Genomic DNA, 54,738 nt, shown 5'->3' with positions numbered 1-54,738 from the left:
AGCCGTTATATCTGTGGCGCGCTATCCATATCGAAACCGGGAAACCACCGCCAGATGTCGCACCCTTCGCCACGCTATCATGACAATGATACGACACTTGCGTCCACAGAAAGGCGAGACTGGATCGCCGTCCTGCCGCTCGGCGCCCACGAGCAGCACGGACCGCACCTGCCGTTCGAGACCGACACGCTGATCGCCGAGGGCCTCGTCGCCCGCCTGATCCCTGCCCTGCCCGCCCACCTGCCGGTAACGTTCCTGCCCACGGAGCCGGTCGGTTATTCGATAGAGCATATGGATGTCGCCGGTACGAAGACGCTTGGCTTCGACGAAGCCGTTTACCGCTGGCTCGGCGTTGCCGGCGATCTGCACGCCAAAGGCATCCGTAAGCTGGTGCTGCTCAACGCCCATGGCGGCAATTCGCCGCTCATGACCATTGTCGCGACCGAGGCGCGGGTGCGGTTCGGCATGCTGGTCGTCACCACGAGCTGGACCCGCTTCGGCCAGCCCGCCGGCTGGATCACCCCGGAAGACAAGGCCGTCGACATCCACGGCGGAGACATCGAGACTTCAGTCATGCTGGCGCTCCATCCGCACCGGGTCGATATGGCGAGGGCCGAAAACTTCCCGTCCCGCCAATCGGATTTTTCCGGCGATTTCAAACATCTGCGCGCCTACGGCCCGCACGCCTTCGGCTGGAAGATGTCCGACCTCAACCCCAAGGGCGTAGCCGGCAACGCGGCCGTGGCAACGGCGGGACGGGGGGAACTGCTGGTCGCGCATGCTGTGAAGGGGATTATCGAGCTGCTGGAGGATGTGGCGCGGTTTGATGTGGGAACATTAAAGGATAGTTGAATCGACGGCATGACGAGCGTATAGTTGGACTATCTAATTGGTCCAACGGAGCACATCGTGGAAATTTCAGTGAGTGAAGCCAAAGCAAGTCTGACTGAACTCCTTCATCGCGCGGAGGCTGGAGAAGATGTTGTTCTCACGCGAAGAGGTCATAAGATTGCAAGGCTTGTACCCATTGAGCCGGAACTGACGCGTGATCAACGCAGAGCGCTGATCGAAGAGATCAGAGCAATGGCGCCTGCACCCGATGGCAACGACGTACCCGCGGAGCGAAGCCAGGATTTTCTCTATGGTGACGATGGCCTGCCGGCATGATTGTGGTCGACACGTCAGCGTTGATCGCCATCGTCAAGAATGAAATTGGTGCCTTTGACTGCCAAGAGGTGCTCACGAGGGAATCGAAGGTCCTCCTCAACGCCGCCACTCTCACCGAAGCACTGATCGTGGCTCGTGGAAAGAAATGCCTGGCTGGTCTTACCAACCTGATTGACCGGCTTCCCATTACCATCATCGAACTGGATGTTGTAAGAGCAGAACGGGCTGCGGCCGCTTACGCTCTGTTCGGCAAAGGCTTTCACAAGGCTTCGCTCAATTTCGGCGATTGCTTCGCTTATGCGACGGCCAAGGAATTCAATTGTCCGCTTCTCTATGTCGGACAGGACTTCGCCAGAACGGACGTGGTTTCCGCAATCGCGACGCCGTCAGCGTGAGCAACAAGATCACCCGGCATCGGTCGCAATTCCGATGTGATCTTATAACATACAAACCCTTTGAACTCGTCCCGGCTTGCCCTTATATGAGACGAACAAAGCTTCCGCGCCGATCGGGCGCTCTCAAGTCCTCGAGGTTTTCATGACCGAAACAGCCACCGTCAAGCCCGTTCCCGTCACCGTGCTCACCGGTTATCTCGGCGCCGGCAAGACGACGCTCCTCAACCGCATCCTCTCCGAAAGCCACGGCAAGAAATACGCGGTCATCGTCAACGAGTTCGGCGAGATCGGCATCGACAACGACCTGATCGTCGAGTCGGACGAAGAGATCTACGAAATGAACAACGGCTGCGTCTGCTGCACCGTGCGGGGCGACCTGATCCGCGTCGTCGAGGGCCTGATGCGGCGCCCGGGCCGCTTCGACGGCATCATCGTCGAAACCACCGGCCTTGCCGATCCGGTGCCGGTCGCCCAGACCTTCTTCATGGATGACGACGTGCGCGCCAAGACCGAGCTCGATGCGGTCGTCGCACTCGTCGATGCAAAACACCTGCCGCTGCGCCTGAAGGACAGTCGCGAAGCCGAAGACCAGATCGCCTTTGCCGATGTCGTCGTCATCAACAAGACCGATCTCGTTTCCTCGGAAGAACTGGCGATCATCGAAGACGTCGTGCGCGCCATCAACCCGACCGCGCGCGTCTACAAGACCACCCGTTCCGGCGTCGATCTCGCCCGCGTGCTCGACCAGGGCGCCTTCAATCTGGAGCGCGCGCTCGAAAACGATCCGCATTTCCTCGACCACAGCCATGACGACCATGTCTGTGGCCCGGACTGCGACCATGACCATAGGCATGACCACCATCATCATGATCACGACCATCATGCACATGACCATGATCACGATCATCACGGCCATGATCACCACCACCATCACCACGGCGAAATGTCGCCGATCCATGACGTGACGGTGAAGTCGATCTCGCTGCGCGGCGGCGAGATGAACCCGGAACGGTTCTTCCCCTGGATCCAGAAGATCACCCAGACGGACGGCCCGAGCATCCTGCGCCTCAAGGGCATCATCGCCTTCAAGGGCGACGAGGAACGTTATGTCGTGCAGGGCGTCCACATGATCGTCGAGGGCGATCACCAGCGGCCGTGGAAAGACGGCGAAAAGCGCGAATCGCGCCTCGTCTTCATCGGCCGTGATCTCGATGTCGACAAGATCGAGAAGAGCTTCAGGGCATGTGAGGTAGCGGCATGACGCCGAAAAGTGTGAAGCGGTTTTCGGACCACGTCATGCCCTGGAGAAATGCTGCCTGATGCCGACAGTCGCACCGCTTGATCTCGAAGGCCATGTCGTCGCCGCGCATTTCCTCGGCGACGTCCCATTCTTCGCCACCGCCGCCGGCACCATCCACCGCCTGGATGGCGGCGAGAAAGTCACCGAGGCCCATCAGGGTCTTCTGACCTGCATCCGCGATCCCTTCAGCGCCACGCTGCTGACCGGTGGCGAGGACGGCAAGGTGATGCGCATCGGCAGCAATGGCGAGGCAACCCTGATCGCCGAAGCGCCGCGCAAGTGGATCAGCGTCGTCGCCGGCGGCCCGCAGAATGCGGTCGCCTATGCGCATGGCAAATCGAGCTTCGTGAAGCAGAGCGACGGCACGCTGAAGGAATTTCCCGAGGAGCGCAGCGTCGAAGGCCTCGCCTTCGCCGGCAAGGGTCTCAGGATCGCGGCTGCCCGTTACAACGGCGTCTCGCTGCACTGGGTCGGTACCAATGCGCCGCCGGTCGATCTCGAATGGAAGGGCGCCCACAACGCCGTCACCTTCTCGCCGGATGGTCGCTTCCTGGTGACGACCATGCAGGAAAACGCACTCCACGGCTGGAAGCTCGACGGCAAGCCGGGCGAAAACCGCCATATGCGGATGACCGGTTATCCCGCCAAGGTGAAGTCGCTCTCCTGGTCGCCGAAGGGCAAATGGCTTGCCTCGTCGGGCGCGCCGGCGGCAATCGTCTGGCCATTTTCGGCAAAGGACGGCCCGATGGGCAAGGCGCCGCAGGAACTTGGCACCCGCGCCAATATCATGGTCACGTCGGTGGCATTCCATCCGGCCGAGGAAGTGCTCGCCATCGGTTTCATCGACGGCATGATCCTGGGCGTGAGGCTTGCCGACGCAAAGGAAGCGCTTCTACGCCGGCCCGGCAAGGGCGGCATTACCGGATTGAGCTGGAGCGCCAGCGGCAAGCTCGTCGCCTTCTCCTCCGATGCCGGTGATTGCGGCGTCATCGATATCGCAGCCTGAAAGCTTGCAGCACGAATAACCGCGGCGGAAAAATCTCCGCCGCGGCCTGGTCCATGCGGGGATGAGCAGGCAGCGTGTATGAAGTGGTATGGGTGTCAGGCTTTGCTGCCTGCCCGATCGCTCCGGTGTTTTCCGAAAGGCGGGTAACGGATGGTCTGGATCCGAAACCTTGAACCTTGCGGCGGTCGGCGCCCTGACGGCGCCTTCCTCACCTTTACGACCATCACCGGACACCGGATGCTCTCCGTGGAATGCGACCCGGTTCGCGACCCGGCTCCCTGCCCTGTGACGCGCCCAGTATGGCCGCACCGGCACAGGCGGGGATGACGCAGGGATATTTCGACGCGAATTTGCTTCAAACGAAAAGGGAATTTCTGCTCGCCGCTGCGAAATCGTCCCCTCGTTCACGCCGCCTGGCGGTCTTCCTCGAACGTATCGATGCCGTCGCGGCCGTTGCGCTTGCGGGCATAGAGCGCCTGGTCGGCCCGCTGCAGCAGGCTTTCGAGATCGCCGGGACCGCATATCTCGGCCGCCACGCCGATGCTGAGTGTCGGTTGCACGACAAGGCCCTCCATTTCGGCGAGGGAAGCGGCAAAGGCGGCGCGTATATTCTGGGCGGTCTCGACGGCTTTTTCGACCGGGCATCCTTTGAGCACGATCACGAACTCGTCGCCGCCCTGCCGCGCGAAGAGGTCGTGGCTGCGCAGGTGCGGGGATGCCGAGGAGGCGAACCGCCGCAAGACCTCGTCGCCAACCCCATGACCATGCGTATCGTTGAGCTGCTTGAAACGGTCGACATCGATGAGCATCAGGGCGACGGGCCCCGGCTCGAGACCAGCATAGGAGCGCATCAGCCCGCCGCGGTTGAGCACGCCGGTCAGGGCGTCGCGATCCGCCAGGTAGCTGAGCTTGTTTCCCGCCCGTTCGGCCGCCATCAGATTGATGACGATGCTTCGCAATGCCAGGAAGGGCGCCGCCCAGAGCCCAAGCCAGGCATCGGCGCCGTTGCCAGGGGCAAACAGGCCGCCTTCGCCGATCCAGCCCGTCACCGCCAGAACGGCGCGCGCTGCAAAGATGGCGGCAGTCGGCAGGTAGATCGCAGCGACCAGCCATGCCGACCGCAGCCTCTCCTGCCGTGCAAGGCGAATACCCTCCAGCATCACCAAGAGGTCGCCGAGAGCGCAGACGAGCGAGAAGATGGCGATGCGCGGCGCGGTACTGGCATCGTCACGCCACAAGAGGATCAGCGGCGCCGAAAGAACGGCAAGGATCAGCCAACTCAGGCCCCAACGGGCCGGACGGCCGCCGAAAAGCCGGACGGAGACGATCAGCAGCAGATAACCGACCAGGATCAGGTTGTTGCCGATCAGGATCGAGACGACGTCCGGCAACACGTTTCGCAGACCGACGCTGAACAAGCCGGCTCCGATGACGATGCCGCTGGCGCTCCACCAGAACAGCCAGCGTTCGAACCGGCCGCTGGAATAGGCGATCATCTGGACGATGCCCAGGACCGAGCAGGTTATAGCCGAGACGATATAAATCGTCCGCAGATCCAGCATGAAACACCCCCAATGGCGACGCGGGGCATAATAGCGTTGGGCGGTTACGATTCGGTTTGTCCGGTCGTTCAAGTTTATACGAACTGGCTTCAAACGATGCGGACGGCGCCGATGATTTCGGCGAGCAGGTTGTGCAGGTCGTCGCGATAACCGCTGCGGGCTGAGGGGCCGCTTTCGTCTGACGTCATCACCACGGTGAGGCCGAGCGACGGCACGATATAGAGCATCTGCCCGCCATAACCCCAGCCGAACCTGACCTCCTCGCCGCCGATATTGCGCAGGAACCAGCCGTATCCGTAACCGTCGCCGGAAAAGCGCGAATTGGTGCGCGGCGTCCAGGACTGGTCGATCCAGTCCTTCGAGACGACCTGGCGGCCGTCCTTCGTCTTGCCGCCGCGGCGGTAGAGTTCTCCGAAGGCCAGTAGCGAGCGGGCGGCCATTGCCATCTGGTTGCCACCGAAATAGATGCCTTGCCGGTCTCGTTCCCAGGACCCGATCCGGAAACCGTCGACCGGCTCCAGCCATTCGCGCGCCAGCGCCAGCGTCGATTTCTTGGCGACTTTGGTGAGGATCGCCGAGAGCAGATGCGTCGAGGCGGTGGAATAGAGCATCGAACCGCCGGGATCGTCGTCGAACGGCTGTGCGAGCGCGAACTGCACCCAGTTGCGGCTCGCAACCCAGCGGCCGTAGTTCGGCCCCGACAGCCGCCCGAGCCCGGCCTGCATCGAAAGCAGGTTACCGATGGTGATCGCGTGGATGCGCGGATCCGGATCTGCCGGCAGGTCAGCCTTCAGGATCGGCGCGATCTTCTGGTCCGGACCTTCGAGCAGCCGGCGGTCGATGGCGATGCCTGTCAAAGCCGAGATGATCGACTTCGAGGCCGACTTGATATTGGTGGAGGCGTCCAGCGAATGACCGTTGAACGCCTGCTCGGCAAGCATCTCGCCACCACGGGCGACCAGAACGACCTTCAAGGGCTCCAGTTCCGCCGCACCGCCGAGCGCGGTATCGAGCGTCAAGGGCGGCTGCGGCACAGGTGCCTGGGGCGCGCCCTGGGCAAGGCTGCGGGCCGCAGTCAGAGCGAATGGCAGGGACAGGAGGGTTGCGCGGCGTGTGATCATGCAGCGAAGCTAGGACGGCCAGGCGGCCAAGACTATGGCGGAAAGGGTGGATTCACGCAGAGATGATGGAGTGTGAAGCTCCTTCCTCCGCGCATGGACAACCGAATACGCGGCTTGCCCCTCACCCCGCCTCCGCTTCGCTCGGCGCACCCTCTCCCCGCAAGCGGGGCGAGGGAAACCGCGACGTCGCGGCACATATCCTTCTCCCCGTCCTGACGGGGAGAAGGTGCCGGCAGGCGGATGAGGGGCAAAGCGACAGCCGCGACACCCCATTCCCGAAAAGCCATTCTCATCCGCGGTGGAGCGAAAACAGAAAGCAGTGTATTGGACCATCCCGACCGTCTTGATCGTTGCGTGCCCGATTCTCCCTCACTGGACCGGACCCGCAGCGCCGGGACAGCCGTTTATACGATCGGATACGACATGGCCAAGGCACCCAAGACCGAACATTCCGAACTCGCCGGCGAATTCACCGACGACGGCATTACCGTGCTGGTCGATATCTACCGCCCTGCCGGCACCCAGGGCGACTGGACGCTCGAAGTCATCACCGAAGAGGATGACGTCACCACCTGGGAAGAGCCGTTTCCGACCGACCGTGAGGCCTTCGACGAGTTCCTGGCGACTGTCGAGCGCGACGGCATCCGCTCCTTCTTCGGCGAACCCGAACCCAATCCCGCGGTACATTGATGAAGAATGTCGAAGACCTCACCACATCCGCCAAGACCATGCACGACCGTTATGCCTCGGGCCGCATGGACCGCGAAATCGTCCGCCAGTGGGTGTTGGGGCTGAGCATGTATCCGGAACCCTATGGCCGGCACATCCAGGAGGCGGCCGCATGGTTCAAGCCTTCCCGTGACGACCTGGATCCCGTGGAACTGAAGATCGCCGACCTTGCCAAGCTGCACGCGATCTATCGGCCGTAAGACATCTCAAAGTCCCGCTTCGGCAAACACCTTGACGATCCAGTCGAGGAAGACGCGCACCCGCGGCGAGAGCTGGCGGTTCTGCGGATAGAGCGCCGAAAGCGGTGTCGGTGACGGCGGGAAATCGGCAAGCACCTCGACGAGCACGCCCTCGTCGATATCCCGCTGCAGGCGATAGCGTGGCGCCTGCATCAGCCCGAAACCGCGGCGGGCGAGATCGACCATCGTATCGGAATTGTTGACAGTCAGCCGGCTTGGAAGGGTGACGTAGCGCACCTCGTCGCCGACCATGAATTCGAGCGGCATGATCTGGCTGGTGCGCGACGACAGGAAGCCTATGGCCAAATGTCCCTCCAGCGCATCCGGTGACTTCGGAAGCCCGTGTTTCTCGACATAGGCGCGGCTGGCGCAGGTGATTTCGGTGATGGTTCCGAGCCTGCGCATGATCAGCCCGCTGTCGTCGATCTCGCCTGCCCGGATGACGCAGTCCACGCCTTCGCGAACGAGATCCACCAGCCGGTCGCCCTGGCCGATCTGCAGATCCAGCAGCGGATAGCGGTCAAGAAACTCGTGAAGGCGCGGCAAGAGGAAGGTGCGGGTCAGGAACCCGTGCGCATCGACCCGCAGCAGGCCGCGCGGCTGCGCGTCCCGAAAGATGTTCTCCGCCTCGTCCACCTCCGCGAGGATCGCGAGGCAACGCTCGTAGAAGGCCCGGCCGTCGAGCGTCGGGGTGACGTAGCGCGTCGTCCGCTCCAGAAGTCGCGTGCCGATCCCCTCCTCGAGCTGTTTGACCGCTTCGGTGACTGTCGAACGGGCAAGGCCTAGATCCGCGGCCGCAGCGGAAAAACTGCGCCGTTCGACGATCCGGACAAAGAGCTGCATGCGGTCGAGGCGATCCATGGCCTTGTTCACCACAGGCGAATTCTGATGTCAATTCGCCGCCAATTGTTCTTAAGCCGTGTCAGCAATATCTCCTGCCCACCAACCAAGGAGAGATTTCATGACCACCAACGGACAACGCGTCGCGATCGTCACAGGCGCTTCAAAAGGTATCGGCAGAGCCATTGCGCTCCGCCTCGCTGAAGACGGCATCGCCGTCGTCGTCAACTATGCGACCAGCCGGCAGGCCGCCGACGAGGTCGTTGCACAGATCGAAGCGGGCGGCGGCAAGGCGGTCGCGGTGCAGGCGGATGTCGGCAGCCCGACCGCTGCCGCAACCCTGTTCGACGCCGCCGAACAAAGCTTCGGCGGTGCCGACATCCTCGTCAACAATGCCGGTGTGATGCGGCTTGCTCCGCTCGCCGAGATGGACGACGAGACTTTCGAATTTCAGCTTGCCACAAACCTGACCGGCACGTTCCGCGGCATCCGAGAGGCAGGCAAGCGGCTGCGCGACGGCGGCCGCATCATCAACTTCTCGTCGAGCGTCGTCGGCGCCTACGGTCCGGCCTATGGCGGTTATGCAGCCACCAAGGCGGCCGTCGAAGCGATGACCCACGTTGCCTCCAAGGAACTCGGCCGGCGCGGGATCACCGTCAACGCAGTCGCGCCGGGCCCTGTCGAAACCGAGATGTTCATGACCGGCAAGTCCGACGAACTGGTCCGGAACATCGTCAAGACAATCCCGCTCAGCCGCCTCGGTCAGCCGCAGGAGATCGCCACCGTCGTCTCCTTCCTCGCAGGCCCGGACGGTGGCTGGGTCAACGGCCAGGTTCTGCGCGCCAATGGCGGCATGATCTGAAACACCAAAACCAAAGGATAGAACGATGCCATTCGTGAACATCAAGACGCCCGAAGCCGCGCTCAGCAAGGCCCAGAAGCAAGAGATCGTCCACCGCACCACCGAGATGCTGGTCGAATACCTGAGCGAGGCCGCACGGCCTCACACCATGGTGCTGATCGAAGAGGTCAAGGACGGCGGATACGGCCGTGCCGACGAGATCTACATCACCCCGGATGCCTATCGGGCCAAGGACAGCGACTGAGAAACGCAATTCACCGCGAAACTAAAAAACAAAGGCCGGCGCCACCTGTCTGGCGCCGGCCCCGTCCCCCACCGGTCTTTTTGTTTTTTTAGAAGCGGTAGGTGACGCCTGCCCCGATCAGCCAGGGATTGATTTTCGCCTTGCCGCTCAGCGGCCCGAGCACGTCGTGGTCGGCTTTCCATTTTGTTTCGAGGAAGATCTTCTTGACGTCGAAGTTCACGCCCCAGTGCTGGTCGATCATGTAGTCGAAGCCGACCTGCAGGGCTGCGCCGACATTGTTCTCGGCATCCAGATTGTGGAAGCCCGGCTTTTCGGACTGGTTGTAGAAGAGCGAATAATTGACGCCGGCACCGACATAGGGCTTAAAGGCGCCGAAATCGGTGAAGTGGTATTGCAGTGTCAGCGTCGGCGGCAGCAGCCAGGCGCGGCCGACCGGCACGCCGACGGCACCGTCTTCCTTGATATTCGCGTAGGTCGTGCCAAGGACCAGTTCGGCGGCGATATTGTCGGTGAAGAAGTAGCTGATATCGAGTTCGGGGATGACCGAATCGGAAAAGGACAGGTCGGAGCCCGCAACGCCGTTGATCGAACCGCGGTTCTCAGTGATGACGCCCAAGCCGCGCACGCGGATCTGCCAGGGGCTCTGGCCGGTAGCGGCCTCCTGCGCCACCGGGGCGATGGGAACAGGCGTCAGATCCGCCGCCGCTGCCCCGAATGCGAAAAAAGCCGCACCCGCGCCCGCGATCCATCTCAGATGCCGTGCCCCGCTCGTGTTCATGTAAGCTCTCCTTGATTGTATATCGATCTTGCGAGGAGAGGCTTAGGAGCGGGCAGCGAGAGTCGGATTGATCAGGATCAACCGCGGCCGGCGGATGCACGGCGGCGGCCTGAAAGGGAGAATTTGTCGCATGAAAAACCCCGCCTCCCCTTGGGGCGCTCCAACGGGAGTGCTCCACCGGGGAGACGGGGTCTGGGCAGATCGTCGGGGCGCAAGGCCTTGAGTGCTGAATGCCTTGGTCGAAAACTCGGCCTTTGTCAGGCCAGCTTGCGCCCGTTGGCGACGATCATGCCAGCGGCACCTTCCAGCCAGCCGGCCTTGAGTTCGAGCGCCAGGAAACGCGAACGCTCGAAGGGGCCGGGCATGACGAGATGCCGGGTCTTGTCGGCGAAGAAGCCGAACCGTTCATAATAGGCAGCATCGCCAACCAGCAGGATCGCGCCGTGGCCGCGCTTGTGAGCCTCGGTGATCGCCGCGCGCATCAGCGCAGCGCCGATGCCCTTGCCTTCGTGAGCGCAATCGACCGCAAGCGGGCCGAGCAGCAGCGCATCGATCGCCTGGCCTTCGGACGAAATGCCGGCTTCGATGTTCCAAAGCCGCACGGTGCCGATCACGTGGCCGGCGCCGTCACGGGCGACGATCGCGAGACCTTCGGCCGGCACGCGGTTGCGGCGGATCTTTTCCGACGATTTTTTGCGGCGATCCGGGCCCATGGCGCGGTCGAGCAGGGTTTCGCGGGCGACCACGTCGGCCGGAGTTTCGGCATCGATGGCGAAAGTGGAGTTGGGCGCAAAGAATGCGCGCACAGAATCAAGAACAGCGGCCATCGTGGCCTCCCGTACCCAATACCGTTATCAGCGGCGATGAAGAGGAATTGTGAATTTGCCGCCCCGGTTGGTTACGGGGCCGGCGGTATTGGATGACGCCAGTCAGGCAGGCAAAGCCGCCTTAGATGACGTACGCCTTCAGGGGGTCGAAGCCGTTGAAGGCGACGGCCGAGTAGGTCGTCGTATAGGCGCCGGTGCCTTCGATCAGAACCTCGTCGCCAATGGTGAGCGTCACCGGCAGCGGATACATGTTCTTCTCGTACATCACGTCGGCGCTGTCGCAGGTCGGGCCGGCGAGAACGCAGGGTTCCATCTCGTCGCCGTCCCGCTCGGTGCGGATCGGGTAGCGGATGGCCTCGTCCATGGTTTCGGCGAGACCGCCGAACTTGCCGATGTCGAGGAAGACCCATCGGTGATTGTCATTGTCCGACTTCTTCGACACGAGGACGACTTCAGCCTTGATGACGCCCGCATTGCCGACCATGCCGCGACCCGGCTCGATGATCGTCTTCGGCAGGTTGTTGCCGAAATACTTGCGCAGCGAAGCGAAGATCGCCTTGCCGTACGCTTCGGCAGACGGCACGTCGCGCAGGTACTTGGTCGGAAAACCACCGCCCATGTTGACCATCTGCAGAACGATGCCCTGCTTTGCGAGCGAACCGAAGACGCGCTTGGCATCGGCAAGAGCCGCATCCCAGGCATCGACCTTGGTCATCTGCGAGCCGACATGGAAGGACACGCCGTAGGATTCGAGACCCATCTGGTGCGCGTAGACGAGCACGTCGACGGCCATCTGCGGCACGCAGCCGAACTTGCGGGAAAGCGGCCATTCGGCGCCTTCGCCATCGGTCAGCACGCGGCAGAACACCTTCGCACCGGGGGCGGCACGGGAGATCTTCTCGACTTCCTCATGGCTGTCGACGGCATAAAGGCCGACGCCGAGCGCGAAGGCGCGTGCGATGTCGCGCTCCTTCTTGATCGTGTTGCCAAAGGAAATGCGGTCGGCGGAAGCGCCGGCATCGAGTGCCATCTGGATTTCGGCGACCGAGGCGCAGTCGAAGTTGGAGCCCATCGAAGCGAGCAGCTTCAGGATTGCCGGTTCCGGGTTGGCCTTGACCGCGTAATAGATCGCGCTGTCCGGCAGTGCATGACGGAAGGCGGTGAAATTGTCGCGCACGACGTCGAGATCGACAACAAGAAACGGTCCTTCGGGACGCTGGGTCTTGATGAAGTCAAGGATGCGAGCAGTGGTCATCGATCAGTCCCTTCAAAATCTCAAAGCTCCGGCTGTGAACCGGAGGACAAAGGACGGATGAGAATGCGTTCAGCCCGGTTGGTGGAGACACCGGTACCGTGAACACGCTCAAACGCGCGATAAGTGGATCAACGCTCTGCCACGAACAATGATCCGGCTTTGTCTGCCATGGATTGGAGGGAGGTCCCTACCGCACTTCCGGCAATGATGGTGTGCCTCTTCAGTAACCCCCGCTGATGGAAAGCAGGGAGAGAACAAAAAGGCCCGCACCGTCGTTGCTTCAGATGTCCTCGCATTTCCCGGATGGCCGGAATAGCGACTGGAGGGGTTAGTTCCAGGTACCTTACCGATGACCTCACCAAATAGAGGGTCGGCGGACACCCACGGGCACGTGCGACTTTGGGCTGACCGGGAGATAAGAATATTCGCGGTCATAATCAAGAGTTTTTTTGCCCCTCACCAAAATTTCGCATTGCACAATTCCGTGCTAAATCCCAACTAGGATCGACCAGACTAAAAGGGGCGACATTTGGACACTCTCACCCGCATGCGGGCCTTCATCGATGTGGTTGAAGCAGAAGGCTTTTCAGCCGCAGCCCGGCGGACCGGGCGGTCGAAGGCGCTGCTGTCGAAATATGTGCGCGAACTGGAAGACGATCTGGGCGCCCTGCTGCTCAATCGCACCACCCGCCAGTTCTCGATGACCGAGGCCGGGCACACCTATTACCGGACCGCCGCCGACATTCTCAAGGAAATCGACAATCTCGCCGACCTCGTGCGCGAGAACAACGCCGATCTCAAGGGACGCCTGCGCGTTTCCGTGCCGCGGACCTTCGTCGATGCGGAGGTTGGCCAGTCGCTGATCGATTTCGCCAAGAGCCACACCGAAGTGTCGCTGGAAATCGTCGCCGAGGACCGTTTCGTCGATCTGATCGAGGAAAATTTCGATCTCGCGATCCGAATCACCAAGCTGGAAGACTCCGGGCTGATCGCCCGCAAGCTGTCCGATTTCCGCGTCTACACCGTTGCGACCGCCGATTTCGTCGCGAAATACGGCCCGCTCGAACACCCGCAGGATCTGAACCGCGTCCCCTTCATCATCGACACCAATTCCCGCTGGCACAACAATGTCCGCTTCACCGACAAGGACGGCTCGACCATATCGGTCGCCGTCAGCGGCCCGGTCGAGATCAACAGCCCGCAGGCGACGCTACGCGCTGCCCGTGCGGGCCTCGGCGTCGCGATCATCCCCGATTTCATCGCCAATGCCTCGATCCAGTCGGGCGAACTGGTGACGCTGTTCGACGATTATATCGCCAAGGACCGCGGCATCTATGCGGTCTATCCGCATCGCCGCTACCTGCCGGCCAAGGTCAGGAGCTTCGTCGACTTCCTCTCCACCTGGTTCCGCCGCCAACATTGACCGATCCGGCTGCCCGGCGCCTCGCCGGTCCCTACGGCGAATGAGGTAACGCCTCCTCGGCTGGACGACCTATTGGCCGGCTTGCTTGAGCTTGGCTTCGATCCGCATAGTGCGGCTCAGCGTGCGAAAGTCCCGGCATCGCGGAGGATCGAGGTCCATGCAGAAAAGCCTGGCGATGTTCGTGTCGGCGCCGGTGATCGAGGCCGAAAACGGCAAGCTGGTGCTCGACAAGAAGTTCGTTTCCGGCATGGCCCTGCATGTGCAGCACTGGTCCGGGCCGGTCACCTGCTTCATCCGGCGCGGCGCGACCGACATACCTTTCGGCGGTCGCTACGATATCGGCGACCTCGATTTCCGGGTGCGTATCCTTGAGCCGGAGGAACGGGTCTCGGCAGACCATCTGGCCGACTTCGACCTCGCGCTGTTATCGGGAGATTCCTATCTGGACCTGCTGCCGCCGGCGGTAATCCGGCAAGCGAAGAGCGCGGTGGTCTATTCGATCGAATACACCCATCAGACCCGGCTGCAGATCATCTCGCTCGACGACACCCGCAGCCTGCCGCGGAAAATCTACGGCATGGCTTGGACGGTGATGCAGGAATACAAGCGCAAGCGCGCCTTCCGCGCCGCCCGCGGCATCCAGGCGAACGGTTATCCCGCCCACGCGGCCTATCACGACATGGGCGGCAGCCAGCTCCTCTACCTCGACAACCGCATGAAACCGGCAATGTTCGCGACGCCGCAGGAGATGAGCGCGCGAAAACGGCATCTCCAGAACGGCGAGCCGTTGCGGCTCATTCATTCGGGACGGCTCGAACCGATGAAGGGCGTGCAGGACCTCGTTCCGATCGCCAGGCTGCTTGACGAGAGGGGCGTCGATTTCACCCTGACGATCTACGGCGAGGGAAGCCTTTCCGCCGCGATCAACGCCGACATCCACAAGCATTGGCTTCAGGACTGTGTCTTCCTCAAGGATCCGGTCGATTTCGAGCAGGAACTCGTACCGCTGACGCGAACGGGCGCGGATATCTTCCTCAGCTGCCACAGACAGTCCGATCCCTCCTGCACCTATATCGAGACGATGGGCTGCGGCGTTCCGATCGCCGGTTACGACAACGAAATGTGGTCGGCGCTGATGATCGAATCGAAAGCCGGCTGGATCGCCCCGCTCGGCGACATCAGGGCGATGGCCGATCGATTGGCCGCCCTCGACAAGGACCGCGCATCCATTCTGGAGCGCGCCGAAAACGCGCTTCAGTTCGCCCAAGGCTGGGATTTCGAGAGCCAGTTCCGCAAACGCATGGAGCATCTGGAAAATCTGACCAGGCACTAGGCCGTAAACTCATAAACTCGGAGCCACAGGCGGATCGAGGCAAGTTGGACCATCGCGAGAAAGTTCTCGGCTATCTTGTCGTATCGGGTGGCAACCCTGCGGAAGTGCTTCAGCTTAGAGAAGAAGCGTTCTATGACGTTTCGCTCACGGTACAGCCATGTGCTGAAATATGGTTTGGTCGAGCAGATCGTCGGCAGCTTGTCCGTCATGGCTTTGCCCAGCGGTCAGGCTCAGCCGGATCGGAAGGCCTTGCCCGTCGACGGCCGCATGAGTTTTGGTCGTGAGTCCGCCTCGGGAGCAACCGAGTCAACGATCTCGATCCTGAAAGCATAAAAGCACCCAAGCAGAAAACGACCTCGCATTGGAGGCAGCCCAATGCTATTGTTAGTGCAATAGAAAACGGGGCAAGACAATCATGGATTTGGTGATTCCCGGCGCAACGAATCTCAGCCTGTTCGTCAGCGCCACACTGGTGCTGCTTCTCGTGCCGGGACCGGCAGTTCTTTACATCTTCGCGCGCTCGGTCGAGCAGGGTCGCTCTGCCGGGCTCGTTTCGATCCTTGGCATCCATACGGCCACGCTTGTTCATGTCGCCGCCGCCGCCGTGGGGTTGTCGGCGCTCCTGGCGTCATCCGCGCTAGCCTTCAGCGTAGTGAAGTATGCCGGCGCGGCCTATCTTATCTGGCTTGGCCTCAAGAAGCTTTTCGGCCCCTCGGACATTCCCAACGTCGAAGGTGGTTTACCGACGCGAAGCCGCATGCGCCTCTTTCGTGAGGGCTTTATCGTTAACCTCCTCAATCCGAAGACAGCGCTGTTCTTTCTGGCTTTCTTGCCTCAGTTCGTTGAGGTCAACCGTGGCCATGTGGCAATGCAGATCGCTTTTCTCGGGATTGTTTACACAGCGATTGGCATTCTGACGGACAGCTCCTACGCACTTGCCGCCGCCACGGCTGGCAAATGGCTGAAGCGCAGTCCCGTGTATCTGAAGGCTGAACGCTGGGTCAGTGGTTTCGTGTATATCGGCCTTGGCTTGACGGCCGCTTTTGCTGGCAATCATAAGAAATAGACCACCCGTCTTCCCTTGGAAGTCATCCTAAACAGCCAGCCAGTCGGTAACGATCTGGAATCGACGGCACGTCATCAGATAGCCGTTCGCGTTTATGGATTCACGGCCTAAAGCATGTCGCGCAAAAGTGTGCAGCGGTTTTGCGATAACGACATGCGTAAAACAAAGACTTGAAGGGTGTCGAGCGAACCCGAAGGATCGCGGCACGCTTCAGGTCCCCGACTCATAAAGCGCATCCGGATTTTGGCTGAAGCGAGTTTGACGAAAGCAAGGAGAGTGCGTGACCCTAGACTTGGGCCCCGTTCGAGTCGAAATTCCGTCTCATTTGCGCTGCACTGCAAGGGGCGGACGAACCGGGAGCCATAGGGCGAATGCGATATCGAGTCTTGACCATTGCCACGTTGGCGGCTGCCTGCATTCCGCTCCCCGCACTCGCCCATCCGCATATCTTTGCCGAGGCGCGGCTCGAAGTGGTGGCCGGGACCGATGGCAACGTCGCGGAGCTGCACAATGTCTGGCGGTTCGATGAGGTCTTCTCATCCAGCGTGCTGCTCGATTTCGACAAGAATACCGACCTGAAGCTCGACGCCAAGGAACTCGCGGCGCTCGGCGAGGTGATGCGCAAGTCGCTGGCCGACTATCACTATTTCACGACGATCACGGCCAACGGCGCCAATGTCGGGGTGCAGAAGCCGGACGTGATCCACGTCTCGCTCGACGGCAACCAGCTTCTGGTCCTGTTTGCGGTGAAGCCCGAAAAACCGGTGCCGCTCAAGGGCCGGTTGGCCTTCGGCATCTACGATCCTTCCATGTACACCTCGATCGACTTCCCGACCGACGGCGACCTGATCGTCAAGGGCGACGGCTTTGCCCATTGCCAGCACAAGGTGGTGCGCCCCGACCCCGACGAAGTGATCTCCCAGAATACCACGTCGCTGACCGATGCCTTCTTCAACGATCCGACCGGCACCGACATGTCGAAACTTTTCGCCACCCGACTGGAACTGACATGCTGAAGACCCGCGGCGCCCTTTCCCCTTCCGTCGTCATTCCTGCCCTTCTCGCTGTTGCGGCGGTCGGCATCCTGACGGTGGGGTCGGCGCATGCGCAATCGCCGCTCGGCGTCGGTTCGGCCGAGCCCTCGTTTTCGGTCGGCGGACCGCTCGGTCCGTTTTTCGCCTGGATCAATTTTTACCAGCAGTCCTTCTACCGGGCGCTGACCGGTTCGCTGAAGGCGATGCGCGGGGATCCCTGGGCGCTGTCCGGCCTGATCGGGCTGTCGTTCGCCTATGGCGTCTTCCACGCCGCAGGTCCTGGCCACGGCAAGGCGGTGATCTCCTCCTACATGATCGCCAACGAGATCGAACTCCGGCGCGGCGTCGTCATCTCCTTCATCTCGGCGCTGCTACAGGGCCTGGTGGCGGTGCTGCTGGTCGGCGCGGCCTATCTCCTGCTGCGCGGCTCGGGCATCACCATGACGGCGGCGACCCAGGCAATGGAGATTGCCAGCTTTGCCATGGTTGCGCTGTTCGGCGCCTGGCTGCTGGTGAAAAAGATCCGGGCGCTGCGGATGCGCGTCGTCAGCATGCCCGTCGCAGTCCCCGCCGGTAACGGGCGCGGCCCGACCGGGCTGAATTTCCAGGCGGTCGAGATCGACGATCACGATTATCAGGGAACCGGCGATTATTGTGAGACTTGCGGCGTCAGCCACATGCCCGATCCCGCCCTGCTGAAGTCGAAGGATTTCAGCCTGCACGAGGCCTGGTCGGCGATCATTGCCGTCGGCCTCAGACCCTGCTCGGGCGCGATCCTAGTGATGAGCTTTGCGCTTTTGAACAGCCTCTATCTCGGCGGTGTACTGTCGGTTCTCGCCATGTCGATCGGCACGGCGATCACCGTCACCATTCTCGCGACGCTTGCGGTCACCGCCAAGGATCTCGCGGTCCGCTTCGTCGGTCCCGGCTCGCGCTCGGGACGGCGGATCACCCACGCAATCGAGATCGGCGGCGCACTGTTCGTGCTGCTGGTCGGGTTGTCGCTGCTCGGCGCCGCTCTGCAGGCGTAACGCCGCTTGCCCCCTTCAGGCCGCGCGTTTACGCGCCATGACCGGCCTGCCCTTGCGCATCAATTGCCGGCAGGGCCGCTCGATTGCCACATGCAACAGCCATGACACGCCGATCACCACCATGCTCGTCACCACCGTCGCAACCACGTTGCGGAGCACGAAGCCCGCATTGCCGAGCCTCCCCTCCACCATGGCCCAGACGCCGAGCGCCCGGTAGTGGGTGAGATAGACGGCAAAGGAAATGTCGCCGAGGAAATGCATCGGCGGGGAGGCGAAAAAATCCGCGAACAGCCCGCGATCGGTGCTGAGGCAGAAGAGCAGCGAGATGATCAGCAGATAGATCGCAAAATCCCAATCCGGCTGAGTGAGCGCGACCAGGGCCAGAAGCCCGACACCGATCTGCACCGGCGTGCGCGCCGCGAACGCGGCAACGGCCGGATCGTTGTGCAGTCGCCAGACCAGTTGGCCGAGCGTGAAGCCTGCAAGGCAGCGGATCAGGGTGAAGGGTGCGGCGATGAGATCGAGCAGGCCCTTGGAAATCGTCGACCCGATATAATGGAGGGAGGCGGCGAGCGTCAGGATCAGGATCGCAAGGATCGCGCCGATGCCGAGCAGCAGCGCTGCCATGCGGCTCGACTTCAGACACAACAGGCCGATCACCGGGAACAGCAGGTAGACCAGCATTTCGGCGCTCACCGACCACGCCGGCGGATCGATGCTCGGCCAGTTGCCGAGCGACTGCAGCATCAGGACATTCGAGATGAACACGTCCGACCCGATATCGAGCTCGGAGGATTTGAGGAAGGCGAGCGCGATGAACGCCAGCGTCACGGCGAGATAGAGCGGGTAGACTCTGGCGATGCGATGCCACAGGAAGTCGCCGAACCGGAACGCGCCCGACAGGAACGACGGCCCGTAGACATGCGCCATGACGAAGCCGCTGAGGATGAAAAACAGATCGACCGACAGATAGCCGTGGTTGAGGAAGGTCGAGAACGCCCCGTCCGACGGAACCCTGTCGAGCTCGAAATGGTAGACCATCACGAACACGGCCGCCGCCCCGCGAATACCCGTCATCGACCTGATTTCGCCCACCGCCATCGCAGCACCCCCCAGGACCTGGAAACCAGGCTACCGAGGCAGCTTACAGGGTTGGGAACACTGCACAATCCGGCCATCAGGCTAGGCGGCTACGCCTTAGGACTGCGCCCGCTCGAAGGCGGAGATGGTCAGCGGCCGCGATTGCGCTGGTAGCGTGCCCTCAGCCAGAAGATCGCGAAGAAACCGAGCAACAGCATGGAGCCGATGACGACGGCGAGCACCGGAGAAAATTGCGCAATCCACATGACGATCGTCGGCAGGAAGTAGATCACCAGCCCGATGCCTGCGAGGATCACCGCCGCGGCAATCGCCTGCGACTTTGCCTCGGGCGTCATGCGCTGGCTCCCTTGGCATCGGCTCCCTTGGCAAGCTCGGCGCGGATATCTTCGAGCCGGCGCTTCTGGGCGCCATCAGCCCCGAAATTGTCGGGCGAAAGCCATGCTTCGAACGCTGCCTTCAGGAGCGGCCATTCCGCGTCGATCATCGAGAACCAGGCGGTGTCGCGATTGGCCCCCTTGGAGATGAGATGTTGGCGGAAGACGCCCTCGAAGGTGAAGCCGTAACGGCGCGCCGTCGTCTTGCTCGGTTCGTTGTCGTTATGGCATTTCCATTCGTAGCGACGGTAATCGAGCCCTTCGAAAACATGCTTCGCCATCAGGTAATGCACTTCGGTCGACAGCGGCGAACGCTTCATGGATGCCCCATGCGCGACCGAGCCGACCTCGATGACGCCGTTCTTCGGATCCGGTCGCATGTAGCTTGCCATGCCGACCACTTTCCCTGTCGCATTGTCGCGCGAAACGAGCGTCACGAAACTCGAGTGGACGCGGGCGTTTTCCAGCCAGTCGCCAAACGCGTTCACATCGGCAAAATCGTCGTTCGGGAAATATTTGAGAAGCGGATTGATGCCGTCTGCGCCGCCGAACCCGTCCCACAGTGCCTGAAGATGGGTGTCCCTGTCATAAGGTTCGAGCGTCACGAACCGCCCCTTGAGGGTGACCGGAGCGGGGGCGGCAACTTTGTAGTTTCTCAGATCGCGCATATCAGCCTCTTCTATCGTGCCAGTGGCTTAGGCCAGCGGCAGGGGAAAGGCAACCGGGACGGCAACGGCTGCCGCCGCACTTTGAGATGGACACAATCCTCGCTGTCTGCTTCCCTTCGAGGATCATCATGGGAGTTGTCCAATGGCGGTCTGCACCTCATGCAATCGGGAATTCGGGTTCGCGGATCTCAGGGGCGGCATCTGTCGCGACTGCCGCGCCAAGACAGAAGCCGAAAGCATGGCTTCGGCATACAAGAAGATCGAGAACGGCATCATTTCCCCGGAAGACCTGAATGATCCGGCCCTTGCGAAGATCATCATCACGACGGGGAGCGAAATTCCCGGCCGACGGATCGACAGCATCGTCGATGTCGTTGGCGCCGAGACGGCGCTGGGCCTCAGCATATTCAAGGACATCGCCAACAATTTTCGCGATTTCTTCGGTGGCCGCAGCAAGACGGTGCAATCCGCCGTTCGCGACGCCCGGACCGTCTGCATGATCGAGCTTCGCCGCGAAGCGATCCGCCTGAATGCCGACGCGATCATCGCGATCAAGATCGATTTCAGTGAATTATCGATGGCAGGGGGCGGCGGCATCCTGTTTGTTGCGGCGACCGGTACAGCCGTCAAGCTCGCCGACTGACGGCAGTCTGCCGGGCGGCCGCGCATTCCTGTTCCCTAACCCATCAGGCGGACCGAGACCGGAAAGATGCGCAGCCGTTTGACGACATACGGCTGGCTCGCCTTACGCTTTGACCTTCGCGGCGGAAACGGTGGCGTCGATATGCTCGATCAGCGCGTCGTCCAACCCGAGGCGGCCGGCGAGCAGATCGAGATAGCCGCGTTCGGCGCGGGTGTCCGGATCGATGGTCAGGCGCGAAGCGGCGTAGATCTCGACCTTCTGCTCTTCAGTCCGGGCGGCAGCGACGAGGTCGTCGATATCGACCGGATTGGCGAGTTCGTTCTCGATGAAGGCTTCCGCCTCGGCGCCGAGATCGACCGCATGCACCTTGTCCATGATGTTGGCGCGCTCGCCGGCGTCGATATGGCCGTCGGCCTTGGCGGCGGCGATCATCGCCCGCACGAGCGTCAGCGCGAAATCGTTGGTGAGATCGGAAGACTGCGGATGGAAGGGGGAATCGGCAGGCGGCGTCAGGAGCGGCTTGTCGGCCTGCGGTGCGGGCTGCGGCACGGCTTCGGGCGATTTGCCGGACTGATAGTTCTTGTAGGCGAGATAACCGAGGCCGGCGATCGCCGCGATGCCGCCGACCGCAGCGACATTACCGGCGATGTTGCGGCCGGTCTTGGTGCCGAGGACGGCCGCAAGAATCGCGCCGGTGGCGAGCGGGTTGTTCTTGGCAAGCTGGGTCGCCTGCCCTGCCCGGTCCCTCACACTTCCTCCCGACATGCCTGGAATCTGCGACCCCAGAAATTGATCGAGAAGCTTCTTCGCGTCGAACATCGCACATCTCCCTGTTGTGTTTCCGGGGAGACATAGGAATTCGACCGCCAAATTACAAAGGCCGGTTGCGAGCGGCCTGGTGTCGCGGCTACGCCTTCAGCGCCGCCGCTTCCGAAGCGAGCTTGGTGATGCCGGCCCAATCGCCAGCCGAGACCAGCTCTTTCGGCGCCACCCAGGAGCCGCCGACGCAGATGACGTTCGGCAGCGACAGGTAGTCGTTTGCATTCTTCAGCGAGATGCCGCCGGTCGGGCAGAACAGCGTGCCGGCGAGCGGCGAGGACAGCGCCTTCAGGTAAGCGGCGCCGCCGGCCTGTTCGGCGGGGAAAAATTTCAGCACCTCATAGCCGGCCTCGCGCAGCGTCATCACTTCGCTGGCTGTTGCAGCACCCGGCAGCAGCGGCACGGGAGAACCCTTGGCGGCGGACAGCACACCGGGGGTCACGCCGGGCGAGACGATGAAGGTCGAGCCCGCCTTGACGGCCGCCTCGTAATCGCGGGCATTGAGGATGGTGCCGGCGCCGACATTGGCGCCTTCGACTTCGTCGGCCACCGCCCTGACAGCATCGAGGGCTGCCGGCGTGCGCATGGTGATCTCGATCGCCTTCAGGCCGCCGGCAACGAGCGCGCGCGCCAAGCCGACCGCCGACTTGGCGTCATCAACGATCAGCACCGGCACCACCGGCTGCAGTTTCAGGATGGAAAGCAGCTTTTCGGTCTTGCCGGTCATGGGTCAGGTCTCCGCGAAAAACGATTGAAAACTTTAAGGCCGAGATACCCCTCAAGCCCGTCATTGTCGAGAAAAAACAGGCTCCATCGTCTAACAGGTTTGCGGGACGAAGAGTTTGCACTAGGGTTGTAGCGGTTGGTAAATGTTCCCGGGGTGGCGGGCAAAGTATGGCCAAGGAAATCGAACGGAAATTTCTGGTGAAGAGCGACGGCTGGCGCTCGGAGGTATCGTCATCCTCCGATTTCCTGCAGGCCTATGTCGCATCCGGCGACGACCGCTCGGTGCGGGTGCGGATCATGGACGGCAAGCGCGCCAAGCTGACCATCAAGATCGGCCGCGAACTGTTGGCCCGCGACGAATTCGAATACGAAATTCCACTGGGCGATGCCGAGGAGATGGCGAACGCCGCCGTCGGCATCGCACTCGAAAAGACCCGCCACGAGGTCCGGCACGGGGGTTATACCTGGGAAGTGGATGTCTACGACGGAGCCTACAAGGGTCTGGTCGTCGCCGAGGTCGAGATCGAGGACGAGGGCGCTCTGCCCGACATCCCGGACTGGATTGGCGAGGAGATCACCGGCGACCGGCGATATTCAAACATGGTGATGGCGACCGAAGATTTGAGCGGAGAATTGTGTCATGGCGTACCGTCTGCGGCCCGCTAAATCCTTCACCGACGAGTTCCGGTCGGTTGCGGAAAGCCAGCTTTCCCACGCGATCCGGCTGCTCGAAGACCAGCCGGACGGCCAACACGAAGCGGTCCACGACGCGCGAAAACGCTTCAAGCGGGTGCGTGCCCTCTACCGGTTGGTACAGCCGGACGCAAAAACGTTCCGCCGGCAGGAAAACACCCGCATCCGCGACATGGCGCAGACGCTGTCGGCGGTGCGCGACGCGACCGCGCTGGTCGAGACGGTCGACTATCTCGCCGGCCATGCCGGCTCCCCCGAAGAACTTTCCGCCCTCACCACCGCCTCCAAGGCGCTGACCGAACGGCGCGATCGGATCGCCTCGGAGGAACACGACCTGCGGGCCAAGATGGCAGCCGCAGTCGACACCTGCCGCGCGGCGATCGCAGCTCTCGACGACCTCGATCTCGACAATGATCCGCACAAGACGGCCAAGCGGCTCGCCAAGGCCTGGAAGGACCAGCGCGAGAAGGCACTCGGGGCGCTCGCCGGCTGCGAGGAACACGGCGATGCGGAGACCTATCACGGGCTGCGCAAATGCGGCCAGACCTACTGGATGCACTTGTCGCTGCTCGGGGCGATCTGGCCCTCCGCGATGCTCGCCAAGCAGCAGCAGGCGAAGGCCCTGGTCGATCTGCTCGGCCACGAACACGATCTTTCGGTGCTGACCGGGCTCGTCAACGAAAGCCCCGAACTGTTCGGCGACAGCGATACGCTGGCCCGGGTGCTCGGCGCCATCATCACCCGCCAGCAGGCGCTGCGGCACGAGGCGCTGGAAGCCGCCCACGAGGTGTTCGCCGACAGCGCCGAGACGGAAAGCGGGTTGATCGCGCTGCTATGGGAAAAGGCAGCCACGACGCCGCGCAAGGAACGTCGTGCGGCAAAGCTGCACAGGGCCCACGAAGCCCACGAGAAAGAAACCGCGTTGCGCGGATAGCCCGGAAACTGTATTTCAGCGCCATGACCGAAAACATCATGCAAACCCGCCCGGAGGCTCAACCGGAAGCGACGGGCGCCTGGCTCGTCGCCGCGCTCTATCATTTTGCGCGTTTCGACCGCTACGAGAGCTTTCGCGACTCCCTGCAGGCCTTCTGCGACGAGAACGGCATCAAGGGCACGCTGCTGATCGCCCGCGAAGGGATCAACGGCACGGTTGCCGGTTCCGACGCAGCGATATTAGGGCTTCTCGCCTATCTGCGCGCCCAGCCGGAATTCGCAGGCCTCGAGCACAAGGAAAGCCGTGCGTCGAAGATGCCCTTCCTGCGCATGAAGGTGCGGCCGAAGAAGGAAATCGTCACCATGGGCGTCGAGGATATCGACCCCAAGCGCATCGTCGGCACCTATGTTGAGCCGAAGGACTGGAACGCGCTGATTTCCGATCCGGAAACCATCGTCATCGACACCCGCAACGATTACGAAACGGCAATCGGCATCTTCAAGGGCGCCGTCGATCCGCAGACCAAGACGTTCCGCGAGTTTCCCGACTGGGTGAAGAACAATACCGGCCTCCACAACAAGCCGAAGATCGCCATGTACTGCACCGGCGGCATCCGCTGCGAGAAGGCCACCGCCTTCATGAAGGAACAGGGCTTCGACGAGGTTTTCCACCTGAAGGGCGGCATCCTGAAATATCTGGAAGAGGTGCCAGCAGAGGAAAGCCTGTGGGAAGGCGCCTGCTTCGTCTTCGACGAGCGCGTTTCCGTGGAGCACGGCTTGAAGGAAGGCAACCACAAGCTCTGCCACGCCTGCCGCAGCCCGATCACCGCTGAAGAAGTGACCTCGCCCCACTACGAGGAAGGCGTCTCCTGCTCGACCTGCTATCCGACCCGCACCGAGGACGACCGCGATCGCTACCGCCAGCGCCAGCTCCAGATCGCGCTCGCCAAAAAGCGTGGTGTTAGGCATATCGGCGGGTAAGGTCGATGCGAAATATCAGTCTCAGCCCCCGGCTCAGAGCTTGTTTGGAGACGCGGGGCATTTCCTTTAAGCTGTAAACGATGTGCTTTAGGTGCAGGGAAATCGCTCTCGCGGCTTTGGCTTCATGGAATTGAACATCACCGTTCCAGGACCGTTCTGGACGAGCGTGAAGAAAAAAACTTCGTCTCGCTGAATTCCCCACAAAATCCGTAATAATTTCTGAGTTAGAGTAGCTTCGCGATACTGGATATCTTCAACAGTACCTGCACTGATCTGGACGATAAGTGTTCTCAGCATATTGTAAATTGCGTCGAACTCATACAGCTGCGGAAATTTGAAGGTAATACTCAAATAAACACCTTCGAGTTTTTCAATGTAATTGATATCGGCACCGATCGCCAACGCCCCTGAGCGCAATTGATTATAGTACAGATCAAAATGCCGACCTGTGCATCCTGCACCTACATGACCTGCCCGGCGCTCGACGAGTGGCTTGTCGCTTTCAACCACGCGCCAAGAGCCTCCATCGTGAGATAGGCGATCATTGAGGATTGTTCCAAGCGAAGGAGTTAGAGCGAAGAATTCGCCATCAGCATTGGTAATAAGTCCGAACCCCATTGCTTCCAAACTCACAGGCTTCCGGTGCGATGGACCATCGAGTGGATTGGAATTGTCCTCATCAAACCATGGCGAATGTTCTATGGCTTCTTTATGGGCCGCCATTTCCAGCTCCAACTCGGTTGGCTTCCTGCCTGCGCCAAACATCGTCGTCCCCTTTCAATTCGATTGAGCATCTCACTTCGAAATTTCGGTAACAAGCTGGCGACGGCTATTAATTTTCACGCCGATAGCGAACGACATCGTGAGGGTGGAGATGACGAGCAAGGGGCAAGCTCCAGCTCACGCCGCCCCGCTCATCCCGCCCGGCAGGCGGTTGCCGCGGTAGATGATGTCGATCTGTTCCGAGGACATCGGCTTGCCGAACAGATAGCCCTGCAGCTCGTCGCAGCCGGTAAGTCTCAGTTGCAACGCCTGTGCCTCAGTTTCGACGCCCTCGGCCGTGACCGGGATTTCCAGCGAGCGGGCGAGAGCCACGGTCGCCTGAAGAAGATCGACGGCGCGGCCGCCCTCTTCCAGCGCGTGCACCAGCGACTTGTCTATCTTCATCCGGTCGAAGCCGAACTGGCGCAGGTAACCGACGCTCGAAAAGCCGGCGCCGAAATCGTCGAGCGCGATCTTCACCCCGAGCTGCTTCAGCTTGGCAAGAGCGGCGCGGGCGCGTTCCGGGTTCTGAATGAAATAACCCTCGGTCATTTCAAGCGTGATGCGTGAGGGATCGGTTGCGGTCTTGCGGAACACCGAGGCTACATGCAGGGCAAATGCCGGATCGCGGAACTGGCCGGGCGAGATGTTGACCGCGAGCTTCAGCTCTGGCCACAGCGTCAGCGTCTCGCAGGCACGGTGGAGCACGAACAGGCCGAGCTGGTCGATGAGCCCGGTCGATTCGGCGATCGGGATGAAGATGTCGGGCGGCACCGGGCCATAACCGGTGCGGTTCCAGCGCGCCAGCGCCTCGATGCCGATGATCCGCCAGGTCCGGGCGTCCACCACGGGCTGATAGACGATGGTCAGTTCGCGGCGCTCGATGGCGATCCTGAGATCGATTTCCAGCATGTTGCGCTCTTCGCGCTCGGCATCCATTTCCGGCTGATAATATTCGGTCCGGCCCCGGCCAGTTTCCTTGGCGTGATACATCGCCATGTCGGAACGCCGCACCAATTCCTCGCCGGAGACCTTGCCGCGTGGCGAAACGGCGACGCCGATACAGGTGCCGATCGTCGCGACCCGTTCGCCGATCACGAAGGGTTCGTCGAAGAAACCGAGAATGCGGTCGCTCAGCGTATCCACGACCCTTCCAATGTCCGTGCTGGCCAGCGCGATGGCGAATTCGTCGCCACCGACGCGGGCAAGGGTCGCCGTATCGCCGACCAGTGTCTTGAGGCCGGCCGCGACACCGCGGATCAGCTTGTCGCCGGTGCCGTGGCCATAGGCGTCGTTGACTTCCTTGAAGCCGTCGAGATCGAGATAGAGCAGTGCCACATCATGGTTGCTGCGGCGGCTCTGCACCACCAGGGCATCGAGCGCGGCAAAGAAGCCGGCGCGGTTGAGGAGCCCGCTCAACCGGTCGCTCATGGCCAGATGCCGCGCCGCCGCCTCGTCCGCCGTCAGCCGATTGAGCGTATTGCTGCCGCTAACGAAGAGGAGGAGGAAGAACAGGCCGACCATCGCAAGCGCGCAATAGACCAGCGGCCGGACCTGAGCGTAACCCATGTCGCCCGGCCTGCGGGGATGCCAGACGAGCCGCTGCAGCACCCTGCCGTGGATATTGCGGATCTCCACCATGTTCGAAACGGCATCGGAGGCGCTCGCGAAACGAAGCCCATCGAGGACGTAGGTTTCGGAGAGCTTGCGAACCTTGGCCTCGTCGAGATGCCGGGCGAAGACCAGGAAGCGGCGGTTTGCGACCGGCTGATCGAGCTGTCCCGATTTTTGCCGGATCAGCGCCACCCCGACGGCCGCGACACCCTTTTTGGTCTGGACGAAACTGACTGCCTCCGGCACGCTTTCGGCGCCGGCGGAACTCGCCTTGTCGAACAGCGTCCAGAGCGAAGTGTCGAAATAGTCACGCGGCGACCAGTTGACGGGCGCGCCGTCCTGATAGGCCATCAGCACGTTCTGGTTCATGTCCATGACGACGGCAATGTCGAAGAGATCGCTGTTGGCGGTCATGTCGCCATAGTTGCTGGCGACCCAGGCCCGATCATTCGCATAGACCGCTTGGGCGGCGTCGTCCCAGGCAGCGTAATCGTTCAGCGTCGCGTGCAGCTGCTCCCGGAACGTCTGGATCGCGCCTGATGTCGTTTCCTGCGAGCGCCCCTCATCGAGACGATTGGCGTAATCGGCGATGCGGTCGATAGCGGTCAGGATGAAGATCGTCACCAGCACCACGACCACCGCGAAGACAAGCAGCATCGACGTCACCGCGGAGCGACGGCCAAGTGTTGCGGAGCGGCGAAAGCGAGACGGAAGAAGCCGCATCGAAGACCTCATGGAGTCCTACATCTTTCGCGGGTATTCCTTCAGATAGGGTTAAAAGAAGAAGGCCGGCGCTCACACTTGAGCACCGGCCTTCAAGAATTTTCGAAAACTCGATATTACCAGGCGGCGATGACGGCGCCCTTGAACTGGGTGTTGACGAAATCCTTCACCGGAGCGCTGTGATAGGCTTCCACGAGCGTCTTCACCCAGGCGGCATCCTTGTCCTTGGCCTTGACGGCGATGACGTTGATGTAAGGGGCCTTTTCGCCTTCCTTGGCAATCGGATCAGTCTTCGGGTTGAGGCCGGCTTCCAATGCGTAGTTGGTGTTGATGACCGACGCATCGACGTCGTCAAGCGAACGCGGCAGCTGGGCAGCGTCGAGTTCGGCGAACTCGATCTTCTTGGCGTTTTCGGTGACGTCGGCGGGACCGATCTTCAGGCCCTTTGCGGCGTTGACCTTGATCAGGCCCTGGTCGGCGAGGATGAGCAGCGCACGGCCGCCATTGGTCGGGTCGTTCGGGATGGCGACGGTGGCGCCCGGCTTCAGGTCGGCGAGGCTCTTCACCTTCTTGGAATAGACGCCCATCGGGAAGTTGACGGTCTGCGCGACGCTGACGATGTCGAACTTGCGATCCTCGACCTGGTTGTCGAGATAGGGCTGGTGCTGGAAGGAATTGGCGTTGAGCTCGCCATCGGCCAGCGCCTGGTTCGGCACGACGTAATCGGAGAATTCGAGAATCTGGATGTTGAGGCCCTTGGTGGCCGCGACTTCCTTCACCTTTTCCATGATCTGGGCATGCGGGCCGGGCGTCACGCCGATCTTGATGTCTTCGGCAAGCGCCGGGGCGGCAGCGAAGGCGGCGAGTGCCGCCGCGATGATGAGCTTCTTCATAAGTATCTCCTTGGGTTCGTTTATATGCGCCAGTCTTCTTGGGTGTCTTGGGAGGCTGGTATCGCGGAAAAATCAGGTCTTTCGGTTGCGCTTGTCGAAGCAGCGGGCGAGCGCATCGCCCAGACTCTGGATCGCCTGGACGAGCACGATCAGCACCACGACGACGGCGAGCATCACATCCGGCATGAAGCGCTGGTAGCCATAGCGGATGCCGAGATCGCCGAGGCCCCCGCCGCCGACCGCGCCGACCATGGCGGAATAACCGATCAGGCTGACGAGGGTAAGCGTCAGGGCCAGCGTCAGGCCCGGCTTGGCCTCGGCGAGCAGCACCTTGAAGACGATCTGCAGCGGCGTTGCCCCCATGGCGCGGGCAGCCTCGATCAGGCCCTTGTCCACTTCGCGGATCGCCGCTTCGGCAAGGCGGGCGACGAAGGGAATGGTCGCCACCGTCAGCGGCACGATCGCCGCATAAGTGCCGATCGAGGTGCCGGTAATGAAGCGCGTGAACGGGATGATCGCCACGACCAGGATGATGAACGGCGTCGAGCGCGCCGCATTGACGATCGCCCCGATGATGCGGTTCAAGGCCGGTGCGGGGAAAAGCTCGCCCTTGCCGCTGGTTGCCAGGAACACGCCGATCGGCAGGCCTATCAATGCGCCGATCAGGCCGGCTACCGCGACCATCTGCAGCGTCTGGCCGAGCGCTTTCAGGAGCAGGTTGAAGAGCATGTCAGGCGACATAACCGAGCACCTCCGTGGAAAGACCGGTTGCGGCATAGAAGCGCGCGGCGCGCTCCGTGACGGCAGGATCGGCCGGATACGCGACGACCAGCGAGCCGTAGGGTTCGCCGGCGATTTCCTCGATCGTGCCGGCGAGGATGTTGACATCGGCGCCGAGTTCGGTGACCAGCCGGGCGGTCAGCGGCTGAAAGGCCGTCGACCCGAAGAAGATCAGCCGCACCAGCACCCGGTCGCCGGCGGACGGCTGCGGCTTCAGGTTCGAGCGGATCCATTCCGGCAGGTTAGTGCCGAGTGCCGCCGACAGAAGCGAGCGGGTCGTCTCATGCTTGGCGCCGGTGAAGACGTCGAAGGTGCGGCCGGCCTCGACGATCTTGCCGCGGTCGATCACCGCCACGTCCGAGGCGATGGTCTTCACCACCTCCATCTCGTGGGTGATCAGAAGCACGGTGAGGCCGAGCTCGGCATTGATGCGCTTCAGCAGCGCCAGGATCGACTGCGTCGTTTCCGGGTCGAGCGCCGAGGTCGCCTCGTCTGAAAGCAGCAGTTTCGGTGAGGTGGCGAGGGCCCGGGCAATGCCGATGCGCTGCTTCTGGCCACCGGAGAGCTCGGCGGGATAACGGTCCGACTTGTCGCCAAGGCCGACGAGGTCAATCAGCGGCGCGACCTTGTCGCGGATCTCCCTGGCGGAAAGGCCGGCGATCTCGAGCGGCAGGGCGACGTTTTCGAAGGCGGTGCGCGAGGACAGAAGGTTGAAGTGCTGGAAGATCATGCCGACCTGGCGGCGCAGATCCCGCAGCCCGGTTTCCGACAGACCGCCCACTTCGACACCGTCGACGACGACGCGGCCGGAGGTCGCCTTTTCGAGCCCATTGACGAGGCGGATCAGCGTCGATTTGCCGGCGCCCGAACGGCCGATGATGCCGGTGATCGCGCCACGCGCGACCGACAGATCGATGCCGTCGAGCGCGGTGAACTGGCTCTTGTCGTCGGCACCGCCGAACCGCTTGGTTACCGCCTCGAACGCCACCATCGGCGTTTCGGCAGCCAAGGGAGACGGCGCGGTTTCGACCGCAGTGTGAAGGAATGTCATTTCAGCTCTCAGATTTAAGTCGGATCATCCCGGCGACGGAACACCGGATATTTCATCGCGGTCCAGCTATAGGACGGAGCGGCACATTCGATGACAGGCGACTTTCCGGAGCATCTTGGTCGGTTTTCTCAAAGGGCAATTTGTAAGGCCGGAGCGGCCTTTTCAATGCCGCATAAATGCCCCGACGCGCCCGCGTTTGACAGGGATGTTTTTTCAATTATCTCACAAAGCAGAAAAAATCTTCTCGCACTTGCGAAATCAGCCCTGGTTATGGTTGCCCTTCGGGAATAACGAGGCAAGCTCGCGATACCACTTGCCACTGTTCTTGATCGTCCGTTCCTGGGTCTCGTAATTCACATGCACGAGGCCGAACCGCATGCGGTAGCCTTCCGCCCATTCGAAATTGTCCATCAGGCTCCAGGCGAAATAGCCCTTCATCGGGTAACCGTCCTTGATAAGATCGGCGACCACCGAGAGGTGCTGGATATAATAGTCCAGACGCGGCTGATCATCCACCTCGCCGTCCACCGGCTCCATATTGTAGCAGGCGCCGTTCTCGGTGATGTAGCAGTCCGGCAGGTCGTAGCGGCGATAGAGGTCCTCGACCAGCAGCTTGAGGCCCGGCGCATAGACTTCCCAGCCGATATCCGTCTTGACGTCGCTGGCGGGCTTTGCCTCGACCGTCCAGGGGAAATCGCCGCTGCGCGCGGGCTCGTCATGGACACGGTCCGGCTTATAGTAGTTGAGGCCCCACCAGTCGAGCTTCTGGCTGATGACCTTCAGATCGCCGTCTTCGACGACCGGCATGCGGTCTCCGAGCGCTTCCAGGAATTGCTGCGGATATTCGCCCTTGAAGATCGGATCGAAGAAGGCGCCGTTGTGGAACTGGTGGGCGCGTTCGGCAGCTGCGAGATCGGCCGGGCTGTCGGAGCCGGCGATGATCGATGCGGCATTGATGACGGTACCGACCGGCACGTCCGGCGTCACATGCCGGATCGCCTCGACGCCGAGGCCGTGCGCGAGATTGACGTGGTGCATGGCGGCGAGCGCCGCCTGCATGCTCTTCTCGCCCGGCGCATGGATGCCGTAGAGATGGCTGAGCCAGACGATGCACCAGGGCTCGTTGAAGGTGGCAACCGCGTCGAGCCGGTCGCCGAGCCGGGCCATCACCACCTTGGCGTAACGCTGGAAGGCATAGGCCGTCGACCGTGCCGCCCAGCCACCCTCGCCCATCAGCGAAAGCGGCAGGTCCCAATGATAGAGCGTCGCATAGGTCTTGATGCCGCGCGCCTTGCAGCCATCGATGAGGCGATCGTAGAAATCCAGCCCCTTCTCGTTGATCCGCCCGGTGCCGTCCGGGATGATCCGCGGCCAGGCGATCGAGAACCGATAGGCTTCGACGCCCATCTCCTTGATGAGATCGAGGTCCTCTTCCCAGCGATTGTAATGATCGCAGGCGACATCGCCGTTGTGCCCCTGATAGACCCGGCCCGGCATCTTCGAGAACGCATCCCAAATCGAGGGCTTGCGGCCATCCACCTTGGTGGACCCTTCGATCTGATAGGAAGCCGTCGCGACGCCCCAGAGGAAATCACCGGGAAACCCGACCGCGAATTTTTCGGCTTTGGGCGTTTTAAGATCGCGAGGCTGGGGATTGCTCATCTTGGGATCGGTCATGAGGATGCCGCCATATCTGGTTGCGCGAGGTCTGCGGGACCATCTTTCGCGGCGGTTTAACCAAGCGGGACGCAGTTGTACAGATGAGAATTCTGAAACGTTGCAGGATCGCAGCCCGCGCTATTCTCTGCAAGGCAGTGAAAAGTGCCGCGCTGTTTCCCAGAATCCGATCCAGCGCCAGCCTTGTTTCCAAATTGGGAACGTGATATCTGAAAGCGGAATGCGTGTCATAGCGAAATCGACCCTCGTGAAGTTCTGTCAGCGGCTGCCGAAGGGACCAAGGGCGATCGCGGAAGCTGCAATGGCGGAGTGGTACGCGACGGTTTCGAATGCCGTCTGGGCCAATTTTGCGGACGTCAAGGCGACATTCAATTCGGCGGACTACGTCTCCGGCGGAAAGATCGTCTTTGATGTCGGTGGTAATAAATATCGCGTAGTTGCGCTCATTGGTTTCCGCACCCAGCGGGTTTTCATTCTGTTTGTCGGAACCCACGCCGAATATGATCGCATCGACGTGGTAGAACTTTAGAAGGCCTGACGAAATGGATATCGATTCTGTACGAACCCTCATCGACGAGACGGAATACGAAGCGGCGTTGAAATCCGTGCGCCCCTATTTCGAAAACGAACCGGAAGCCGGCACGATCGCATCCGCGCACTTCGACGCGCTTGTGCTGCTGATCGAGGAATATGAGGCCAAGCACTATCCGATCCCGCAGGCCTCGCCGGTCGAGGTGCTGAAATCGGTCATGGAAGCCAACAACTACACCCGCGCCGACCTGATCGAGATCGTCGGTTCGAAATCCCGCGCCGCCGACCTGTTGAACGGACGGCGCGAGATCAATCTCGATCAGATCAGGAAGATCAGCCGGGCATGGCACATCCCGGCTGGCGCGCTTGTCGGCGATATCTCAGCTTAGGCTCCCAGGCGCCTAAAGCTTCACCCACGCACCGTTCTTCTTCGAGGACGCCACGCACGCCTCGACGAACGCAACCCCCTTCACGCCATCGTCGACGGTCGGGTAGATCACCGCCTTGTCCACAGCGACGCCTTGTCTGGCGGCGTTGATGGCGCGGGCGGCTTCCGTGTAGATGGTCGCAAAGGCTTCGAGATAACCTTCCGGGTGGCCGGACGGAATGCGGCTGACGCGTCCTGCCGCGGCACCCGAACCGGCGCCGTTGCGGGTGATCAGGCGCTTCGGTTCGCCGAACGGCGTGAACCACAGATAATTCGGATCCGCCTGCACCCATTCGATGCCGCCTTTGGTTCCGTAGACGCGGATCTTCAGACCGTTCTCGTGGCCGGGCGCCACCTGGCTGCACCAGAGCATGCCCTTGGCGCCGCCCTCGTAGCGCAACATCACATGGGCGTTGTCGTCGAGACGGCGGCCTTCGACAAAACTGTCGAGATCGGCGGCGAGACTTTCGAGCGTCAGGCCGGTGATGAAGGCGGCGAGGTTATAGGCATGCGTGCCGATATCGCCAGTCGAACCACCGGCACCCGACTGGGCCGGATCGGTGCGCCAGACGGCCTGCTTGGCACCCGTCTGCTCGACCGCCTCGGTCAGCCAATCCTGCGGATATTCGACCTGCACCACGCGGATCTTTCCGAGATCGCCGTTTGCGACCATTTCGCGGGCCTGCCGCACCATCGGATAGCCGGTATAATTGTGGGTGAGGATAAACAGCGCACCGCTCTCGTCGGCCGCCTTCTTCATCTTCTTGGCGTCAGCAAGATTGGACGTCAGCGGCTTGTCGCAGATGACGTGGATGCCGCGCTTCAAAAATTCCTTGGCAGCCTCGTAATGCACGTGGTTCGGGGTGACGATCGACACCGCCTCGATGCCGTCCTTCAGCCGCGCTTCGCGGATCGCCATCTCCTTGTAGGAACCGTAGGTGCGCGACGGATCGAGACCGAGGTCGCGGCCCGACGCGATCGCCTTTTCCGGCGTCGACGAGAGCGCGCCGGCGACCAGGTCGAACTGGTCGTCCAGCCTCGCCGCCATGCGGTGCACCGCCCCGATGAACGCCCCCGCCCCGCCGCCGACCATGCCGAGCCGGATGCGCGGCTCCCGCGCCTGTTCGTCCTTGCCTTCGATTGCCATGATGTTTCTCCTAGAAAAATTGAATATGGATGGGGCTGCCGGGCAATCAGGAGCCCTTGATGACTTTGCGCGGCCGGCCGCCCTTGGCGCCGTTGGCGCGGCTCGCGGCGATCTTTGCCGGCGACTTGGATTGTCCGCCGCGACGTTGTGCTTCCATGAAGGTCCGGCTGCCGAAGACGCCGCTCATGAGACCAGAAATCGAATAGTCCACATCGAGGCTTTCCCAATGCAGGCCGGTTTCCCCGAGCAGCGCGACTTCGGCCAGCTGTTCATCCTCTGCCTCCGTGAGGCCTTCGAGCGAACGAGCAGGGACCATGAAAGCGGCCCCATTGGCGAACTCCACGACGATACGGCCGGAAGCAGAATCGAACCGCACGGAGACTGGAACGGGCCTTTGTGCCCGCTCCGTTTCCCACCGTCGTTTTGCCTGGGTGAGTTCGGCATCCGTGATCTCAACCATGGTACTTTCTCCACGTCTCCAGGAATAACTGCCGGTTGGCCGCGACGATTTCGGCCGCTCGGCGAACGTCTCGGTCGGACATCCCGCCCTGGGTCAGGACCTTCAGTGTCTCGATATCGATCCGCGCTTCGCCGTCGCCATAGACATGCACATGAGGGGGCTCATGGTCCGCCGTGTAGATGACGAACCGCAGGCCGTGCTGCCGCAGGACGGTGACCATATGTCAATAACCCAACTCGTTAGGTATCTCAAGTTCGTCTCCTGTGGTGGAAATGCCCCTCATCCGCCTGCCGGCACCTTCTCCCCGCTAACGGGGAGAAGGACAGGTGCCGCGACCTCTCCGCCACTCTTCAGCGTTACACATGGCAAGTCCCCTCTCCCCGCCTGCGGGGAGAGGGTTAGGGTGAGGGGCTGGCATCCGCGCGAGCGTCCCGGGCCTAAAGCCCCAGCATCCGCCGGTTCGCCGCCTCGTCCGTGCCGCCGCTGGCAAAATCGTCAAATGCCTTTTCGGTGACGCGGATGATGTGTGCCTTCACGAATTCGGCGCCTTCGCGGGCTCCGTCCTCGGAGTTCTTCAGCGCGCATTCCCATTCCACCACGGCCCAGCCGTCGAAATCGTTGGCGGCCATTTTCGAAAAGATCGAACCGAAGTCCACCTGGCCGTCGCCGGGCGAGCGGAAGCGGCCGGCGCGGCCGACCCAGCCCTGGTAGCCGCCGTAGACACCCTGCCGACCGGTGGGGTTGAATTCCGCGTCCTTGACGTGGAACATCTTGATCCGGTCCTTGTAGATGTCGATGTTGTCGAGATAATCGAGGCATTGCAGCACGTAATGCGACGGGTCGTAGAGCATGTTGGCGCGCGGATGGTTTTTCACCCGTTCCAGGAACATTTCGAAGGTGACGCCGTCATGCAGGTCTTCGCCGGGATGGATCTCGTAGCACACGTCGACGCCGCAGGAATCGGCATGGTCGAGGATCGGCGTCCAGCGCTTGGCGAGCTCGTCGAAGGCGGTCTCGACCAGGCCGGCCGGGCGCTGCGGCCACGGATACATATAAGGCCAGGCAAGCGCGCCGGAAAAGGTCGCATGCGCCTTGATGCCGAGATGTTTCGACGCCGTCAGCGCCATCTTGACCTGCTCGACCGCCCAGGCCTGGCGTGCTTTCGGATTGCCGCGCACCTCGGGCGCTGCAAACCCGTCGAATCCCTCGTCATAGGCCGGATGCACGGCGACGAGCTGGCCCTGGAGATGGGTCGAAAGCTCGGTCACCTCGACGCCGTTGGCGCGGGCCACGCCGGCAAATTCGTCGCAATAATCCTTGGAGGTCGCAGCCTTTTTGAGGTCGATGAGCTGGCCGGCCCAGGTCGGCACCTGCACGCCGACATAACCCTTGTCGGCCGCCCATTTGGTGATCCCGTCCCAGGTGTTGAACGGTGCCGCATCGCCCGCGAACTGGCCGAGAAAGATGGCCGGGCCCTTGATCGTCTTCATGGTTTTTCCTCTTCGAACATGGCGTGCCTGGATTTCTCCTCCTCCCTCATTCCTGTGCTTGTCACAGGAATGAGGGTGAGGTTATGGCCGTGTCCGCCAAAAAATAAAGGCGGGCACGGCCGTGTTGATTATCAGAACGGCGAATCCGGGAAGTAGAAGTTCTTGGCATTGTCCTTCGTCACCAGTGTGGCGTCGAGGATGTAGGTGCCGCTGACCGGGACCTTGTCGTAGAAATTGCCGGCAGTGAGTTCCATGGCGGTCGCCACCATTGCCGGCGGATAGAGAACGTCGACCGGAACCATCTTGTCGCCGTCCATGACCTTCTTGACCATGTCCTTGGAGCCGGCGCCGGCCACGATATACTTGATATCAGTGCGTTTGGCTTGGGCGATGGCTTCGAGAACGCCGACTGCCATGTCGTCGTCCTGGCACCAGACCACGTCGATCTTCTGGTGCTTGGTCAGGAAGTCCTGCATGACCTTGAACGCGTCGTCGCGGTTCCAGTTGCCGAACTGGCGATCGAGCACCTTCACCTTGGAGCCGGCAATGCCCTTGTCGAAACCGTCCTGGCGCTGCTGGTCGATCGGGATCGGCAGGCCGCGGATGACGACGACCTGTGCTTCCGGCGTGGTCTTCTTGATATATTCGCCGGCGACCTGGCCGAGCGCCGGGTTGTTGCCGGCCACATAGAGGTCACGGATGGTGCTGTCGTTGACGGAGGGCGCGCGGTCGACGAGCGCGACGAACGTACCCTTGTCCTTGACCTGCTGGATGGCGTTGACCAGCGGATCCGGATCGGACGGCAGGATGACCAGCGCGTCGAGACCCTGGACCGCGAGATCCTGAACGGCGTTCGCCTGGCTTGCCGCATCCGGCGAGGTCTTGACGATGACGTTGAGGCCCGGATGTTCCTTCATCAGGAGCTTGGCGACGCGTTCGGCATGGAACACGACGCCGGCGGTCCAGCCGTGGTCGGCGGCCGGAATGGAAACGCCGATCGTCACCTTCTTGTCCTGTGCGAAGGCAGTGCCGGCAAGAAGTGCCAGCGACGCCACGGCCAGTCTCAAAATTTGTCTGCGCATTGTTTCTCTCTCCCACAATATCAGGGTCTTTAGTATTTCAGGACCGGGCGCGACCCATCAGCCCGGTCAATTTACGTCGTGACCCAAATCCGCTTCAGCGGCCTACCTCCGCATCAGCGACCTTTGAACCAGCATGGCGATGATGATGATCGCGCCCTGGATGGCGCCGATCAGGTATTCGCTGACGAAGTTGGACAACAGCATGATGTTGCCGACGATTTCCAGAATGAAGGCGCCGCAGATCGTGCCCCAGATGCGGCCGACCCCTCCCCGCAGCGCCGTGCCGCCGACGACGACGGCGGTAATCGCCTGCAGTTCCCAGAAGCTGCCGGTCGTCGCGGACGTCGAGCCGAGGCGCGGCACGTAGAGCAGCACCGCAACCGCGACGCAGAGCCCCTGGATGACATAGGTGACGGTGCGCACCCGGTTGATCGAAATGCCGGAATAGCGGGCCACGTCTTCGTTCGAGCCGACCGCGGTGACATGCCGGCCGTAACGGGTGCGGTAAAGCACGAAGGCGGCGATGGCGGCGGTAACGAAGATGACGATGATCGGGATCGGCACGCCGACGAGCGAGCCGGAATAGACCGGCCGGTAAAGCGCCAGAATATCGCGGTCGCGCACGGTGATGGCGCCCCCCTGGCTGAGCCAGGTGGTGAGGCCGCGATAGATGCCCATCGTGCCGAGCGTGGCGATGAACGGTTCGATCCTGCCAATTGTGGTGATCAGGCCGTTGGCGAGCCCGCAGGCGGCGCCGATCGCGATCGCCAGCGCCATTCCGGCAACCAGCGCCAGCGACGGATCGGCGACCGTTCCCGAGTTCAGGAACAGGATCATCAGGCTGGCGACGAAGGCGAGCATCGCGCCGACCGAAAGGTCGAGACCGCCCGACGTGATCACATAGGTCGCGCCGAGCGCGATGACTGCGATGAAGGAACTGCGCGTCACGACGTTCAACAGGTTGGCGGACGTCATGAAATTCGGGTTGGCGAAATAGCCGAGCACCAGCAGAAGGGTGAGCGCGATGAAAGGCGCGATCGCCGCCATGTCCCAGTCCTTGGAGGTCTTCGGCGCCTTGGCCGTCTCGGTCGCGACATTCGCCATCACGCGGCCTCCTCTTTAGTGGCGCCTGTCGCCAGCACGACGATTTCGTTTTCGTTCATATGGTCCCCCGTCACCTCGCCGACGATCCGGCCGGAGCGCATGACGAGGATGCGGTCGCAGATGCCGATCAGCTCCGGCATTTCGGAGGAAACGACAATGATCGAACGCCCCTCCTCTGCCAGCTTGGCGATGAATTTGTAGATCTGTTCCTTGTTGCCGATATCGATGCCGCGCGTCGGCTCGTCGATGATGACGATCGACGGATCGAGCAGCATCATCTTGGCGAGCAGCAGCTTTTGCTGGTTGCCGCCGGACAGCTGGCCCGCAAGGATATCCTTTCGGCCGGTGCGAATATCGAAATCGCGGATCGCCTTGTCGAGCGCGGCGCTTTCGCGCTTGCGATCTATCTGCAGCGCGCCGATGAACTTGCCGAGCGAGGCGAGCGTCAGGTTGACGATCAGGTCCTTGGTGAGCAGCAGGCCCTTGCCTTTGCGGTCTTCGGAAAGATAGACGATGCCGGCCTTGAGGCTTGCATGCACATCCTTGAAATTGACCGGCTTGCCGAGATGGCGGACCACGCCGCGGCTGGTACGAAGGCCGACCATGCCCTCCATCAACTCGGTGCGGCCGGCGCCAACGAGGCCGGCAAAACCGAGGATCTCGCCCTTTTTCAGCTGGAACGAGGCATCCTGCACATAACCGGGAACGTTGAGATGCTCGACTTCGAGCACCGTCTCGCGCGCCTCGGCTGCGTGGCGGTCCGGATAGAGTTTTGCGACATCGCGACCGACCATCAGCCGCGCCATGTCGGCGGACTGCAGCTCGCTGACGTCATGGCTGGCGACAAGCCTTCCGTCGCGCAGCACCGTCACCCGGTCGGCAATCTCCTTCACCTCGGGCAGACGGTGGGAAATGTAGAGGACGCCGACGCCCTTGGCGCGGATCTGCCGGATGACCTTCAGCAGCGCATCGGTCTCGTGCGGCGTCAGCGACGCTGTCGGCTCGTCGAAGATGACGATCCGGTGTGGCACGAGCAGCACGCGGGCGATCTGCACCAGCTGGCGCTGGGCGATCGACAGGCGGCTGACGATGGTGTTCGGGTCGATGTCGCTGCCGAGCCCGCGGACCGCTTTTGCGGCGCCCTCGTTCATGGCGCGGTCGTCGATGAAAACGCCCTTGTGCAGCTCGCGGCCGAGATAGATGTTCTGGGCGACGGTCAGATCGGGCGCCAGCAGGATTTCCTGGTGCACCAGCACGATGCCGCGATGTTCCGCATCGACCGGACCGGAAAAGGTGACGGTCTCGCCGTCTATCCTCATCTCACCGCGGGTCGGCGGCTGATTGCCCGCGATGATCTTCATCAAGGTCGACTTGCCGGCGCCGTTCTCGCCGATGATCGCGTGAACCTCGCCGGCACGGACGTTGATATTGATGTCCTTGAGGACCTCGACGATGCCGAATGTCTTGGAAAGGCCGGTCGCTTCGAAGAGCGGCACGGCGGGGCTCGCCTCCGCAGAACTCATCGCGCAGCACCCATGACCATAGGGCAACGCGCGGCCCGACAGCGAACCGCTGCGTTACCGACAGCACGCCTGTATATGATAATCTGCACCCAAGCTCCTCCCATGAGAACGCTAGCCCAGATTCTGAGGTACGTAAAGCAGATTTCCGTAAGTCAAGCGGGGACGTGCAGGAAGGTTTTGTGCAGATCATCTTCCGGTTGACGACGGCAGCGTCCCGCCCCTCATCCGGCTGCCGCCACCTTCTCCCCGCCTGCGGGGAGAAGGGATATGCCGCACCGTACCCGTTCACTCTCCAACGTCGCTCTTGGCACGTCCCCTCTCCCCGCAAGCGGGGAGAGGGTTAGGGTGAGGGGCGGAGCAAGCCCATCAAACGCAAAGGCGTCAAACGTAACGATTGACGACGTTTTCCAGGTATTCCTGGCGGCCCGACTTCGGTTCCGGGTTGATGTCCTGCTTTTCAACCCAGGAGGCGATGTCGTCGAGCTTGTATTCGCCGCGCAGCATCTTCTGGTATTCCGGGCTGTCCCACTTGGCGTAGCGTTCGTCGAGCGGCTTCTTGAGTGCGCCGTCGTCGAGCATCTTCGCCGCCGCCTTGAGGCCACGGGCGCAGCAATCCATGCCGCCGATATGGCCGATCAGCAGGTCCTGGGGATCGAGCGACTGGCGACGCAGCTTGGCGTCGAAATTGGTGCCGCCATTGACGAAACCGCCGCCGGCCAAAACCTGGTAATAGGCCAGCGCCATTTCCGGCACATTATTGGGGAATTGGTCGGTATCCCAGCCGGACTGGTAGTCGTTGCGGTTCATGTCGATCGAGCCGAAAATGCCGAACGCGTTCGCCATCGCCAGTTCGTGCTCGAAGGAATGGCCCGCGAGGATCGCATGGCCCTGCTCGATATTGACCTTCACTTCCTTGTCCAGCCCATGCTTCTGCAGGAAGGCGTAGACGGTCGCGACGTCGTAATCGTATTGGTGCTTGGTCGGTTCCTGCGGTTTCGGCTCGATCAGGATCGTGCCTTTAAAGCCGATCTTGTACTTGTATTCGACCACCAGGTTGAGGAAACGGCCCATCTGGTCGAGCTCGCGCGACAGATCGGTATTGAGCAGCGTCTCGTAGCCTTCACGGCCACCCCACAGCACATAGTTGGCGCCGCCGAGCTTCTTGGTAGCATCGAGGCAGGTCTTCACGGTCGCCGCCGCAAAGGCAAAGACATCCGGGTCCGGGTTGGTGGCGGCGCCCGACATGTAGCGACGGTTCGAGAACATGTTCGCCGTGCCCCAGAGGAGCTTGGTGCCAGTCTCGGCCTGCTTCTTCTCGAAATAGTCGACGATCTCGTTGAGGTTCCTGGTGTTCTCGGCGAAATTATTGCCTTCCGGACGCACGTCAGCGTCGTGGAAGCAGTAGAAGGGCGAACCGAGCAGCGAGAAGAATTCGAACGCCACGTCGGCCTTCATCTTCGCCGCTTCCATCGTGTCCGAGAACCACGGGCGCTGGAAAGTCTGGCCGCCAAAGGGGTCGCCGCCCGGCCAGGTGAACGAGTGCCAGTAGGCGACGGCGAACCGAAGATGATCCTCCATGCGCTTGCCCGCGATCATTTCGTCCGGATTGTAGTGGCGGAAGGCCAGCGGATTGGTGCTGTCCGGGCCTTCGTATTTGATTTTCTGGATGTCTCCGAAAAAGCCTGTGCTCATGGTCGTTTCCTCGTTGGGTTCGAATTGTTGTTTGGCGGGTGGGTTGCCCCCTCATCCGACCCTTCGGGCCACCTTCTCCCCGAGGGGAGAAGGGAACTGAGGCACCGCCGCGAGCCTCTTCTCCCCTCGGGGAGAAGGTGCCGGCAGGCGGATGAGGGGGCGCCTCATGTTCAATGCGCCGGCGACTTGATCGCCGGATAGAGCGCCCGGTAGCGGGCGTATGCTGTGTCGTATGCTTCCGAGAGTGCTGCGACCGGTTCGATGGTCTCGTCGGTTTTCGGTGCCGAGCAGACGGAGAGCGGGTCGGCGCCGGCGGCGGCGATGAGGCCTAGGCGCGCAGCACCGAAGGCCGCGCCGAAATCGCCGTCAGCTGGAATATCCACCGGCACGCCGAGAGACGTGGCGATCGACTGCAGCCAATAGCGCGAGCGTGAACCGCCGCCGATGGCGGTAACGCGGGAAATCGAGGTGCCGGCGGATTTCAGGGCTTCGAGATTGTCCCTGATCGCAAAGGTCACCCCTTCCACGACCGCCTGGGTCAGCACCGACCGGCTGCTTTCGTGTTCGAGGCCGATGAAGGCGCCGCGGATGGCCGCATCGTTATGCGGCGTGCGTTCGCCGGAAAGATAGGGCAGGAAGGTGACGCTGGAGGGAGCCTTCAGCGTATCGCCGAGTTCCTGGGTGAGTTCCGCGGCGGTCTTGCCGGTGATGAGCGAATACCAGTTGAGTGCGTCGGTCGCCGACAGGATGACGCCCATCTGGTGCCAGGTTTTCGGCAGCGCGTGGCAGAAGGCATGCACCGCGCTTTCAGGCTTCGGCAGATAGGAGGCGTTGGCGGCAAACAGCACGCCGGACGTGCCGAGCGACACGAAGGCCTGGCCTTCCGCCACCGTGCCCATGCCGCAGGCCGAGGCCGCATTGTCCCCTGCCCCACCGGCAATCACAACGCCCTCGCCCATTCCCCATTTGTAGGAGAGCTCGCCGCGCAGCTTGCCGGCCTGCTCGGTTCCCTCGACCAGCGACGGCATCTGGCTTTCGGTAAGGCCCGTGGCGGAAAGCAGTTCGGACGACCACTTGCGGGCGCCGGTATCGAGCCAGGACGTGCCGGCCGAATCCGACATTTCCGAAATATGCTCGCCGGTCAGCCACAGGCGCAGGTAATCCTTCGGCAGCAGCACCTTGGCGACCTTCGTGAAAATCTCCGGTTCGTTTTTGGCGACCCAGACGAGCTTCGGAGCAGTGAAGCCGGGGAAGACGATATTGCCGGTGAGCTTGCGGAAAATCGGGTTCGCATCGAGGGCTGCGGCTTCCTGATGCGAACGGGTATCGTTCCAGAGGATGCAGGGGCGTAGCACCTTGTCTTCGCTGTCCAGCAGCGTCGCGCCGTGCATCTGGCCCGAAAGGCCGATGCCCTTCACCGCCGCGAGCTCCTTCGGGAATTTTGCCTTGAGGCCGGCGACAGCCTCTTCGGTGGCGCGGATCCAGTGGGCCGGATCCTGCTCCGACCAGCCCGAATGTGGACGCGAGACGTCGAGCGAGCCGCTCGCCGAACCGATGATCTTCTGATCGCCGTCGATCAGCATCGCCTTGACGCCCGAAGTGCCGAGATCGAGACCGAGATACATGGTGTTTCTCCTAATGCTCCGCCCTTCAGGGCAGATTGTCTTTCAAGAATATGTCGATACGGATGCGTTCCTGGGCGGCAAGCACCGGCAGGCCGTCCGCCTTGGCCTTCAGCACGCGGATCGCGCTTCTGACTTCGTGGCCCGCATCCTGGTTCAGCACCGCGTCAATGGTGCCGTCGGCAAGTGCTGCGCGGGTCGAGGCGGTCAGTTCGTGCGCGATAACGAGCGGTCGGCTGGGGCCGTGCGCCGCCTGCAGCGCGCGGATGAGGCCGCGGTTGCCGGCACCGAGACTGTAGATGCCGGCGATGTCCGCATTACGACGCAGCGCGTCCGCGATCATCGTCTCGGCAAGCACCGGATCGTCGCGGCCCTCGAGGACGGGCAGGATATGAACGTTCGGATAGGCTTGGGCGATCACGGTCGAAAAACCTTCCAGCCGCTCTCGATGGTCGCGCACCAGCATGGAGCCGGCGAGCACCGCGACGGTCGCCCCTCGTTCGCCGAGGGAAGGCCCGTTGAGGAAACGCCCCATCAGGCTGCCCGCAGTGCGGCCGGCTGCAATATTGTCGATGCCGGCATAATGGTCGCGGGAGGAATCCGGCAGGTCGGAGACCAAGGTCACCATCGGGATGCCGGCCTGACGCAGGTGCTCGGCGGCCGCGCGGACTTCCGGCGCGTCGATCGCAACGAAGGCAACGCCCGCCGGTTTTTCGGCAAGCACGGCCTCAAGGGCTGCTACCAGCGCGTCAGGGTCGAAGGGCGGTACGTCGACGATGCGGATATCGGTGCGCTCGAAGCTGGACCGGGCGACCGCGCCGCGCACCTCTTCTGTGAGGCCGATCATGAAGGAATTGTCGTTGGCCGGCAGGATGAAGACGAAGGAATAGGTCCGGCTTTTGGCAAGGTTGGCGGCGGCGAGATCGCGCACATAGCCGAGCGAGGCGATTGCCTCCTCCACCTTGCCGCGGGTGACGGAACGCACGCCCGGCCGGCCGTTGAGAACCCGGTCGACGGTCGCAAGGCTGACGCCCGCAATCTTTGCGATGTCATGAACTGTGGGCTTCATGAATTCCTCCGCCGACCGTGTTAGCGGAAATTCTGAGGTACGTAAATCAAAATTTGAGGTACGTGTTTCAACAACGCTGGACGCCAAAGAAAAAGGCCGTCACGTGTGTGGCGGCCCTCTTCCCGGCGGTGGAATGCTGGAATTTAATGCCCGCCGCCACCAGCGCCCGCGGGGCGGCCTGGCTTGGCGATGAGGAAGACAAAGAAGATCAGGCTTCCGAACAGCGCCGTCAGGATGAAGAACACATCCATGAAGGACAGCAGCAGGGCCTGTTGGGTGATGATGCCGGAGATCTTCTGGAGCGCCACGGCGCCGCCGTCGAGACCCAAGGCATTGTAATTGGCCCCGACGTTGTCGAGCCAACTCAGCGCAGCCGGATTGCCGTAGTTCACATGCTCCGAAAGCCGGGCATAATGCTCGTCGGAGCGCTGGGTCAAAGCCGTATTGATGATCGCAAGGCCGACCGCGCCGCCGAGATTACGCGTCAGGTTGAAGAGACCGGAAGCGCCCTGGATACGTTGCGGCGAAAGCGTTCCGAGCGCGATATTGCTGATCGGCACCATGCACATCATCATCCCGAACCCGCGCAGGATCTGCGGCAGAAGCAGTTCGTAGAAATCCCAGTCGGCGGTGATGCCGGTCATCAGGTAGGTGCCCATCGCGAAGGCGCCGAAACCGACCGCCATCAGGATGCGCAGGTCCACGCTGCTCGACAGCCTCCCGACGAGCGGCGCGGAGACGAACATGGCGATACCCGAGACGAACATGGTCTCGCCGATCATCAGCGAATCGTAATGACGGATGCGGCCGAGATAGAGCGGATAGAGATAGGTGAGCCCGTAAAGCCCGACGCCCATGATGAAGGAGAACAGCGATCCGAAGGCGAAATTGGCGTTGCTGAATGCTCGGAGATCGACGATCGGGAACTCGACCTTGAAGGCCCGCCAGAAGAACACCACCGCACCAACAGTGACCAGGACCGCACCGACGACGATCTTGTCGTCGCTGAACCAGTCCTTGTTGTTGCCCTCTTCCAGCACGTATTCCAGCGCGCCGAGGAAGACACCCATGGAAGCAAGCCCCCACCAGTCGAATTTCTTCATCAGTTGAAGCTGCGGCTTGTCGAAGTCGATCAGCGTAAAGGTGACGGCCGTCACGATGATGCCGGGGATGACGTTGACCAGGAACAGCCAATGCCAGGAGAAGGAATTGGAAAGGTACCCGCCGACCGTCGGGCCGATGGTTGGCGCGAGCGTCGCGACAAGTCCGATGATCGGCGACACGATGCTGCGCTTCGACGGCGGGAAGATGGTGAAGGCCGCAGCGAAGACAGAGGGGATCATGCCGCCGCCGATGAAGCCCTGGATGGCGCGGTAGACGATCATCTGGTCGATATTCGTCGCGGTGGCGCAAAGGATGCTGGACAGCGTAAAGCCCGCGGCACAGATGGCGAAGAGGTAGCGCGTCGAGATGATACGCGCCAGCGTTCCCGACAGCGGGATCATGATCACTTCGGCGATCAGGTAGGAGGTCTGCACCCAGGCGATTTCATCCGAACCGGCGGAAAGGCCGGCCTGGATTTCCGCGAGCGAAGCCGAGACGATCTGGATGTCGAGGATCGACATGAACATGCCGAAGACCATCGCGAAGAAGGCGATGAGCTTGCGTCTGTCCATCGGCTGGTCGGCGGGCATCGCCATAGGGGATGCGCCCGCCGTGGCTGTTGCTCCTGCCATGGCCGCTCTCCTTGGTTCTCTTTACTTGGCAGCGACAGCGCCGATGCCAGGCGCAGTGCGGGTGTCGACGTCGACGACGACACTCAGGCCGGCGCGAAGATGCTGACGCTCCAGGTCTTCCTTGGGGATCGAGATGCGCACCGGAACGCGCTGCACGACCTTGGTGAAGTTGCCGGTCGCATTTTCCGGCGGCAGCATCGAGAAGACGGCACCGGAAGCCGGCGCGATCGACACGACCGTGCCGGTGATGTTGTGATCGTCATAGGCATCGACATGCACGCGAACCTTGGAACCCGGCTGCAGATGGCCAAGCTGAGTTTCCTTGAAATTCGCCTCGATATAGAGCTCGGTCAGCGGCACCAGCGACGCGAGCCGCTTGCCCGTCGAGACGAGATCACCCGTCTGGACGGAGAGATTGCCGATGACGCCGTCATAAGGCGCCTTCAGGACAGTGAAGTTCAGATCGCGCTGGGCCTGGTCGCGGGCGAGCTCCTGGGTGCGGATCGTGTTGACCGCTTCGTCGCGCTGCGCATGCAGAAGGCCGATATTGGCCTGAGCCGAGGCAACCGCGGCCTGGCCGGCGACGAGATTGGCGCGGGCCTGTTCGAGCGCGATCTGGGCACTGTCGAGCGCGGCGGCGGTGCCGACGGCGCTTGCCTGCAGGCTCGTCGCGCGCTTCTGGATGATCTCGGCGCCGCGGACAGCAGCTTCGAGAGCGCCTTGCTGGGCCTGGGACTGCTTCAGCGCCGCTTCGCCGCCGACGATCTGCGCGTCGATCCGCAACACTGCGAGATTGGCGGATTCTATGGCGGCCTGCGCCTTGCGAAGTGCGAGCTGGTAGTCGCCGTCGTCCAGCGTGACGAGCGGATCGCCGGCCTTGACGGCCTGGTTTTCGACGACGTTCACCTTGGCGACGTAACCGGAAACCTTCGGCGAGATGACCGCGATATCGCCTTCGACGTAAGCATCGTCCGTCGAAACCAGGAACCGGCCGTCGATCCACCAGTTATAGCCGTACCAGCCGGCGCCACCAAGGAGGGCAAGCGCGATGATCGGCAGCAGGAGGCCGCGGCGCTTCTTCTTTTCCGGCGCTTTGGCAGCGGCCGGGGCCGCAATCGCCTCGGCAGCCGCAGGCTGTTCGGCCGCAGGCGAAGCCTTGCGGGCTTCAGCCTCCGAAAGGTCGACATTTTCCGTCGTCACGGCGCGCAATGCGCCGGTATTGTGAGAGGCCGTCATCTTCATATACCGTCTTGGGAGCGTCTTATTTCATCGAACCGATCGGTTCAGCGACCTTGACTTAGACCTTTCGATGACACATATCAAGAGCAATCGAACCGCTCGGTTCGAAAAGGTTAAAAAAGGGCATCGAAATGGCCAGGCAGACAAGGAAACTGGAAAAAAACGATCCGATTGCCGCCGGACGTTTCGCAGCGGGCGAAGACCCGGCGAAACGGGAACAGATTATCGACGGGGCAAAGAGCGTCTTTATGAAGCTCGGCTTCGACGCGGCGAGCATGAACGACATCACCCGCGAGGCGGGCGTTTCTAAAGGCACGATCTACGTTTACTTCCAGAACAAGGAAGACCTGTTCGGGGCGATCGTGGCGCGCGAACGCGAGCGGATCACCCTGCGTATGCGCGACATCCTCGCAGGCAGTGAGGAAGTCGAGGACGGTCTCTACCGCTTCGGGATGGGATTTGTGACCCATATCACCTCTCCGCAGGTGATCGGCGCGATGCGCACCGTCATCGGCGTCGTCGATCGTCTTCCAAACATCTGTCATCACTTCTTCAACTCACCGTCTCAAAACGTACGCACAGTTCTTGAGGATTTCCTTAAGCGTCATATCGCGCTCGGCAATCTGAAGATCGAGGATACGGACCTGGCGGCGCGTCAGTTCATCGATATGTCGAGCGGCACATTTTTCAAGTTCCGCCTGTTTGGCGATCTCGATGACGTGCCGCCCTTCCGCGAAATCGACCGTGCTGTTACGGGGGCGATCCGGGTATTCATGGCAGCCTACGGCCTGCATAACGCTTCCGTGACGACAAAAACCAAAGAACATGCCTGATTTCAGGAGGTTGTAACGCAACCTCCTCTTGTCTTTGCATCTCCAGTCCTTAAATCGGGACGGCAATTACGCCTTGCGATTGAAAGAAGGGAATGTTGATGCAGGATATCGTCGCGCTGGTTCAGGATCCGGCCGCCTGGGTGGCGCTCGTCACCCTCGTCGTCATGGAAGTCGTGCTCGGCATCGACAACCTGATCTTCATCTCGATCCTCACCAACAAGCTGCCACCCGAAAGCCGCGAACGCGCCCGCAGGATCGGCATCGGCCTGGCGCTCGTCATGCGTCTCGCCCTGCTCGGCACCGTCGCTTGGATCGTCCAGCTTACCAACCCGATCTTCGAGGCCTTCGGCCACGGCTTCTCGTGGAAGGATCTGATCCTGATCGCCGGCGGCCTTTTCCTTGTCTGGAAGGCAACCAAGGAAATCCACCATTCCGTCGATGTCGACGACCATAAGGAAGACCTGGTCGGCGCCGGCAAGGACGTGCTCAAGATGAGCTTCGCATCTGCAATCGGCCAGATCCTGCTGCTCGATCTCGTCTTCTCGATCGACAGCATCATCACCGCCGTCGGCATGACCCCTCACCTGCCGATCATGGTCGTCGCCGTCATCGCCGCCGTCACGGTGATGCTGATCGCCGCCACTCCGCTTGCCAATTTCATCGAGAAGAACCCGACCATCGTCATGCTGGCGCTCGCCTTTTTGCTGATGATCGGCGGCACCCTGATCGTCGAAGGTTTTGGCGTGCACGTGCCCAAGGGCTATATCTACGCCGCCATGGCCTTTTCCGCCGGCGTCGAGGTGCTCAACATGGTGGCGCGCAACGCCCGCAAGAAGAAAAAGGGCAGCGGGACGACGCTGCACTGATGGTGACGTTTCCCTTCCGTCAAGTCGAGCATCGCCTTGATGCCATATTCAGCATATGCTAGATAAAGCATCAAATGGCGCGAGCGACCTTAATCATGGATCGGAAATTTCATCTGGATGATGGAAGGATCATCCAGATGAAGGTCTGGCAGCTTCCGGATCCCAACGCGGAACGTCCACATGGATTGAAATATTCGCTTTTCTTCGGACGCCCGGGAGAGCGAATTATTGGCTACGACAACGAATTTGGGAAAGGCGATCACCGCCATTATCGCGATCATGAGGAGCCCTATCGTTTCGAGAGCCTCGAACGGATGATCGGGGATTTCGAAGACGATGTCCGCCGGGAGTTGAAGGTATGAGCGAAGTTCGGATCCACGTTTCTAATATGGACGCGTTTTTCGAAAACGCGACAAGGGCTGGAGCGCGGATCGACGCCGGCGATTTCAGCCTGCAGCCGGGCGAGATTGCCTTCGAAAGCATGGATCTTCTCTTAAAGGTGCTGACCGCCAATCGCTGGCGGCTTCTGCGCGCCCTGAAAGCGGCTGGCACCTCCTCGATCCGCCAGCTCGCTCATTCCCTGAAGCGGGATTATCGCGGAGTCCATGCCGACGTGGTCGCTCTGGCCGAGGTCGGTCTAATCGAAAAGACTGCGGAGGGTCTGGTCAAGGTTCCCTGGGATCGCATCACGGCAGAAATGGCGATCACTGAAGCGGCCTAGTTGGAAGGCAAAGAATTGCTCCGACTTTGCCGGGCCACTCAGCTCTTCGCCAGTTCCCGCTCGACCGCCTCGACCAGCCGAATGTCCTGCGCATCGACGTCAGGCGCGAAGCGGGCCTTGATCTCGCCGTCGCGGCCGATCAGGAATTTTTCGAAATTCCAGACAATCTCGCCGTCTTCGACTTCCATGCCGAAGCCGCGCAACTTTTCCTTCATCGGGCCGTCGCCGGTGGTCGGAACGCCGGAGCCGGTGAGGCCCTGGTAGAGCGGATGCTTGTCCTCGCCCTTGACAGAGATCTTCGAAAAGATCGGAAATTTGACGTCGTAGGTGAGCTGGCAGAATTCGACGATCTCGGCATCCGTGCCGGGCTCCTGGCCCTTGAAGTTGTTGGCCGGGAAAGCGGTGATCACGAAACCATCGCCGCGCTTGTCTTCGTAGAGTTTTTCGAGGCCTTCATACTGCTTGGTCAGGCCGCATTTCGAGGCGACGTTGACGACTAGCATCACCTTGCCTTTGTATTCCGAAAGCGTGGTCTCGCGGCCATCGGCCAGCTTCACCGGCACGTTCAAAACATCAGTCATCGACAAATCTCCATTTAAAACAATCTGGTCGTTTTGCCGCGACACCCTATCGAAGCGGCACCGGTTGTCCAGTGGACGGGCGCCCTGTCGATCAGTCGCGCCGGAACTTTGAACTCGTCTCCGCATTGATGGGCCCGATCGCCGCGAGCTTCGACCAGTCTCGGTTTTCGGCCGGAGGCGTTTCTGATGGCGGTGGCGATCGGCGCCGGCTGCGATTTCCTCACCCCGGTCGGCCGCCAATGCAACACGCTGGTCTTCGGCCCCGGCGGCTACAAGTTCTCTGACTATCCCCGCCTCGGCCTGCCGCTTTCTTTCCTGATCATCCTCGTCAGCGTGCCGGCACTGCTCTATGTTTGGCCGGTAAGGTAAGGTTCAGGGCCAAAAACCTTGACGCTTGCGGCTGAATATGGCCTAAGCCTGCGCCAATCCGCATTTCAAAAACAGGCTTGGCGCCTTCCCGGCCGCCACAGATAGAGCATTCTTCATGATCGCCACGAAGCCCCGCGTCCGCATCGCCCCCTCGCCGACCGGCGAGCCTCATGTCGGCACCGCCTATATCGCGCTGTTCAACTATCTCTTCGCCAAGAAACATGGCGGCGAATTCATCCTGCGCATCGAGGATACCGATGCGACGCGCTCGACGCAAGAATTCGAGGACAAGGTTCTGGACGCGCTGCGCTGGACTGGCCTGACCTGGGCGGAAGGCCCGGATGTCGGCGGTCCCTACGGACCCTACCGCCAGTCCGACCGCAAGGACATGTACCAGCCCTATGCCCAGCAGCTGCTCGACAAGGGCCATGCCTTCCGCTGCTTCTGCACGCCCGAGCGGCTCGAGCAGATGCGCGAAGGCCAGCGCGCCGCCGGCAAGCCGCCGAAATACGACGGTCTTTGCTTGAACCTGACGGCCGAGGAAGTGACCTCCAAGATGGCGGCCGGCGAAGGCTCGGTCATCCGCATGAAGATCCCGACCGAAGGCTCCTGCGATTTCCATGACGGCGTTTACGGCGACGTTTCGATCCCGTGGGATTCGGTCGACATGCAGGTGCTGATCAAGGGCGACGGCATGCCGACCTACCATATGGCCAACGTCATCGACGACCATCTGATGAAGATCACCCACGTGGCGCGTGGCGAAGAATGGCTGGCATCGGTGCCGAAGCATATCCTACTCTACCGCTATTTCGAGTGGGAGCAGCCGGTGTTCATGCACCTCTCCTTGATGAGGAATGCCGACAAGTCGAAGCTGTCGAAGCGCAAGAACCCGACCTCGATCTCCTATTATTCCGCGCTCGGCTACCTGCCGGAAGCGCTGATGAACTTTTTGGGCCTGTTCTTCATCCAGATCGCCGAAGGCGAAGAGATGCTGACCATGGACGAACTGATCGAGAAGTTCGATCCGGACAACCTCTCCAAGGCCGGCGCGATCTTCGACATCCAGAAGCTCGACTGGCTGAACGGCCGCTGGATCCGCGAAAAGCTGACGCCGGACGAATTCGTCGCCCGCACGCTGGAATGGGCCATGGAGAATAGCCGGCTGACGGAAGGCCTGAAACACTCGCAGAGCCGCATTTCCAAGCTCGGCGAACTGCCGAACCTTGCCGGCTTCCTGCTGTCCTCCGATGTCGGCCTGACGCCGGCCTCGTTTGCGGGCCTGAAGACCAGCCCGGCCGAGACGCTGGAAATCCTCACTACCGTCCAGACGGATCTGGAAAAGATCCTGGAATGGAATGTCGAGACGATCGACGCCGAACTGCGCGCGGTGGCCGACAAGCTCGCCAAGAAACTGCGCGTCGTCACCCCGCCGCTGTTCGTCGCCATGTCTGGTTCGTCGCGCTCGCTGCCGTTGTTCGATTCGATGGCGCTGCTCGGCCGGTCCGTGGTGCGCCAGCGGCTGAAGATTGCAGCGACAGTGGTGGCATCCATGGTGGGCGACGGAAAGTAAGAAACCGCATGCCTTCATATTGAAGGTGGATGTACAGCATACCCCCCTCTGCCCTGCCGGGCATCTCCCCCTCAAGGGGGGAGATCAACCAGAGGCGCCACCTCCGCCCTAACCAGCGTCGAATGCTGGGCATGCGATGACAGAGAGAGGGCGATGAGCAAGCTCCATCCGATCTCCCCCCTTGAGGGGGAGATGTCCGGCAGGACAGAGGGGGGGTAACCCCAACGAAGACAGCCCGAAGAAGGCGAAACACGATGACCGAGAACACGACCGAAACCGCCCTCTCCTCCGACGCCACACAGGTGCGCGCCCAGAAACTCGCTTTGCTTCGTGAAAAGATCGGCGATGTCTATCCGGCGCATTTCCACCGGACGATGACCAATGCGGAGCTGGCCGAGAAATACAAGAACCTGGAAGCGGACGTCGAGACACAGGACATCGTCACCGTCGCCGGCCGGGTTTATTCCTCGCGCAATTCCGGCATGTTCATGGATATCCATGACGCATCGGGCAAGGTGCAGATCTTCTCGCACAAGGATACCACCCCGCAGGAAGCCCGCGACCTTTTGCCGATGGTCGATATCGGCGACATCATCGGCGTCACAGGCGTCGTGCGCCGCACCAAGCGCGGCGAGCTGACCATCAACGCCCAGAACATCACCATGCTCACCAAGTCGCTGCTCCCCATGCCGGAGAAGTGGCATGGCCTCTCGGATGTCGAGCTGCGCTACCGCAAGCGCCATCTCGACATCATGACCAACGAGGAGTCGAAGCTCCGCTTCCAGCAGCGCAGCCGCATCGTCTCGGGCATCCGCCGCTTCATGGAAAACGACGGCTTTATGGAAGTCGAAACCCCCATGCTGCATTCGGTCTATGGCGGCGCCACAGCCGAGCCGTTCAAGACCCATCACAACACGCTGAAGCTCGACATGTACCTGCGTATCGCGCCGGAATTGTTTCTGAAGCGTACGCTGGTTTCGGGCCTCACGGACAAGGTGTTCGAGATCAACCGCAATTTTCGGAACGAAGGCGTCTCGACCCGGCACAACCCCGAATTCACGATGATGGAGTGCTATTGGGCCTATGCCGACTACGAGGACATCATGGACCTCGTCGAGCGCATGTTCTCGACATTGGCCATGACCATCCACGGCACGACCGAAGTGAAGTTCGGTGACAAGGAACTGTCCTTCAAGGGCCCGTTCAAGCGCGTGCCGATGCCCGATGCGGTCAAGGAAGCGACCGGCATCGATTTTCTTGCCATGAAGACTGACGAGGAAGCCCGCACCGCCGCCAAGGCCGCCGGCTTCGCGGTCGAGAAGGATTGGACCTGGGGCGAATGTCTCGCCTTCATCTTTGAGGAAAAGGTCGAGGGCACGCTGATCCAGCCGAGCCACGTGACGCATTTCCCGAAGGACATCTCACCCTTCGCCAAGGAAGTGCCGGGCGAACCGCGCCTCGTCGAGCGCTTCGAGACCTATTGCAACACCTGGGAACTGGGTAACGCGTTTTCCGAACTCAACGACCCGGAAGAGCAGCGCAAGCGCATGGTCGAACAGCTGGAACAGGCGCATGCCCGCGGCGAAAAGGACAAGCAGCTCGACGACGAATTCCTGGATGCGATCGACCAGGGCATGCCGCCCGCGGGCGGCCTCGGCATCGGCGTCGACCGCCTCGTCATGCTGCTGACGGACTCACCGTCGATCCGCGATGTGATCCTGTTCCCGGCGAGACGCGCCAAGGCGGATTGATAGGGTTCGCCTGCCACCAAGGCCACCACGGTCGTCATCCTCGGGCTCGACCCGAGGATCCACCGGCTGGGCATTGCGGATGCTGGGTCCTCGGGTCAAGTCCGAGGATAACGTGGGGAGGCTAAGACCTCCCCCTACTCAATGCACAACCTTGGCCACCGGGTCCTTCGCATCCGAAGCCGAAGCCGCCTCTGCGGGTTTTGCGGGTGCCGCTGGAGCCGGTTGGCCCCTGAGCTTTGCGAGCCATTCGGCGCCGGCGGCGTCCGCGTCCG

General features: G+C 61.7%; 56 protein-coding genes and 2 pseudogenes. 27 read left to right on the top strand and 31 right to left on the bottom strand.

Going from position 1 to position 54,738, the window contains the following annotated elements:
* Positions 1-54: 54 nt before the first annotated feature.
* The 5 genes from MOV61_RS05555 to MOV61_RS05535 all read left to right on the top strand — a co-directional run bounded on the left by MOV61_RS05555 (position 55) and on the right by MOV61_RS05535 (position 3,868).
* Positions 55-852, top strand: coding sequence for a creatininase family protein (locus MOV61_RS05555; protein WP_247135877.1), 798 nt, complete (start codon positions 55-57; stop codon positions 850-852).
* A 57-nt stretch (positions 853-909) separates the two neighbouring features.
* The gene (locus MOV61_RS05550) at positions 910-1,167 is read left to right on the top strand and encodes a type II toxin-antitoxin system Phd/YefM family antitoxin (RefSeq protein WP_038589646.1); all 258 of its coding nucleotides are present in this window, start codon (positions 910-912) and stop codon (positions 1,165-1,167) included.
* Positions 1,164-1,562 (top strand): type II toxin-antitoxin system VapC family toxin, encoded by a 399-nt coding sequence (locus tag MOV61_RS05545; RefSeq protein ID WP_038545288.1) that lies wholly within the window; start codon positions 1,164-1,166, stop codon positions 1,560-1,562. The genes MOV61_RS05550 and MOV61_RS05545 overlap by 4 nt, the downstream gene beginning before the upstream one ends.
* 142 nt (positions 1,563-1,704) lie before the next feature.
* On the top strand, positions 1,705-2,823 hold the full coding sequence (locus tag MOV61_RS05540; protein ID WP_247135876.1) for a GTP-binding protein: 1,119 nt from the start codon (positions 1,705-1,707) through the stop codon (positions 2,821-2,823).
* A 58-nt stretch (positions 2,824-2,881) separates the two neighbouring features.
* Positions 2,882-3,868, top strand: a complete 987-nt coding sequence (locus MOV61_RS05535; RefSeq protein ID WP_247135875.1) for a WD40 repeat domain-containing protein — start codon at positions 2,882-2,884, stop codon at positions 3,866-3,868.
* Between the two features lie 404 nt (positions 3,869-4,272).
* On the opposite strand, the gene MOV61_RS05530 is transcribed toward MOV61_RS05535, so the two are convergent.
* Together MOV61_RS05530 and MOV61_RS05525 are read right to left on the bottom strand one after the other, a co-directional pair.
* Positions 4,273-5,430, bottom strand: a complete 1,158-nt coding sequence (locus tag MOV61_RS05530; RefSeq protein WP_247135874.1) for a GGDEF domain-containing protein — start codon at positions 5,428-5,430, stop codon at positions 4,273-4,275.
* 89 nt (positions 5,431-5,519) lie between these two features.
* Complete coding sequence (locus tag MOV61_RS05525; protein ID WP_247135873.1) at positions 5,520-6,551, bottom strand: serine hydrolase; 1,032 nt, start codon at positions 6,549-6,551, stop codon at positions 5,520-5,522.
* A gap of 423 nt (positions 6,552-6,974) precedes the next feature.
* Here MOV61_RS05525 and MOV61_RS05520 point away from each other — a divergent pair, with 423 nt between their 5' ends.
* Both MOV61_RS05520 and MOV61_RS05515 read left to right on the top strand, forming a co-directional pair.
* Positions 6,975-7,241 carry a hypothetical protein gene (locus tag MOV61_RS05520; RefSeq protein ID WP_037077316.1) on the top strand — a complete coding sequence of 89 codons (267 nt, stop codon included), beginning with the start codon at positions 6,975-6,977 and terminating at the stop codon, positions 7,239-7,241.
* Positions 7,241-7,480 (top strand): hypothetical protein, encoded by a 240-nt coding sequence (locus MOV61_RS05515; RefSeq protein WP_247135872.1) that lies wholly within the window; start codon positions 7,241-7,243, stop codon positions 7,478-7,480. The genes MOV61_RS05520 and MOV61_RS05515 overlap by 1 nt, the downstream gene beginning before the upstream one ends.
* A gap of 6 nt (positions 7,481-7,486) precedes the next feature.
* Here MOV61_RS05515 and MOV61_RS05510 read toward each other — a convergent pair whose 3' ends face one another.
* Positions 7,487-8,380, bottom strand: coding sequence for a LysR family transcriptional regulator (locus MOV61_RS05510; RefSeq protein WP_247135892.1), 894 nt, complete (start codon positions 8,378-8,380; stop codon positions 7,487-7,489).
* Between the two features lie 100 nt (positions 8,381-8,480).
* Between MOV61_RS05510 and MOV61_RS05505 the strand changes: the two genes are divergently transcribed.
* Both MOV61_RS05505 and MOV61_RS05500 read left to right on the top strand, forming a co-directional pair.
* The gene (locus MOV61_RS05505; protein ID WP_247135871.1) at positions 8,481-9,221 is read left to right on the top strand and encodes an SDR family oxidoreductase; all 741 of its coding nucleotides are present in this window, start codon (positions 8,481-8,483) and stop codon (positions 9,219-9,221) included.
* Between the two features lie 25 nt (positions 9,222-9,246).
* Complete coding sequence (locus MOV61_RS05500; protein WP_247135870.1) at positions 9,247-9,465, top strand: 4-oxalocrotonate tautomerase family protein; 219 nt, start codon at positions 9,247-9,249, stop codon at positions 9,463-9,465.
* Positions 9,466-9,553: 88 nt separating this feature from the next.
* On the opposite strand, the gene MOV61_RS05495 is transcribed toward MOV61_RS05500, so the two are convergent.
* The 3 genes from MOV61_RS05495 to odc2 form a co-directional block, all read right to left on the bottom strand.
* A complete protein-coding gene (locus MOV61_RS05495) occupies positions 9,554-10,243 on the bottom strand; it encodes an OmpW family protein (protein WP_247135869.1) in 690 nt (229 codons plus the stop codon).
* Between the two features lie 257 nt (positions 10,244-10,500).
* The gene (locus tag MOV61_RS05490) at positions 10,501-11,070 is read right to left on the bottom strand and encodes a GNAT family N-acetyltransferase (RefSeq protein ID WP_247135868.1); all 570 of its coding nucleotides are present in this window, start codon (positions 11,068-11,070) and stop codon (positions 10,501-10,503) included.
* A 121-nt stretch (positions 11,071-11,191) separates the two neighbouring features.
* Complete coding sequence (gene odc2, locus MOV61_RS05485) at positions 11,192-12,325, bottom strand: ornithine/lysine decarboxylase (RefSeq protein WP_038545319.1); 1,134 nt, start codon at positions 12,323-12,325, stop codon at positions 11,192-11,194.
* Positions 12,326-12,854: 529 nt separating this feature from the next.
* Here odc2 and MOV61_RS05480 point away from each other — a divergent pair.
* Together MOV61_RS05480 and MOV61_RS05475 are read left to right on the top strand one after the other, a co-directional pair.
* Positions 12,855-13,748, top strand: coding sequence for a LysR family transcriptional regulator (locus MOV61_RS05480; RefSeq protein WP_037077328.1), 894 nt, complete (start codon positions 12,855-12,857; stop codon positions 13,746-13,748).
* A 157-nt stretch (positions 13,749-13,905) separates the two neighbouring features.
* Complete coding sequence (locus MOV61_RS05475; RefSeq protein ID WP_247135867.1) at positions 13,906-15,081, top strand: glycosyltransferase; 1,176 nt, start codon at positions 13,906-13,908, stop codon at positions 15,079-15,081.
* On the opposite strand, the pseudogene MOV61_RS05470 reads toward MOV61_RS05475, so the two are convergent.
* A pseudogene (locus MOV61_RS05470) lies at positions 15,078-15,387 on the bottom strand (transposase); the annotation flags it as partial. The gene MOV61_RS05475 and the pseudogene MOV61_RS05470 overlap by 4 nt on opposite strands.
* A gap of 109 nt (positions 15,388-15,496) precedes the next feature.
* On the opposite strand from MOV61_RS05470, the gene MOV61_RS05465 reads away from it, so the two are divergent.
* The 3 genes from MOV61_RS05465 to MOV61_RS05455 all read left to right on the top strand — a co-directional run bounded on the left by MOV61_RS05465 (position 15,497) and on the right by MOV61_RS05455 (position 18,212).
* Positions 15,497-16,147: a LysE family translocator gene (locus tag MOV61_RS05465; protein WP_247135866.1), complete on the top strand. Its 651-nt coding sequence runs from the start codon at positions 15,497-15,499 to the stop codon at positions 16,145-16,147.
* 371 nt (positions 16,148-16,518) lie between these two features.
* Positions 16,519-17,163, top strand: a complete 645-nt coding sequence (locus tag MOV61_RS05460; RefSeq protein WP_247135865.1) for a DUF1007 family protein — start codon at positions 16,519-16,521, stop codon at positions 17,161-17,163.
* Positions 17,157-18,212 (top strand): nickel/cobalt transporter, encoded by a 1,056-nt coding sequence (locus MOV61_RS05455; RefSeq protein ID WP_247135864.1) that lies wholly within the window; start codon positions 17,157-17,159, stop codon positions 18,210-18,212. Before MOV61_RS05460 ends, MOV61_RS05455 begins: the two co-directional genes overlap by 7 nt.
* Positions 18,213-18,227: 15 nt before the next feature.
* On the opposite strand, the gene MOV61_RS05450 is transcribed toward MOV61_RS05455, so the two are convergent.
* The 3 genes from MOV61_RS05450 to MOV61_RS05440 all read right to left on the bottom strand — a co-directional run bounded on the left by MOV61_RS05450 (position 18,228) and on the right by MOV61_RS05440 (position 20,355).
* Positions 18,228-19,313, bottom strand: a complete 1,086-nt coding sequence (locus MOV61_RS05450) for an acyltransferase (RefSeq protein WP_247135863.1) — start codon at positions 19,311-19,313, stop codon at positions 18,228-18,230.
* A 128-nt stretch (positions 19,314-19,441) separates the two neighbouring features.
* Positions 19,442-19,648 carry a hypothetical protein gene (locus tag MOV61_RS05445; RefSeq protein ID WP_038589684.1) on the bottom strand — a complete coding sequence of 69 codons (207 nt, stop codon included), beginning with the start codon at positions 19,646-19,648 and terminating at the stop codon, positions 19,442-19,444.
* Positions 19,645-20,355: a GNAT family N-acetyltransferase gene (locus MOV61_RS05440; RefSeq protein ID WP_247135862.1), complete on the bottom strand. Its 711-nt coding sequence runs from the start codon at positions 20,353-20,355 to the stop codon at positions 19,645-19,647. The genes MOV61_RS05445 and MOV61_RS05440 overlap by 4 nt, the downstream gene beginning before the upstream one ends.
* 238 nt (positions 20,356-20,593) lie before the next feature.
* Here MOV61_RS05440 and MOV61_RS05435 point away from each other — a divergent pair, with 238 nt between their 5' ends.
* Positions 20,594-20,998 carry a YbjQ family protein gene (locus MOV61_RS05435; protein WP_247135861.1) on the top strand — a complete coding sequence of 135 codons (405 nt, stop codon included), beginning with the start codon at positions 20,594-20,596 and terminating at the stop codon, positions 20,996-20,998.
* A 102-nt stretch (positions 20,999-21,100) separates the two neighbouring features.
* Here the strand turns inward: MOV61_RS05435 and MOV61_RS05430 are convergent, their stop codons facing one another.
* On the bottom strand, positions 21,101-21,817 hold the full coding sequence (locus MOV61_RS05430; protein ID WP_247135860.1) for a tellurite resistance TerB family protein: 717 nt from the start codon (positions 21,815-21,817) through the stop codon (positions 21,101-21,103).
* 88 nt (positions 21,818-21,905) lie between these two features.
* Positions 21,906-22,544, bottom strand: a complete 639-nt coding sequence (locus tag MOV61_RS05425; RefSeq protein WP_247135859.1) for a 2-dehydro-3-deoxy-phosphogluconate aldolase — start codon at positions 22,542-22,544, stop codon at positions 21,906-21,908.
* 167 nt (positions 22,545-22,711) lie between these two features.
* On the opposite strand from MOV61_RS05425, the gene MOV61_RS05420 reads away from it, so the two are divergent.
* The 3 genes from MOV61_RS05420 to MOV61_RS05410 are packed head-to-tail and all read left to right on the top strand — an operon-like array spanning position 22,712 to position 25,150.
* Entirely contained in the window at positions 22,712-23,209 is a 498-nt protein-coding gene (locus MOV61_RS05420) for a CYTH domain-containing protein (protein ID WP_247135858.1), read from the top strand.
* Positions 23,184-24,170, top strand: coding sequence for a CHAD domain-containing protein (locus MOV61_RS05415; protein WP_247135857.1), 987 nt, complete (start codon positions 23,184-23,186; stop codon positions 24,168-24,170). The genes MOV61_RS05420 and MOV61_RS05415 overlap by 26 nt, the downstream gene beginning before the upstream one ends.
* A gap of 38 nt (positions 24,171-24,208) precedes the next feature.
* On the top strand, positions 24,209-25,150 hold the full coding sequence (locus tag MOV61_RS05410; protein WP_408962353.1) for a rhodanese-related sulfurtransferase: 942 nt from the start codon (positions 24,209-24,211) through the stop codon (positions 25,148-25,150).
* Between the two features lie 87 nt (positions 25,151-25,237).
* Here MOV61_RS05410 and MOV61_RS05405 read toward each other — a convergent pair whose 3' ends face one another.
* The 6 genes from MOV61_RS05405 to MOV61_RS05380 all read right to left on the bottom strand — a co-directional run bounded on the left by MOV61_RS05405 (position 25,238) and on the right by MOV61_RS05380 (position 32,635).
* Entirely contained in the window at positions 25,238-25,915 is a 678-nt protein-coding gene (locus MOV61_RS05405) for a hypothetical protein (RefSeq protein ID WP_247135855.1), read from the bottom strand.
* A 135-nt stretch (positions 25,916-26,050) separates the two neighbouring features.
* The gene (locus MOV61_RS05400; protein WP_247135854.1) at positions 26,051-28,183 is read right to left on the bottom strand and encodes an EAL domain-containing protein; all 2,133 of its coding nucleotides are present in this window, start codon (positions 28,181-28,183) and stop codon (positions 26,051-26,053) included.
* A gap of 182 nt (positions 28,184-28,365) precedes the next feature.
* Complete coding sequence (locus MOV61_RS05395; RefSeq protein WP_247135853.1) at positions 28,366-29,142, bottom strand: MetQ/NlpA family ABC transporter substrate-binding protein; 777 nt, start codon at positions 29,140-29,142, stop codon at positions 28,366-28,368.
* Positions 29,143-29,214: 72 nt separating this feature from the next.
* On the bottom strand, positions 29,215-29,883 hold the full coding sequence (locus tag MOV61_RS05390) for a methionine ABC transporter permease (protein ID WP_247135852.1): 669 nt from the start codon (positions 29,881-29,883) through the stop codon (positions 29,215-29,217).
* Complete coding sequence (locus MOV61_RS05385; RefSeq protein ID WP_247135891.1) at positions 29,873-30,913, bottom strand: methionine ABC transporter ATP-binding protein; 1,041 nt, start codon at positions 30,911-30,913, stop codon at positions 29,873-29,875. Before MOV61_RS05385 ends, MOV61_RS05390 begins: the two co-directional genes overlap by 11 nt.
* Positions 30,914-31,231: 318 nt before the next feature.
* Entirely contained in the window at positions 31,232-32,635 is a 1,404-nt protein-coding gene (locus MOV61_RS05380; protein ID WP_247135890.1) for a GH1 family beta-glucosidase, read from the bottom strand.
* 1 nt (position 32,636) lies between these two features.
* Between MOV61_RS05380 and MOV61_RS05375 the strand changes: the two genes are divergently transcribed.
* Positions 32,637-33,179 (top strand): type II toxin-antitoxin system HigB family toxin, encoded by a 543-nt coding sequence (locus MOV61_RS05375; protein WP_247135851.1) that lies wholly within the window; start codon positions 32,637-32,639, stop codon positions 33,177-33,179.
* 13 nt (positions 33,180-33,192) lie between these two features.
* Positions 33,193-33,570, top strand: a complete 378-nt coding sequence (locus tag MOV61_RS05370) for a type II toxin-antitoxin system HigA family antitoxin (RefSeq protein ID WP_038545372.1) — start codon at positions 33,193-33,195, stop codon at positions 33,568-33,570.
* Positions 33,571-33,582: 12 nt separating this feature from the next.
* Here the strand turns inward: MOV61_RS05370 and MOV61_RS05365 are convergent, their stop codons facing one another.
* From MOV61_RS05365 to MOV61_RS05310, 12 genes are all read right to left on the bottom strand, one after another.
* Positions 33,583-34,755, bottom strand: coding sequence for a Gfo/Idh/MocA family protein (locus tag MOV61_RS05365; protein ID WP_038545375.1), 1,173 nt, complete (start codon positions 34,753-34,755; stop codon positions 33,583-33,585).
* 46 nt (positions 34,756-34,801) lie between these two features.
* On the bottom strand, positions 34,802-35,215 hold the full coding sequence (locus MOV61_RS05360; protein ID WP_247135850.1) for a DUF2442 domain-containing protein: 414 nt from the start codon (positions 35,213-35,215) through the stop codon (positions 34,802-34,804).
* Positions 35,208-35,435: a DUF4160 domain-containing protein gene (locus MOV61_RS05355; protein ID WP_247135849.1), complete on the bottom strand. Its 228-nt coding sequence runs from the start codon at positions 35,433-35,435 to the stop codon at positions 35,208-35,210. Before MOV61_RS05355 ends, MOV61_RS05360 begins: the two co-directional genes overlap by 8 nt.
* Before the next feature lie 217 nt (positions 35,436-35,652).
* Positions 35,653-36,705, bottom strand: coding sequence for a sugar phosphate isomerase/epimerase (locus tag MOV61_RS05350; RefSeq protein WP_038545383.1), 1,053 nt, complete (start codon positions 36,703-36,705; stop codon positions 35,653-35,655).
* A 131-nt stretch (positions 36,706-36,836) separates the two neighbouring features.
* Complete coding sequence (locus MOV61_RS05345; RefSeq protein ID WP_247135848.1) at positions 36,837-37,787, bottom strand: substrate-binding domain-containing protein; 951 nt, start codon at positions 37,785-37,787, stop codon at positions 36,837-36,839.
* A gap of 102 nt (positions 37,788-37,889) precedes the next feature.
* Positions 37,890-38,891, bottom strand: coding sequence for an ABC transporter permease (locus MOV61_RS05340; RefSeq protein WP_247135847.1), 1,002 nt, complete (start codon positions 38,889-38,891; stop codon positions 37,890-37,892).
* The gene (locus tag MOV61_RS05335) at positions 38,891-40,414 is read right to left on the bottom strand and encodes a sugar ABC transporter ATP-binding protein (RefSeq protein WP_247135846.1); all 1,524 of its coding nucleotides are present in this window, start codon (positions 40,412-40,414) and stop codon (positions 38,891-38,893) included. Before MOV61_RS05335 ends, MOV61_RS05340 begins: the two co-directional genes overlap by 1 nt.
* Positions 40,415-40,795: 381 nt before the next feature.
* Positions 40,796-42,106: a xylose isomerase gene (gene xylA, locus MOV61_RS05330; protein ID WP_247135845.1), complete on the bottom strand. Its 1,311-nt coding sequence runs from the start codon at positions 42,104-42,106 to the stop codon at positions 40,796-40,798.
* A gap of 170 nt (positions 42,107-42,276) precedes the next feature.
* The gene (gene xylB, locus MOV61_RS05325) at positions 42,277-43,731 is read right to left on the bottom strand and encodes a xylulokinase (RefSeq protein ID WP_247135844.1); all 1,455 of its coding nucleotides are present in this window, start codon (positions 43,729-43,731) and stop codon (positions 42,277-42,279) included.
* 25 nt (positions 43,732-43,756) lie between these two features.
* Positions 43,757-44,797 carry a LacI family DNA-binding transcriptional regulator gene (locus tag MOV61_RS05320; protein ID WP_247135843.1) on the bottom strand — a complete coding sequence of 347 codons (1,041 nt, stop codon included), beginning with the start codon at positions 44,795-44,797 and terminating at the stop codon, positions 43,757-43,759.
* A gap of 143 nt (positions 44,798-44,940) precedes the next feature.
* Entirely contained in the window at positions 44,941-46,533 is a 1,593-nt protein-coding gene (locus MOV61_RS05315) for a DHA2 family efflux MFS transporter permease subunit (RefSeq protein WP_247135842.1), read from the bottom strand.
* 21 nt (positions 46,534-46,554) lie between these two features.
* On the bottom strand, positions 46,555-47,769 hold the full coding sequence (locus MOV61_RS05310) for an HlyD family secretion protein (protein WP_247135841.1): 1,215 nt from the start codon (positions 47,767-47,769) through the stop codon (positions 46,555-46,557).
* A 134-nt stretch (positions 47,770-47,903) separates the two neighbouring features.
* Here MOV61_RS05310 and MOV61_RS05305 point away from each other — a divergent pair, with 134 nt between their 5' ends.
* The 4 genes from MOV61_RS05305 to MOV61_RS05290 all read left to right on the top strand — a co-directional run bounded on the left by MOV61_RS05305 (position 47,904) and on the right by MOV61_RS05290 (position 50,192).
* Positions 47,904-48,605: a TetR/AcrR family transcriptional regulator gene (locus MOV61_RS05305; protein WP_038545406.1), complete on the top strand. Its 702-nt coding sequence runs from the start codon at positions 47,904-47,906 to the stop codon at positions 48,603-48,605.
* Between the two features lie 98 nt (positions 48,606-48,703).
* On the top strand, positions 48,704-49,471 hold the full coding sequence (locus tag MOV61_RS05300) for a TerC family protein (protein ID WP_247030989.1): 768 nt from the start codon (positions 48,704-48,706) through the stop codon (positions 49,469-49,471).
* 74 nt (positions 49,472-49,545) lie between these two features.
* A complete protein-coding gene (locus MOV61_RS05295; RefSeq protein WP_247135840.1) occupies positions 49,546-49,833 on the top strand; it encodes a DUF6516 family protein in 288 nt (95 codons plus the stop codon).
* Positions 49,830-50,192 (top strand): hypothetical protein, encoded by a 363-nt coding sequence (locus MOV61_RS05290; RefSeq protein WP_172724028.1) that lies wholly within the window; start codon positions 49,830-49,832, stop codon positions 50,190-50,192. The genes MOV61_RS05295 and MOV61_RS05290 overlap by 4 nt, the downstream gene beginning before the upstream one ends.
* Positions 50,193-50,230: 38 nt before the next feature.
* Here the strand turns inward: MOV61_RS05290 and MOV61_RS05285 are convergent, their stop codons facing one another.
* Complete coding sequence (locus tag MOV61_RS05285) at positions 50,231-50,773, bottom strand: glutathione peroxidase (RefSeq protein WP_247135839.1); 543 nt, start codon at positions 50,771-50,773, stop codon at positions 50,231-50,233.
* A 125-nt stretch (positions 50,774-50,898) separates the two neighbouring features.
* Here MOV61_RS05285 and MOV61_RS05280 point away from each other — a divergent pair.
* From MOV61_RS05280 to lysS, 3 genes and pseudogenes are all read left to right on the top strand, one after another.
* A pseudogene (locus tag MOV61_RS05280) lies at positions 50,899-51,142 on the top strand (SLC13 family permease); the annotation flags it as partial.
* Between the two features lie 115 nt (positions 51,143-51,257).
* Positions 51,258-52,715 carry a glutamate--tRNA ligase gene (gltX, locus tag MOV61_RS05275; RefSeq protein WP_247135838.1) on the top strand — a complete coding sequence of 486 codons (1,458 nt, stop codon included), beginning with the start codon at positions 51,258-51,260 and terminating at the stop codon, positions 52,713-52,715.
* A 254-nt stretch (positions 52,716-52,969) separates the two neighbouring features.
* The gene (lysS, locus tag MOV61_RS05270) at positions 52,970-54,466 is read left to right on the top strand and encodes a lysine--tRNA ligase (RefSeq protein WP_247135837.1); all 1,497 of its coding nucleotides are present in this window, start codon (positions 52,970-52,972) and stop codon (positions 54,464-54,466) included.
* Positions 54,467-54,738 lie beyond the last annotated feature (272 nt).

Source organism: Neorhizobium sp. BETTINA12A (assembly GCF_023006485.1).
Lineage (GTDB): Bacteria > Pseudomonadota > Alphaproteobacteria > Rhizobiales > Rhizobiaceae > Neorhizobium.
The sequence above is the reverse complement of the archived record's forward strand: the minus strand, read 5'-3'. Positions and strand labels throughout refer to the sequence as shown.

Excerpts from the sequence above, each read along its gene's own strand:
- MOV61_RS05555 (WP_247135877.1), top strand. The coding sequence starts at position 55 with ATGTCGCACCCTTCGCCACGCTATCATGACAATGATACGACACTTGCG.
- MOV61_RS05545 (WP_038545288.1), top strand. The coding sequence starts at position 1,164 with ATGATTGTGGTCGACACGTCAGCGTTGATCGCCATCGTCAAGAATGAA.
- MOV61_RS05540 (WP_247135876.1), top strand. The coding sequence starts at position 1,705 with ATGACCGAAACAGCCACCGTCAAGCCCGTTCCCGTCACCGTGCTCACC.
- MOV61_RS05535 (WP_247135875.1), top strand. The coding sequence starts at position 2,882 with ATGCCGACAGTCGCACCGCTTGATCTCGAAGGCCATGTCGTCGCCGCG.
- MOV61_RS05530 (WP_247135874.1), bottom strand. The coding sequence starts at position 5,430 with ATGCTGGATCTGCGGACGATTTATATCGTCTCGGCTATAACCTGCTCG.
- MOV61_RS05525 (WP_247135873.1), bottom strand. The coding sequence starts at position 6,551 with ATGATCACACGCCGCGCAACCCTCCTGTCCCTGCCATTCGCTCTGACT.
- MOV61_RS05520 (WP_037077316.1), top strand. The coding sequence starts at position 6,975 with ATGGCCAAGGCACCCAAGACCGAACATTCCGAACTCGCCGGCGAATTC.
- MOV61_RS05515 (WP_247135872.1), top strand. The coding sequence starts at position 7,241 with ATGAAGAATGTCGAAGACCTCACCACATCCGCCAAGACCATGCACGAC.
- MOV61_RS05510 (WP_247135892.1), bottom strand. The coding sequence starts at position 8,380 with ATGGATCGCCTCGACCGCATGCAGCTCTTTGTCCGGATCGTCGAACGG.
- MOV61_RS05505 (WP_247135871.1), top strand. The coding sequence starts at position 8,481 with ATGACCACCAACGGACAACGCGTCGCGATCGTCACAGGCGCTTCAAAA.
- MOV61_RS05500 (WP_247135870.1), top strand. The coding sequence starts at position 9,247 with ATGCCATTCGTGAACATCAAGACGCCCGAAGCCGCGCTCAGCAAGGCC.
- MOV61_RS05495 (WP_247135869.1), bottom strand. The coding sequence starts at position 10,243 with ATGAACACGAGCGGGGCACGGCATCTGAGATGGATCGCGGGCGCGGGT.
- MOV61_RS05490 (WP_247135868.1), bottom strand. The coding sequence starts at position 11,070 with ATGGCCGCTGTTCTTGATTCTGTGCGCGCATTCTTTGCGCCCAACTCC.
- odc2 (WP_038545319.1), bottom strand. The coding sequence starts at position 12,325 with ATGACCACTGCTCGCATCCTTGACTTCATCAAGACCCAGCGTCCCGAA.
- MOV61_RS05475 (WP_247135867.1), top strand. The coding sequence starts at position 13,906 with ATGCAGAAAAGCCTGGCGATGTTCGTGTCGGCGCCGGTGATCGAGGCC.
- MOV61_RS05465 (WP_247135866.1), top strand. The coding sequence starts at position 15,497 with ATGGATTTGGTGATTCCCGGCGCAACGAATCTCAGCCTGTTCGTCAGC.
- MOV61_RS05460 (WP_247135865.1), top strand. The coding sequence starts at position 16,519 with ATGCGATATCGAGTCTTGACCATTGCCACGTTGGCGGCTGCCTGCATT.
- MOV61_RS05455 (WP_247135864.1), top strand. The coding sequence starts at position 17,157 with ATGCTGAAGACCCGCGGCGCCCTTTCCCCTTCCGTCGTCATTCCTGCC.
- MOV61_RS05450 (WP_247135863.1), bottom strand. The coding sequence starts at position 19,313 with ATGGCGGTGGGCGAAATCAGGTCGATGACGGGTATTCGCGGGGCGGCG.
- MOV61_RS05445 (WP_038589684.1), bottom strand. The coding sequence starts at position 19,648 with ATGACGCCCGAGGCAAAGTCGCAGGCGATTGCCGCGGCGGTGATCCTC.
- MOV61_RS05440 (WP_247135862.1), bottom strand. The coding sequence starts at position 20,355 with ATGCGCGATCTGAGAAACTACAAAGTTGCCGCCCCCGCTCCGGTCACC.
- MOV61_RS05435 (WP_247135861.1), top strand. The coding sequence starts at position 20,594 with ATGGCTTCGGCATACAAGAAGATCGAGAACGGCATCATTTCCCCGGAA.
- MOV61_RS05430 (WP_247135860.1), bottom strand. The coding sequence starts at position 21,817 with ATGTTCGACGCGAAGAAGCTTCTCGATCAATTTCTGGGGTCGCAGATT.
- MOV61_RS05425 (WP_247135859.1), bottom strand. The coding sequence starts at position 22,544 with ATGACCGGCAAGACCGAAAAGCTGCTTTCCATCCTGAAACTGCAGCCG.
- MOV61_RS05420 (WP_247135858.1), top strand. The coding sequence starts at position 22,712 with ATGGCCAAGGAAATCGAACGGAAATTTCTGGTGAAGAGCGACGGCTGG.
- MOV61_RS05415 (WP_247135857.1), top strand. The coding sequence starts at position 23,184 with ATGGCGTACCGTCTGCGGCCCGCTAAATCCTTCACCGACGAGTTCCGG.
- MOV61_RS05410 (WP_408962353.1), top strand. The coding sequence starts at position 24,209 with ATGCAAACCCGCCCGGAGGCTCAACCGGAAGCGACGGGCGCCTGGCTC.
- MOV61_RS05405 (WP_247135855.1), bottom strand. The coding sequence starts at position 25,915 with ATGTTTGGCGCAGGCAGGAAGCCAACCGAGTTGGAGCTGGAAATGGCG.
- MOV61_RS05400 (WP_247135854.1), bottom strand. The coding sequence starts at position 28,183 with ATGCTGCTTGTCTTCGCGGTGGTCGTGGTGCTGGTGACGATCTTCATC.
- MOV61_RS05395 (WP_247135853.1), bottom strand. The coding sequence starts at position 29,142 with ATGAAGAAGCTCATCATCGCGGCGGCACTCGCCGCCTTCGCTGCCGCC.
- MOV61_RS05390 (WP_247135852.1), bottom strand. The coding sequence starts at position 29,883 with ATGTCGCCTGACATGCTCTTCAACCTGCTCCTGAAAGCGCTCGGCCAG.
- MOV61_RS05385 (WP_247135891.1), bottom strand. The coding sequence starts at position 30,913 with ATGGTGGCGTTCGAGGCGGTAACCAAGCGGTTCGGCGGTGCCGACGAC.
- MOV61_RS05380 (WP_247135890.1), bottom strand. The coding sequence starts at position 32,635 with ATGAGCAATCCCCAGCCTCGCGATCTTAAAACGCCCAAAGCCGAAAAA.
- MOV61_RS05370 (WP_038545372.1), top strand. The coding sequence starts at position 33,193 with ATGGATATCGATTCTGTACGAACCCTCATCGACGAGACGGAATACGAA.
- MOV61_RS05365 (WP_038545375.1), bottom strand. The coding sequence starts at position 34,755 with ATGGCAATCGAAGGCAAGGACGAACAGGCGCGGGAGCCGCGCATCCGG.
- MOV61_RS05360 (WP_247135850.1), bottom strand. The coding sequence starts at position 35,215 with ATGGTTGAGATCACGGATGCCGAACTCACCCAGGCAAAACGACGGTGG.
- MOV61_RS05355 (WP_247135849.1), bottom strand. The coding sequence starts at position 35,435 with ATGGTCACCGTCCTGCGGCAGCACGGCCTGCGGTTCGTCATCTACACG.
- MOV61_RS05350 (WP_038545383.1), bottom strand. The coding sequence starts at position 36,705 with ATGAAGACGATCAAGGGCCCGGCCATCTTTCTCGGCCAGTTCGCGGGC.
- MOV61_RS05345 (WP_247135848.1), bottom strand. The coding sequence starts at position 37,787 with ATGCGCAGACAAATTTTGAGACTGGCCGTGGCGTCGCTGGCACTTCTT.
- MOV61_RS05340 (WP_247135847.1), bottom strand. The coding sequence starts at position 38,891 with ATGGCGAATGTCGCGACCGAGACGGCCAAGGCGCCGAAGACCTCCAAG.
- MOV61_RS05335 (WP_247135846.1), bottom strand. The coding sequence starts at position 40,414 with ATGAGTTCTGCGGAGGCGAGCCCCGCCGTGCCGCTCTTCGAAGCGACC.
- xylA (WP_247135845.1), bottom strand. The coding sequence starts at position 42,106 with ATGAGCACAGGCTTTTTCGGAGACATCCAGAAAATCAAATACGAAGGC.
- xylB (WP_247135844.1), bottom strand. The coding sequence starts at position 43,731 with ATGTATCTCGGTCTCGATCTCGGCACTTCGGGCGTCAAGGCGATGCTG.
- MOV61_RS05320 (WP_247135843.1), bottom strand. The coding sequence starts at position 44,797 with ATGAAGCCCACAGTTCATGACATCGCAAAGATTGCGGGCGTCAGCCTT.
- MOV61_RS05315 (WP_247135842.1), bottom strand. The coding sequence starts at position 46,533 with ATGGCAGGAGCAACAGCCACGGCGGGCGCATCCCCTATGGCGATGCCC.
- MOV61_RS05310 (WP_247135841.1), bottom strand. The coding sequence starts at position 47,769 with ATGACGGCCTCTCACAATACCGGCGCATTGCGCGCCGTGACGACGGAA.
- MOV61_RS05305 (WP_038545406.1), top strand. The coding sequence starts at position 47,904 with ATGGCCAGGCAGACAAGGAAACTGGAAAAAAACGATCCGATTGCCGCC.
- MOV61_RS05300 (WP_247030989.1), top strand. The coding sequence starts at position 48,704 with ATGCAGGATATCGTCGCGCTGGTTCAGGATCCGGCCGCCTGGGTGGCG.
- MOV61_RS05295 (WP_247135840.1), top strand. The coding sequence starts at position 49,546 with ATGGCGCGAGCGACCTTAATCATGGATCGGAAATTTCATCTGGATGAT.
- MOV61_RS05290 (WP_172724028.1), top strand. The coding sequence starts at position 49,830 with ATGAGCGAAGTTCGGATCCACGTTTCTAATATGGACGCGTTTTTCGAA.
- MOV61_RS05285 (WP_247135839.1), bottom strand. The coding sequence starts at position 50,773 with ATGACTGATGTTTTGAACGTGCCGGTGAAGCTGGCCGATGGCCGCGAG.
- gltX (WP_247135838.1), top strand. The coding sequence starts at position 51,258 with ATGATCGCCACGAAGCCCCGCGTCCGCATCGCCCCCTCGCCGACCGGC.
- lysS (WP_247135837.1), top strand. The coding sequence starts at position 52,970 with ATGACCGAGAACACGACCGAAACCGCCCTCTCCTCCGACGCCACACAG.